Origin of the sequence: Nocardia sp. Root136, from assembly GCF_001427185.1 — a bacterium.
GTDB lineage: Bacteria > Actinomycetota > Actinomycetes > Mycobacteriales > Mycobacteriaceae > Nocardia > Nocardia salmonicida.
On the sequence record NZ_LMFE01000003.1, the window covers coordinates 55251 to 111300 of the forward strand.

55 protein-coding genes (1 of these 55 running past the window's edge) are annotated in these 56050 nt (G+C 67.5%); 28 read left to right on the top strand and 27 right to left on the bottom strand.

What is annotated here, in order from left to right; all coding sequences use genetic code 11:
- A protein-coding gene (locus tag ASD42_RS15220) for a CocE/NonD family hydrolase (protein WP_235569572.1) crosses the window boundary here: on the bottom strand, positions 1-1157 show its 5' portion. 883 nt of this gene lie to the left of the window's left edge; only the first 1157 of its 2040 coding nucleotides appear in the window; its start codon is at positions 1155-1157; its stop codon lies beyond the left edge, outside the window.
- 247 nt (positions 1158-1404) lie between these two features.
- Between ASD42_RS15220 and ASD42_RS15225 the strand changes: the two genes are divergently transcribed.
- Positions 1405-2208, top strand: coding sequence for a VOC family protein (locus ASD42_RS15225; RefSeq protein ID WP_056817037.1), 804 nt, complete (start codon positions 1405-1407; stop codon positions 2206-2208).
- 5 nt (positions 2209-2213) lie between these two features.
- Here ASD42_RS15225 and ASD42_RS15230 read toward each other — a convergent pair whose 3' ends face one another.
- Together ASD42_RS15230 and ASD42_RS15235 are read right to left on the bottom strand one after the other, a co-directional pair.
- Positions 2214-4208 carry an alkyl/aryl-sulfatase gene (locus tag ASD42_RS15230; protein WP_082844237.1) on the bottom strand — a complete coding sequence of 665 codons (1995 nt, stop codon included), beginning with the start codon at positions 4206-4208 and terminating at the stop codon, positions 2214-2216.
- Positions 4209-4319: 111 nt separating this feature from the next.
- The gene (locus ASD42_RS15235) at positions 4320-5960 is read right to left on the bottom strand and encodes a PucR family transcriptional regulator (RefSeq protein ID WP_082844231.1); all 1641 of its coding nucleotides are present in this window, start codon (positions 5958-5960) and stop codon (positions 4320-4322) included.
- A 130-nt stretch (positions 5961-6090) separates the two neighbouring features.
- On the opposite strand from ASD42_RS15235, the gene pruA reads away from it, so the two are divergent.
- The 4 genes from pruA to ASD42_RS15255 all read left to right on the top strand — a co-directional run bounded on the left by pruA (position 6091) and on the right by ASD42_RS15255 (position 10911).
- On the top strand, positions 6091-7737 hold the full coding sequence (pruA, locus tag ASD42_RS15240) for an L-glutamate gamma-semialdehyde dehydrogenase (protein WP_056817040.1): 1647 nt from the start codon (positions 6091-6093) through the stop codon (positions 7735-7737).
- Positions 7737-8702, top strand: a complete 966-nt coding sequence (locus ASD42_RS15245; protein WP_056817042.1) for a proline dehydrogenase family protein — start codon at positions 7737-7739, stop codon at positions 8700-8702. Before pruA ends, ASD42_RS15245 begins: the two co-directional genes overlap by 1 nt.
- Positions 8703-8829: 127 nt before the next feature.
- Positions 8830-10257 carry an amino acid permease gene (locus tag ASD42_RS15250; RefSeq protein WP_056817045.1) on the top strand — a complete coding sequence of 476 codons (1428 nt, stop codon included), beginning with the start codon at positions 8830-8832 and terminating at the stop codon, positions 10255-10257.
- Between the two features lie 30 nt (positions 10258-10287).
- Positions 10288-10911 (top strand): TetR/AcrR family transcriptional regulator, encoded by a 624-nt coding sequence (locus ASD42_RS15255; RefSeq protein WP_056817049.1) that lies wholly within the window; start codon positions 10288-10290, stop codon positions 10909-10911.
- Here ASD42_RS15255 and ASD42_RS15260 read toward each other — a convergent pair.
- Positions 10894-12957 carry an AMP-binding protein gene (locus ASD42_RS15260; protein ID WP_056817053.1) on the bottom strand — a complete coding sequence of 688 codons (2064 nt, stop codon included), beginning with the start codon at positions 12955-12957 and terminating at the stop codon, positions 10894-10896. The genes ASD42_RS15255 and ASD42_RS15260 overlap by 18 nt on opposite strands.
- A gap of 318 nt (positions 12958-13275) precedes the next feature.
- Between ASD42_RS15260 and ASD42_RS15265 the strand changes: the two genes are divergently transcribed.
- On the top strand, positions 13276-15873 hold the full coding sequence (locus tag ASD42_RS15265; RefSeq protein WP_056817057.1) for an ATP-dependent Clp protease ATP-binding subunit: 2598 nt from the start codon (positions 13276-13278) through the stop codon (positions 15871-15873).
- A 57-nt stretch (positions 15874-15930) separates the two neighbouring features.
- On the opposite strand, the gene ASD42_RS15270 is transcribed toward ASD42_RS15265, so the two are convergent.
- From ASD42_RS15270 to ASD42_RS15285, 4 genes are all read right to left on the bottom strand, one after another.
- Positions 15931-16323, bottom strand: coding sequence for a hypothetical protein (locus ASD42_RS15270; RefSeq protein WP_056817060.1), 393 nt, complete (start codon positions 16321-16323; stop codon positions 15931-15933).
- A gap of 125 nt (positions 16324-16448) precedes the next feature.
- Positions 16449-17396, bottom strand: coding sequence for a carbohydrate-binding protein (locus ASD42_RS15275; protein WP_235569577.1), 948 nt, complete (start codon positions 17394-17396; stop codon positions 16449-16451).
- 288 nt (positions 17397-17684) lie between these two features.
- On the bottom strand, positions 17685-18521 hold the full coding sequence (locus ASD42_RS15280) for an N-acetylmuramoyl-L-alanine amidase (protein ID WP_084787156.1): 837 nt from the start codon (positions 18519-18521) through the stop codon (positions 17685-17687).
- A gap of 109 nt (positions 18522-18630) precedes the next feature.
- Positions 18631-19869 carry a cytochrome P450 gene (locus tag ASD42_RS15285; protein ID WP_056817067.1) on the bottom strand — a complete coding sequence of 413 codons (1239 nt, stop codon included), beginning with the start codon at positions 19867-19869 and terminating at the stop codon, positions 18631-18633.
- A gap of 216 nt (positions 19870-20085) precedes the next feature.
- Here ASD42_RS15285 and ASD42_RS15290 point away from each other — a divergent pair, with 216 nt between their 5' ends.
- Complete coding sequence (locus ASD42_RS15290; RefSeq protein ID WP_056817071.1) at positions 20086-20640, top strand: TetR/AcrR family transcriptional regulator; 555 nt, start codon at positions 20086-20088, stop codon at positions 20638-20640.
- 19 nt (positions 20641-20659) lie between these two features.
- Here ASD42_RS15290 and ASD42_RS15295 read toward each other — a convergent pair whose 3' ends face one another.
- The 4 genes from ASD42_RS15295 to ASD42_RS15310 form a co-directional block, all read right to left on the bottom strand.
- Positions 20660-21037: a DUF5313 family protein gene (locus tag ASD42_RS15295; protein WP_056817074.1), complete on the bottom strand. Its 378-nt coding sequence runs from the start codon at positions 21035-21037 to the stop codon at positions 20660-20662.
- Complete coding sequence (locus ASD42_RS15300; protein ID WP_056817077.1) at positions 21037-21495, bottom strand: MarR family winged helix-turn-helix transcriptional regulator; 459 nt, start codon at positions 21493-21495, stop codon at positions 21037-21039. Before ASD42_RS15300 ends, ASD42_RS15295 begins: the two co-directional genes overlap by 1 nt.
- Positions 21496-21591: 96 nt before the next feature.
- On the bottom strand, positions 21592-22470 hold the full coding sequence (locus ASD42_RS15305; protein ID WP_235569579.1) for a siderophore-interacting protein: 879 nt from the start codon (positions 22468-22470) through the stop codon (positions 21592-21594).
- 30 nt (positions 22471-22500) lie between these two features.
- Entirely contained in the window at positions 22501-23112 is a 612-nt protein-coding gene (locus ASD42_RS15310; RefSeq protein WP_056817086.1) for a TetR/AcrR family transcriptional regulator, read from the bottom strand.
- A gap of 127 nt (positions 23113-23239) precedes the next feature.
- On the opposite strand from ASD42_RS15310, the gene ASD42_RS15315 reads away from it, so the two are divergent.
- Entirely contained in the window at positions 23240-23635 is a 396-nt protein-coding gene (locus ASD42_RS15315; RefSeq protein ID WP_056817088.1) for a nuclear transport factor 2 family protein, read from the top strand.
- Positions 23636-23669: 34 nt separating this feature from the next.
- On the opposite strand, the gene ASD42_RS15320 is transcribed toward ASD42_RS15315, so the two are convergent.
- Genes ASD42_RS15320 through ASD42_RS15340 form a run of 5 tightly spaced genes read right to left on the bottom strand, consistent with a single transcriptional unit; the run spans position 23670 to position 27566 of the window.
- Positions 23670-24875: a cytochrome P450 gene (locus ASD42_RS15320; protein WP_056817090.1), complete on the bottom strand. Its 1206-nt coding sequence runs from the start codon at positions 24873-24875 to the stop codon at positions 23670-23672.
- A complete protein-coding gene (locus tag ASD42_RS15325; protein ID WP_056817091.1) occupies positions 24872-25474 on the bottom strand; it encodes a GTP-binding protein in 603 nt (200 codons plus the stop codon). The genes ASD42_RS15320 and ASD42_RS15325 overlap by 4 nt, the downstream gene beginning before the upstream one ends.
- A complete protein-coding gene (locus ASD42_RS15330) occupies positions 25449-25799 on the bottom strand; it encodes a DUF742 domain-containing protein (protein ID WP_056817094.1) in 351 nt (116 codons plus the stop codon). Before ASD42_RS15330 ends, ASD42_RS15325 begins: the two co-directional genes overlap by 26 nt.
- Positions 25796-26209 carry a roadblock/LC7 domain-containing protein gene (locus ASD42_RS15335; protein ID WP_056817097.1) on the bottom strand — a complete coding sequence of 138 codons (414 nt, stop codon included), beginning with the start codon at positions 26207-26209 and terminating at the stop codon, positions 25796-25798. Before ASD42_RS15335 ends, ASD42_RS15330 begins: the two co-directional genes overlap by 4 nt.
- On the bottom strand, positions 26187-27566 hold the full coding sequence (locus tag ASD42_RS15340) for a sensor histidine kinase (RefSeq protein ID WP_056817100.1): 1380 nt from the start codon (positions 27564-27566) through the stop codon (positions 26187-26189). Before ASD42_RS15340 ends, ASD42_RS15335 begins: the two co-directional genes overlap by 23 nt.
- A 294-nt stretch (positions 27567-27860) precedes the next feature.
- Here ASD42_RS15340 and ASD42_RS15345 point away from each other — a divergent pair, with 294 nt between their 5' ends.
- The gene (locus ASD42_RS15345) at positions 27861-28292 is read left to right on the top strand and encodes a type II toxin-antitoxin system Rv0910 family toxin (RefSeq protein WP_056817102.1); all 432 of its coding nucleotides are present in this window, start codon (positions 27861-27863) and stop codon (positions 28290-28292) included.
- A gap of 61 nt (positions 28293-28353) precedes the next feature.
- Here the strand turns inward: ASD42_RS15345 and ASD42_RS15350 are convergent, their stop codons facing one another.
- Both ASD42_RS15350 and dapA read right to left on the bottom strand, forming a co-directional pair.
- Positions 28354-29886 (bottom strand): DHA2 family efflux MFS transporter permease subunit, encoded by a 1533-nt coding sequence (locus tag ASD42_RS15350; RefSeq protein ID WP_084465379.1) that lies wholly within the window; start codon positions 29884-29886, stop codon positions 28354-28356.
- A gap of 64 nt (positions 29887-29950) precedes the next feature.
- Positions 29951-30841, bottom strand: coding sequence for a 4-hydroxy-tetrahydrodipicolinate synthase (gene dapA / locus ASD42_RS15355; protein WP_056817104.1), 891 nt, complete (start codon positions 30839-30841; stop codon positions 29951-29953).
- 71 nt (positions 30842-30912) lie between these two features.
- Between dapA and ASD42_RS15360 the strand changes: the two genes are divergently transcribed.
- Entirely contained in the window at positions 30913-31785 is an 873-nt protein-coding gene (locus ASD42_RS15360) for a LysR family transcriptional regulator (RefSeq protein ID WP_056817117.1), read from the top strand.
- Positions 31786-31838: 53 nt separating this feature from the next.
- On the opposite strand, the gene ASD42_RS15365 is transcribed toward ASD42_RS15360, so the two are convergent.
- Positions 31839-33083 (bottom strand): MFS transporter, encoded by a 1245-nt coding sequence (locus ASD42_RS15365; RefSeq protein ID WP_056817119.1) that lies wholly within the window; start codon positions 33081-33083, stop codon positions 31839-31841.
- Positions 33084-33157: 74 nt separating this feature from the next.
- Between ASD42_RS15365 and ASD42_RS15370 the strand changes: the two genes are divergently transcribed.
- Positions 33158-33994, top strand: coding sequence for a TetR/AcrR family transcriptional regulator (locus ASD42_RS15370; protein WP_235569581.1), 837 nt, complete (start codon positions 33158-33160; stop codon positions 33992-33994).
- Positions 33995-34012: 18 nt separating this feature from the next.
- Here the strand turns inward: ASD42_RS15370 and ASD42_RS15375 are convergent, their stop codons facing one another.
- Positions 34013-34735: a GntR family transcriptional regulator gene (locus tag ASD42_RS15375; protein ID WP_235569582.1), complete on the bottom strand. Its 723-nt coding sequence runs from the start codon at positions 34733-34735 to the stop codon at positions 34013-34015.
- Between the two features lie 159 nt (positions 34736-34894).
- On the opposite strand from ASD42_RS15375, the gene ASD42_RS15380 reads away from it, so the two are divergent.
- The 6 genes from ASD42_RS15380 to ASD42_RS15405 all read left to right on the top strand — a co-directional run bounded on the left by ASD42_RS15380 (position 34895) and on the right by ASD42_RS15405 (position 41041).
- Positions 34895-35887, top strand: coding sequence for a BMP family protein (locus ASD42_RS15380; protein ID WP_056817123.1), 993 nt, complete (start codon positions 34895-34897; stop codon positions 35885-35887).
- Between the two features lie 5 nt (positions 35888-35892).
- Positions 35893-37467 carry an ABC transporter ATP-binding protein gene (locus ASD42_RS15385; protein WP_056817126.1) on the top strand — a complete coding sequence of 525 codons (1575 nt, stop codon included), beginning with the start codon at positions 35893-35895 and terminating at the stop codon, positions 37465-37467.
- Positions 37468-37574: 107 nt separating this feature from the next.
- Entirely contained in the window at positions 37575-38636 is a 1062-nt protein-coding gene (locus ASD42_RS15390; protein WP_056817309.1) for an ABC transporter permease, read from the top strand.
- The gene (locus ASD42_RS15395; RefSeq protein ID WP_056817129.1) at positions 38633-39559 is read left to right on the top strand and encodes an ABC transporter permease; all 927 of its coding nucleotides are present in this window, start codon (positions 38633-38635) and stop codon (positions 39557-39559) included. The genes ASD42_RS15390 and ASD42_RS15395 overlap by 4 nt, the downstream gene beginning before the upstream one ends.
- Before the next feature lie 28 nt (positions 39560-39587).
- The gene (locus ASD42_RS15400; protein ID WP_056817132.1) at positions 39588-40568 is read left to right on the top strand and encodes an ornithine cyclodeaminase family protein; all 981 of its coding nucleotides are present in this window, start codon (positions 39588-39590) and stop codon (positions 40566-40568) included.
- Positions 40565-41041 (top strand): nucleoside deaminase, encoded by a 477-nt coding sequence (locus ASD42_RS15405; RefSeq protein WP_056817135.1) that lies wholly within the window; start codon positions 40565-40567, stop codon positions 41039-41041. Before ASD42_RS15400 ends, ASD42_RS15405 begins: the two co-directional genes overlap by 4 nt.
- Before the next feature lie 55 nt (positions 41042-41096).
- On the opposite strand, the gene ASD42_RS15410 is transcribed toward ASD42_RS15405, so the two are convergent.
- Positions 41097-42455, bottom strand: a complete 1359-nt coding sequence (locus tag ASD42_RS15410; protein ID WP_056817143.1) for an MFS transporter — start codon at positions 42453-42455, stop codon at positions 41097-41099.
- A gap of 103 nt (positions 42456-42558) precedes the next feature.
- Between ASD42_RS15410 and ASD42_RS15415 the strand changes: the two genes are divergently transcribed.
- Entirely contained in the window at positions 42559-43014 is a 456-nt protein-coding gene (locus ASD42_RS15415; RefSeq protein WP_056817145.1) for an LLM class flavin-dependent oxidoreductase, read from the top strand.
- Between the two features lie 152 nt (positions 43015-43166).
- Here ASD42_RS15415 and ASD42_RS15420 read toward each other — a convergent pair whose 3' ends face one another.
- Both ASD42_RS15420 and ASD42_RS15425 read right to left on the bottom strand, forming a co-directional pair.
- Positions 43167-44444, bottom strand: a complete 1278-nt coding sequence (locus tag ASD42_RS15420; RefSeq protein ID WP_056817147.1) for an RNA polymerase sigma factor — start codon at positions 44442-44444, stop codon at positions 43167-43169.
- A gap of 6 nt (positions 44445-44450) precedes the next feature.
- Positions 44451-44870, bottom strand: coding sequence for a YciI family protein (locus ASD42_RS15425; protein ID WP_056817150.1), 420 nt, complete (start codon positions 44868-44870; stop codon positions 44451-44453).
- 252 nt (positions 44871-45122) lie between these two features.
- Between ASD42_RS15425 and ASD42_RS15430 the strand changes: the two genes are divergently transcribed.
- From ASD42_RS15430 to ASD42_RS15450, 5 genes are all read left to right on the top strand, one after another.
- On the top strand, positions 45123-45902 hold the full coding sequence (locus ASD42_RS15430; protein WP_056817153.1) for a crotonase/enoyl-CoA hydratase family protein: 780 nt from the start codon (positions 45123-45125) through the stop codon (positions 45900-45902).
- 4 nt (positions 45903-45906) lie between these two features.
- A complete protein-coding gene (locus ASD42_RS15435) occupies positions 45907-46713 on the top strand; it encodes an SDR family oxidoreductase (protein WP_056817156.1) in 807 nt (268 codons plus the stop codon).
- A 51-nt stretch (positions 46714-46764) separates the two neighbouring features.
- Positions 46765-47334 carry a TetR/AcrR family transcriptional regulator gene (locus ASD42_RS15440; RefSeq protein ID WP_056817159.1) on the top strand — a complete coding sequence of 190 codons (570 nt, stop codon included), beginning with the start codon at positions 46765-46767 and terminating at the stop codon, positions 47332-47334.
- 84 nt (positions 47335-47418) lie between these two features.
- A complete protein-coding gene (locus ASD42_RS15445) occupies positions 47419-48438 on the top strand; it encodes a medium chain dehydrogenase/reductase family protein (protein ID WP_056817313.1) in 1020 nt (339 codons plus the stop codon).
- Positions 48439-48463: 25 nt separating this feature from the next.
- Positions 48464-49036, top strand: a complete 573-nt coding sequence (locus ASD42_RS15450; RefSeq protein ID WP_056817162.1) for a hypothetical protein — start codon at positions 48464-48466, stop codon at positions 49034-49036.
- Positions 49037-49085: 49 nt separating this feature from the next.
- Here the strand turns inward: ASD42_RS15450 and ASD42_RS15455 are convergent, their stop codons facing one another.
- Positions 49086-49694: a TetR/AcrR family transcriptional regulator gene (locus ASD42_RS15455; RefSeq protein ID WP_056817315.1), complete on the bottom strand. Its 609-nt coding sequence runs from the start codon at positions 49692-49694 to the stop codon at positions 49086-49088.
- Between the two features lie 121 nt (positions 49695-49815).
- Here ASD42_RS15455 and ASD42_RS15460 point away from each other — a divergent pair, with 121 nt between their 5' ends.
- The 3 genes from ASD42_RS15460 (at position 49816) to ASD42_RS15470 (ending at position 53175) form a co-directional block, all read left to right on the top strand.
- Positions 49816-50742: a metal-dependent hydrolase gene (locus ASD42_RS15460; RefSeq protein WP_056817164.1), complete on the top strand. Its 927-nt coding sequence runs from the start codon at positions 49816-49818 to the stop codon at positions 50740-50742.
- 11 nt (positions 50743-50753) lie between these two features.
- The gene (locus tag ASD42_RS15465; RefSeq protein ID WP_056817166.1) at positions 50754-51905 is read left to right on the top strand and encodes a hypothetical protein; all 1152 of its coding nucleotides are present in this window, start codon (positions 50754-50756) and stop codon (positions 51903-51905) included.
- A gap of 256 nt (positions 51906-52161) precedes the next feature.
- A complete protein-coding gene (locus tag ASD42_RS15470; protein ID WP_056817169.1) occupies positions 52162-53175 on the top strand; it encodes a hypothetical protein in 1014 nt (337 codons plus the stop codon).
- A gap of 30 nt (positions 53176-53205) precedes the next feature.
- Here the strand turns inward: ASD42_RS15470 and ASD42_RS15475 are convergent, their stop codons facing one another.
- Entirely contained in the window at positions 53206-53415 is a 210-nt protein-coding gene (locus ASD42_RS15475) for a hypothetical protein (protein WP_056817171.1), read from the bottom strand.
- 243 nt (positions 53416-53658) lie between these two features.
- Here ASD42_RS15475 and ASD42_RS15480 point away from each other — a divergent pair, with 243 nt between their 5' ends.
- The gene (locus ASD42_RS15480) at positions 53659-54921 is read left to right on the top strand and encodes an FAD-dependent monooxygenase (RefSeq protein ID WP_056817172.1); all 1263 of its coding nucleotides are present in this window, start codon (positions 53659-53661) and stop codon (positions 54919-54921) included.
- A 108-nt stretch (positions 54922-55029) separates the two neighbouring features.
- On the top strand, positions 55030-55332 hold the full coding sequence (locus tag ASD42_RS15485) for a hypothetical protein (protein WP_063893652.1): 303 nt from the start codon (positions 55030-55032) through the stop codon (positions 55330-55332).
- Between the two features lie 168 nt (positions 55333-55500).
- On the opposite strand, the gene ASD42_RS15490 is transcribed toward ASD42_RS15485, so the two are convergent.
- Positions 55501-55929 (bottom strand): hypothetical protein, encoded by a 429-nt coding sequence (locus ASD42_RS15490; protein ID WP_056817177.1) that lies wholly within the window; start codon positions 55927-55929, stop codon positions 55501-55503.
- Between the last annotated feature and the right edge of the window lie 121 nt (positions 55930-56050).

A 56050-nucleotide genomic window follows, 5' to 3' on the forward strand; every position in this document is an offset into this window, starting at 1 on the left:
CCGGGATTGGCGTGATAGGTGTCGCCGACGATCAACTGCTTGCGCCCGGCCGGTAGCGGGATCTGCTCGTAGAGCTTGGTCGCGCTGTTGGCGAAGATGTCGTGCCAGCCGCCGTAGACGAAGGTCGGCACCGTGACGTTCTCGGGGTGGCCCATGATCGCCTCACGGAAGGCCGAGGTGTCGTCGAGCGCGCCGTCGAGCGCGGGCGGCATATTCGACAGCGACGGCGTGAGCAGCGATTGGGCGAGCAGGTCGAAATTGGTAGTCGGGTCGGCGATGCGGTCGTTGAACCAGGTCCAGTCGAAGCTGCCGTCGACCATGGAGGCCACATCGGGGACGAGTTTGAGCTGGTTGACAGAGTTCAGCCACATCGGCAGAAAGGTGGTGCCGACGCCGCCACCGGGAGCGACCACGTCACGCATGAGGTCGCTGCCGGGCTCGACCGGGAAGATCGCCTGCAGCGCGGGCGGTGCGTTCTCGGCGGCACGCAGCTGGTTGATGCCGGAGTAGGAACCGCCGCTCATCCCGACGCGGCCGTTCGACCAGGGCTGCGTGGCCGCCCAGTCGATCACCTCGCGGGTGTCGAGCTGTTCGCGCGCGCCGAGGGTGTCCCATTTGCCCTGGGACAGACCGGTTCCGCGCACATCGGCCACGACGACGGTGTACCCGGCGCGGACGAGTTTGCGGTCGACGCCGAGCATGGTCTGGATCATGCCGCCGTCCAATGCCTGCATGAGGTCACCGAAACCGCTGATCGGGGTGGTGGACAGGTTCAATCTGCGCACGATGTCGACGGCGGTGGACTGTAGGCCCGGGATCGCGGCGGCCGATTCGATCAGGCCCGTCATCAGTTTCGAGTACGGGGTGAGGCTGAGGACGGTCGGCAGCGGCTTCTGCTCGATCACGCCCGCGGCATCGGCGGGGCGGTAGACGTCGGCTTTGAGCACCACGCCGTCGCTCATCGTGATCTGGACGCCGCGCTCCACCCGGACCTCGGGGTAGGCGCCCGGCCCGTCGTGCAGGGCGGTCCAGTCGGCGCCGGGCGCGTGCGCGGGCTGCCCGCCCGCGGGACCACCGCCGCAGCCGAGCACGACGACCACCGCGAGGATCGTCACCAGTATCCGGCCGAACCCGCGTTTCGAACCTCTACCCAGCATGTATCGCTCCCGACCGGTTCGTCTCCACCGTTGACCGAGCCACCGCACGATCGGCGCAGAAACCGTAACAGCGGTAACGAGTTCGCCGGGCGAGCGTCGGCCCGCTCGGACTGTCGCTGTGAATACGCGTTGTTCCAGTTCAGAGCGGTGGCGGGGTTCCACTTCTTGTCGGTTGCCGGTGGTTGACTCGGTTCGTGCCGGTGCGATCGGGACCGGACTCACCCATCGCCGAGGAGGACGTTCGACAATGCCCACACGCGACGAAGCTTGGCCGCAGGGAACTCCCTGCTGGATCGACTGTCAGGTGGACGACACCACCGCCGCCCGCGATTTCTACAGCACGCTGTTCGGCTGGGAAATCCAGGACGGTCCCGCCGAAGCCGGCGGCTATCTCATGGCCACCCTCGACGGCCGACCCGCCGCGGGCATCGGCCCGAAACAACAGGGCATGGAAGCGATGCCGTCGGTATGGACCACCTACTTCGCCGCGCGCCGTGCCGACGAGATCGCCGAACGCGTGAGCAAGTCCGGTGGGCAGGTGTTCATGCCACCGTTCGACGTGCTCGACGTGGGACGCATGTTCGTCGCCGCCGACCCGGCGGGCGGCGTATTCGGCGTGTGGGAAGCCAAGGCGCACACCGGTTGCGGCGTTTACAACCAGAACGGCGCGTATTGCTGGAACGAGCTGCACACCCCTGCCTACGATCAGGCACACCACTTCTACAACGAGGTGTTCGGCTGGCAGTACACCGAGATCGGCGACGGGGCGAACTTCACCTACTCCACCTTCGCGCTGCCCGGTGACAGCCACGAAGTCGGCGGCATAATGGACGCCTCAGCGCTGAGCACCCCGCCCTACTGGCTCACCTGGATCCAGGTCGACGACACCGACGGCCTCCTGGCCAGGGCCACCGAGCTGGGTGCCTCGGTGATCATGGGCGCCGAGGACGGCCCCTTCGGCCGGACGGGCGTCCTGGCCGCACCGCAGGGCGAGGTCTTCGCTGTGATCGATACGGCCAGAGCGGTCGGCGAGGTTCCCACCGGGTCCTGACACCGTCACGGGGTGACGATGGCGAAGTTCGGGTCCGGCTTGTCGATCAGGCCGGGCAGCTTCGCCAGTGCGGTGACGTCGCCGTCGATGGCGATGTCACCGCTCGCGACGCCCTTGCGCAGGTCGGCGCCGCCGACCAGGGTGGCGATCAGGGTGCGGCGGGTGAGGGTGATCGTCGCGTCGGGCGCGGGCAGCGCGTCATCGGGGAATCGGTCGTGGTGTACGAGGACGCCGTTGCGCAGTTCCACGCGGTGGACGCGGTTGTCCTCGTCACTGATCCGCCAGTCCGTGGTCATTCGGACATCCCAGGCCTTCGGACCGTCGATCCGCAACGACACCGCGTCGAAGACCTGCTCCACGCTCAGTGCGGCGGCCATCGCGGCGGAGTTGGCGGTGGTCGGCGTGCCGAAGGAACCGTGGCGCAGTTCGTGGGCGCCGCTGAGATAGAAGTTGCGCCAGGTGGCGTTCTCCGCGCCATAGGCGAGCTGTTCGAAGGCGCTGGCCTGCAAGTCCTTTGCCGTCTCGTTGGCCGGGTCGGCGAAGATCACGTAGTTCACCAGTTGCACGACCCAGCGGAAATCGGCGGCATCGTAGGCCTTCTGCGCGGTCCGCAGTGCCGCGTCGGCCCCGCCCATCGCCTCGACGTGGCGGCGGGCGTTGTCCACCGGCGGGTGTTCCCACAGGTGCGCGGGGTTGCCGTCGAACCAGCCCATGTACCGCTGATAGACCGCCTTGACGTTGTGGCTCACCGAACCGTAGTACCCGTGCGTCGACCACGACGTGGTCAGCGCGGGCGGCATCTGCAGCATTTCGGCGATCTCGGCGCCGACGTAGCCCTGGTTCAGCAGTCGCAGCGTCTGATCGTTGAGGTAGCCGTACATGTCGCGCTGCGACGACAGGAACTCCACGATCCGATCGGTGCCCCAGACCGGCCAGTGGTGCGAGGAGAACACCAGATCGGACCGGCGGCCGTAGCGGTTGATCGAATCGGTGAGATATTTCGACCAGACATGCGGGTCGCGGACCAGCGCGCCGCGCAGGGTCACGATGTTGTGCATGGTGTGGGTGGCGTTCTCGGCCATGCACAGGATGCGCCGATCGGGGAAGTAGAAGTTCATCTCCGAGGGCGCTTCGGTGCCCGGCGTCAGCTGGAAGACCATCCGCACGCCGTCGACCCTTTCCTCCTGGTCGGTGCGGGTGACGTGCACGGTGGGCGGGATCAGACTGATTGTGCCGACCGACGTGGTCTGCCCCAGGCCGGATCCCACCTGGCCTTTCGGACCGCGCGGCAAGGCGGCGCCGTACATGTAGGCGGCACGACGGGCCATCGCTGTGCCCGTGTAGATATTCTCGGCGACAGCGTGCTCCATGAACCCCGAGGGTGCGATCACCGGGCAGCGCCCGGCCGCGACATCCTGCGGGGTGATGACGCCGTAGCTGCCGCCGAAGTGGTCGACGTGAGAGTGCGAGTAGATCAGGCCGGTGACCGGCCGGTCGCCGCGATGTTTGCGATAGAGCGCGAGTCCGGCGGCCGCGGTCTCCGCGGAGACCAGCGGATCGATGACGACCACGCCGGTATCGCCTTCGATCAGCGTCATGTTCGACAGGTCGAGACCACGGATCTGGTAGAAGCCCGGCGCGATCTCGTAGAGGCCCTGCTTGACGGTGAGCTGGGACTGCCGCCACAGGCTCGGGTTCACCGACTGCGGACAGGAGCCGGCGAGGAAGTCGTAGGAGTCGTTGTCCCACACCACTTTCCCTGCCTGGTCGGTCACCTTGCCCGGTTCGAGGGAGGCGATCCAGCCACGGTCGGCATCGACGAAGTCGGTGGTATCGCCGAAGGGCAGCGTGTCGGTCAGCGCGCGGTTGGCATTCAGGATGGCCTCGGTCGGCTCGGTCTGGGTGCTCGACGCAGTGACTCCGCTCGGTTGGTCACCACATCCGGTGACGGTGGCGCCGACCGCGACCGCGGCGGCCGCACCGACTCCGACACCCAGCATCCCGCGCCGCGACAGCTCGCCGCGACCCCTGTGTGCACTGTTCACCGCTACTCCTTCGTTCCACGACTGTCCGACCCGGACAACTATTGCAGACTAACTGCAATATCTGTGTTACTTCTGAGCAATCGCCATTGTCGGCAGTGCGGCCAGCTGGATGTCGAGCAGAAGCCGGTCCTCGGGATCGGTCAGATCGATGCCGAGGACCGTCTCCACTCGCCGCAGTCGATAGCGCAGCGTGTTCGGATGCACGCGCAACGCGGCCGCGGCGGCGCGCACCTCACCGTGCGCGCGCAGATACGCCTGCACCGATACCCGCAGTTCAGCGGCATGATCACGGTCGTAGGCATCGAGGGCTGCCAGACGCGGATCGTGCAGGCGCGGGTGCTCACGGATCAGCTCCATGATCTCGGCCAGCAGCACCGCGGTCCTGGCGTCGGCCAGCGTGGCGACCCGGCTGCCCGACGCATCGGCGACCGGACTGTCCAGCACCCGGTCGACCTCGGCGCGCGCACCGGCGACCGCGGTGAGCCCGGCGACCGGTGCGGCAATCGCGGCCCGCACCACCAGTTCGCGGGTCTGCTCGAGTTGAGTGACCAGCTCGCGCACCCACGAGCCGACGCTGCGCTCGGAGTGGTAGGCGGGCAGCAGGACATAGACGCGCTCGCCGATCGACTCGGTGACCGAATCATCACGGAAAGCACTGGCGTACAACCGGATCAGGCCGCTCGAAGCGGCCGGTCCCGCGGCGGGACCCACCGGCGCGAAGCCGATCACCGCGGCGGGACCGATCGTCGGCAGGTTGAGCGCGGCGGCCACCGAGGGCACGTCGACGCCGTCGCCGTGCGCGCCGAACAATCTGCGAACGAGCAATGCCTCGGTCGAGGGGGCGTCCAACCGCCGCGCGATGATCCTGGCCGCCACCGCCGACGCGCCTCGCAGCACCTGCGCCGCGTCGGGCCGTAGTGGTCGCGCGCCCTGCTGCAACCAGATGGTCCCGAGCATTCTGGACCGCGCGCCGTCGGCGCCACGCCGGATACCGACGACGAGTCTGCGGCGGATATCGAGCTCGGGATGTTCCGGCACGTCGACGACCTCGTCGCCACTTCGCACCCGGTCGAACACGCCCCACTCCCGCAGGATCCGCAGGTAGTCGCTCGGGCCTTCCCGGCCGAGGATGGACTGGATGCGCAGCTGGTCGGCCGACGCGTCGGAGGCCGAGTAGGCCAGCACATGTGACTGGGGGTCTTCGATCGAGACCATGCCGCCGGTTTCCTTGGCCAGCACCTGGGCCAGTCCGAACAGATCGGTGTCGGGGGCGAGCAGGTCGTGCTCGTCGGACGCGGCGCGCTGACCGGGTGAGCGGGCCAGCGTCCGGCGGATCAGCGAGAACACCTGGTCCCAGCGCGCCTGCCGGTGCACGTGCACCAGCGCGATGCCCGCGGTATGGGCGGCGGCGCGGACCGCGGGCGAGTCGTTGGCGCTCTTGGTCATCAGCACGCGGGGTCGCTGAGCGGGGTCGCGCGCACCGATCTCGCGCAACCAGCGCTCGGTCGCGACGGCATCGACACCGACGAGCAGGTACACCTCGGGCAGCGCGCCCTCGCCGTCGAGGTGTTCGGGCAGGTCGGCGGGCTCGGCCAACGCGACCGTTCGCACCGCGACCGCGTGACCGGCGGGCGCGTCCACGAGCGTGGCCACGGTGTGGTCGAGGGCGGCGAGCAACTCGCGCAGCGTTGTGGCCCCTTCGGACATGGCGCACCTCCATTGGTCGATCGGACAAACAACTGCCGGGATCTTCATCCGATCAGATGATTATGACTGCTCCCGATCGGTGTTGACTACGTCACATCCCGCTCTCCCTTACGACGCAGGAGCCGCACTCATGGACGCCATCGCGACCACCCCGCCGCCGGTCAACGAGCCCGTCGGCACTTTCGCTCCTGGCAGCCCGGAACGGGCTCGCCTCCAGACCGCGCTCGCCGAGTTGTCCGCCTCCCCCACCGAGATCGCCCACGTGATCGGCGGCCGCCACCTGCCCGGCGACGGCCCCGCCTTCGATGTTGTCCCACCGCACCGCCACGGCGCCGTCCTCGGCACCCTGCGCGACGCGAGCACCACCGAAACCGCCGCCGCGGTCGAGGCCGCCTGTGCCGCGGCGCCCGCCTGGCAGGCGATGCCCTTCGACGACCGAGCCGCGATCTTCCTGCGCGCGGCCGATCTGCTGTCCGGGCCGTGGCGCGAGAAGATCGCGGCCGCGACGATGCTCGGGCAATCCAAGTCCGCCTATCAGGCCGAGATCGACGCCCCGTGCGAGCTGATCGACTTCTGGCGCTTCAATGTCTCGTTCGCGCGCGAGATCCTCGCCGGCCAACCGCTCTCCTCGCCGGGTGTGTGGAATCGGATGCAGTACCGCTCGCTCGAGGGATTCGTCTACGCGGTGACACCGTTCAACTTCACCGCGATCGCGGGCAACCTGCCCACCGCACCCGCGCTGATGGGCAACACCGTGGTGTGGAAGCCGGCCAGGAGCCAGGCCGTGGCGGCCTACCTGACGATGTGCCTGCTCGAAGCAGCCGGACTGCCGCCCGGGGTGATCAACCTGGTCAACGGGCCCGGTCCGGTGATCTCCGATGTCGTGCTGGCCGACCCACGGCTGGCCGGCGTGCATTTCACCGGATCCACGGCGACGTTCCAGCACCTGTGGCGCGAGGTGGCGCAGCGCTTGGACGGCTACCGCACCTATCCGCGGCTGGTCGGCGAGACCGGCGGCAAGGACTTCGTGCTCGCGCACCCGTCGGCCGATCCAGCGGTGCTCACCACCGCGCTGGTGCGCGGCGCGTTCGACTATCAGGGCCAGAAATGTTCGGCCGCCTCCCGGGCCTTCATCCCGCGTTCGGTGTGGGCGGCGATGTCGGAGGATCTGATCGAACGGACGTCGAACCTGCGCTACGGCGATGTCGCCGACTTCACCAATTTCGGTGGGGCACTGATCGATCGACGCGCCTTCGACCGCAATACCGCCGCACTCGAGCGGGCCAAGGCCACACCGGGTCTGACCGTGGTGGCGGGCGGACACAGCGACGACAGCGTCGGCTGGTTCGTCGACCCGACCATCGTGGTCGGTGACGATCCGGCCGACGAGATGTTCCACACCGAGTACTTCGGTCCGATCCTGGCGGTGCACGTCTACGACGACAGCACCCCGACCGCGTTCGCCGACGCGATGGACCTCGTCGACAGCGGCAGCCCCTACGGCCTCACCGGCTCGATCATCGCCCGAGACCGCACCGCGATCACCGAGGCGACCCAGCGGCTCACCTTCGCCGCGGGCAATTTCTACATCAACGACAAACCGTCGGGGGCGGTCGTCGGCCAGCAGCCCTTCGGCGGCGGGCGCGCGTCCGGCACCAACGACAAGGCAGGTTCCCCACAGAATCTGCTGCGCTGGACCTCCGCGCGCACGATCAAGGAAACCTTCGTCGCGCCGACCGAGCACCGCTACCCCCACCAGGCACCGGAGGTCGACTGATGTCGGTGCTCCTGCGTTCGACCATGCTCGCCGCCGCGCGCTCGCCCCGGCTGGAACGCACCGTCACCCGGCTGCCGGTCAGCCGGGCCGTGGTGGCCCGCTTCGTCGCGGGCACCACCACGGAGCAGGTGGTGCGTGCCGCCGAAACCCTGTTGCGCTCTGGGCGTTTCGTCAGCATCGACTATCTCGGCGAGGACACCACCGACCTGGCAGGCGCCGAGGCGACCCTCGCGCAGTACCGGACCTTGATCGCCGCGCTCGGCGCACTCCCCCAGTCCGAGGTGGCGACGGGAGCTGTTCGGCCACTGGAGGTTTCGGTGAAACTGTCCGCGCTCGGACAGGCCGTGCCGAGCGACGGTCACGCCATCGCGCGCGAGCACGCCCGCCAGATCTGTGCCGCCGCCGAGGCCGCGGGGATCTGGGTGACCGTCGACGCCGAAGACCACACCACCACCGACTCGACGCTGTCGATCGTGCGCGAACTCCGCGCCGACTACCCATGGTTGGGCACGGTGCTGCAGGCGTATCTGCGCCGCACCGAGGACGACTGCCGCGCGATGGCGGGTCCGGGGTCGCGCATCAGGCTGTGCAAGGGCGCCTACGACGAACCGGAGTCGGTCGCCTTCCGTGACAAGGCCGAAGTCGACGCGTCCTATCTGCGGTGCCTCGGCGTGCTCACCGCGGGCGCGGGCTATCCGATGATCGCCTCGCACGACCCAGCCGTGATCACCGCGGCCGCAGTCGGGGTGCAGGCGGCGCAGCGCAAGGCCGAGGAGTACGAGTACCAGATGCTGTTCGGTATTCGGCCCGACGAACAGCAGCGACTCGCCGCCGCGGGCAACCATATTCGGGTGTATGTCCCCTACGGTGACCAGTGGTACGGGTACTTCATGCGCAGGCTGGCCGAAAGGCCCGCCAACCTCGGGTTCTTCCTCCGCGCACTGGTCGGCTCGCGCGGAAGATGACCGGCTCGGTCGAACAATCATTGCCGCTGAACATTATTCACTCTCGGTGACCGCGCCGCGCGCGTGGCGGTGTACTCGCAGGAGCACACCGTGACGCGGCGGTGTGCGCCGATGGAAGGAAACGCGAATGTCTTTCGCAGAGCTGCGCACCCAGATGTTGCGTCGCAAACCACTGGTGGAGGTCGACGACGAGATCCCCAGTGACGAGCGGCTCGCCAAATCACTCGGGCTCTGGCAGCTCACCGCGATCGGCGTCGGCGGCATCATCGGTGCGGGCATCTTCACCCTGGCGGGCTCGGTCGCGCACTCGGTCACCGGTCCTGCGGTGCTGATCTCGTTCCTGATCGCCGGTGTGGCCAGTGCCGCGGCAGCGCTGTGCTACGCCGAATTCGCCGGCATGGTCCCGAAAGCCGGGTCGGCCTACACCTACGGCTACGTCTCGCTCGGTGAGCTCGCCGGCTGGTTCATCGGCTGGGATCTGCTGCTCGAGTACATCGCGGTGGCGGCGGTGGTCGCGATCGGTGTGTCGGGGTACTTCGGGTTCCTGCTCGATCAGATCGGCCTGACCCTGCCGGAGTGGATGCTCGGCGCGCCCGACACCGGCGACGGCCGGGTGATCGACCTGTTCGCGGTGCTGTTCTGTCTGGGCACCGCGTGGGTGCTCTCGCGCGGTATCGCCAGCGTCGGCCGGTTCGAGACGATCGCGGTCGGCATCAAGGTCGCCCTGGTCGCGCTCATCGTGGCGCTCGGGGTGTTCCACATCGACAGCGCCAACTACGACCCGTACTTCCCCTTCGGCACCGGCGCGGTGTGGACGGGCGCGGCGACGGTGTTCTTCGCGGTATTCGGCTACGACGCGATGAGTACCGCGGCCGAGGAATCCATCGACGGGCGCAAGCATCTGCCCAAGGCGATCATCTACTCCCTCGCCATCGCGATGGTGCTCTACGTGCTGGCCACGCTCGTACTCACCGGCATGCAGAAGTACACCGAGATCAGCCCGACCAGTGGTTTCTCCACCGCGTTCGAATCGGTCGGGATGCCGGGCGTCGCCAATATCATCGCGGTCGGCGCGATCGTGGGCATCGTCACCGTCGTGCTCACCTTCATGCTCGGCGTCACCCGGGTGTGGTTCGCGATGAGCCGCGACGGGCTGCTGCCCCTCTGGTTCGCCAAGACCCACCCCACCCGCAAGGTGCCGACCAGGGTCACCTGGATCGTCGGCTTCGGCGCCGCGATCCTGGCCGGCGTGCTGCCGATCAACACCGTCGCCGAGCTCACCAATATCGGCATCCTGATGGCCTTCATCGTGGTGTGCATCTCGGTGATCGTGTTGCGGCGCACAAGGCCCGACGCCCCGCGCTCGTTCCGGCTGCCGTTGATGCCGGTGATCCCGCTGGTCGGGATCGGTTTCTCGGCCTACCTGATCTGGTCGCTGCCGTGGGAGACCTGGGTGCGGTTCGCCGGGTGGCTCGTGGTCGGGCTGATCGTGTACTTCGCCTATTCGCGCAAGCATTCGGTGATGAACCGGACCGCGCCGGAGCCGAGCAACTAGGTCCTCGGCCGACTGTGCTGTGATGGGTCGATGAGATCGGAGCGGGACGCCGCCACGGCGGGCGCGAGACAGGCGCGCGCGCCGCGGCGGCGGGATCCGGCGAAAACGCGCGAAGCCATCATCGACGGGCTGCTCGCCGCTGTCACCGCGGGCGATTTCGCGCCGACCGCGCGCGCGATCGCCGCCAGGGCGGGTACCTCCGAACGCAGTGTATTCGTGCACTTTCCCGATCGGGAAGCGTTGCTGGTGGCCGCGACCGAACGTCAGTCCGAGATGGTCGAGGCGTGCCTGGTGAACCCCGATCCGTCGCCCGCTCTGGCCGAGCGGATCACGAGCGCGGTCCAACAGAGCGCCGCGATCTTCGAGCTACAGCGGGTGCCTCGGCTGCCCGGTCTGCAGGAGTCCCGATCGATCGACGCGATCGACGCGCGGATGCGGCGCACCGACGAAACAATCCGCGCCGTACTGGCCGCGCTGTTCGCCCCCGAACTGATCCGACCAGACGGTGGGTTGGACGACGGGCTCCTCGATCTGGTCGACGGCGCCCTCGGCTGGCCGATGCGCCACCATCTGCAGGACCGGCGCGGACTGACGGCCGAGCAGGCCTCGGCGACGATCGAGCGCGCGGTCGGGTCGCTATTCGCTCAGCGCTGACCCCGGCACGAGCACCCGTTTGAGGATCTTGCCGGTCTCACCACGCGGCAGCGCGGTCAAGAACGTGACGTCGCGCGGGACCGAGAATCGGCTGAGGCGGTTGCGGATATAGCTCCGCACCATGTCCGAATCCAGGCCTGCCCCTTCGCGTTTCACCACGAACGCGGCCAGCCGCTGGCCGAACTCCCGGTCGGGAACGCCGACGACGGCGACTTCGCTGATCTGCGGCAGATGGGCGAGTGCCTCCTCGACCGGGCGCGGGAAGACGTTCTCACCACCGGAGATGATCATCTCGTCGTCGCGGCCCGCGACGAACAACCGCCCCGCGGCGTCGAGATAGCCGAGGTCGCCGGTATCGAGCATGCCGTCGGCCTCCTCCGGCGGCGCGGAGTTGACATAGCCGTCGAAGAGCATGTGGTTGGCGACGAAGATGTGCCCCGTGGAGCCGACCGGCACCGGACGCAGATCGGGACCGAGCACCGCGACCCGGGTGCCCAGCGGCGGGCGGCCCGCGGTGGTGGGTGATACCCGCAGGTCGTCGGGGGTGGCGACGCTGGCCCATGACACCTCGGTGGAGCCGTACACGTTGTAGAGCACGTCGCCGTAGCTGTCGAGGAATCGCAGCACGGTGGCCCCGGCCAACGGCGCGCCACAGCTGACCACGAATCGCAGACTCGACAGATCCAAGCCCGCGCGCACCTCGTCGGGTACTTCGAGCAGCCGTTCCACCATGGTCGGCACCACGATCAACGTGGTGATCCGATGTTCGGCCACCGCGCGCAGGCACTCCATCGCATCGAAACCGTTTGAGAGCACCACGGTGGCACGCAGTGCGGTGCTGAGCTGCAAGCCGGCCAGACCCCAGGTGTGGAACAGGGGCGCGGGAATGAGCATCACCTCCTCCACGCGCAACGGAATCCGGGAGAGCAGTGCGGCGATGGTGCCGAAACCCTTGGCGTGCGGGCGCCGCGCCCCCTTCGGCGAACCGCTGGTGCCCGAGGTGAGCACGATCAGCCTGCCGGGATGGGCGGGGACCGGGAAGTCGGTGTGCGCCTGGGCGATCAGGTCGTCGACCGTCGTGCGGTCCGGGTGCGGCGGGCAGTCGTCGGTGGTGTAGCGCGGTACCTCGCTGTGCAGGTAGCGGATCAGCGTTTCCAGTGCACCGTCGACGAAGACCGAGCTGAGCCGGTGCCGCTGCACGATCTCCTCGATCCGCCGCCCCGACAACCCCGCGTTGAGCAGCGCCACGTCGACGCCGAGTTTGCCTGCCGCGACCATGGTTTCGACCATGCCCGTGTGATTGCGGGCCAACAGGCCGATGGCGTCGCCCTTGCGCAGACCGATCGAGTACATCGCCGCGGCCAGCGCGGTGGATCTGGCGTCGACCTCGGCGAAGGTGCGGTGCCCGCCTGCATCGATCAGCGCGACCCGATCCGGGGCGTAGGCCGTACCCGCCGCGTAGCCGCCTGCCAGGTTGAAGCCCCACTTCGACAGGGACCGAAGCTGTCTCATGATCGACACCGGCTCGGGCCGCATCAGCCCGGTAGCCGCGATACTGCGAGCCACCCCGGCGTTTCGGCGCACCATCGAGCGTTCGGCATTGACCACCACCGAGGAACGGGTGCCCGCGATCGAGTCGGCGGTGCGGCGCAGTCCCGCCTTCACCCAGTCGGTGACCAGCGAATCGCCGCCCTGCTCGAGCAGGGGATGGATACGCGCCACCGCGAAGAGGGTGATGTCAAGACGCGTCCGCTCCTGGTCGCCGCGCAAACGAACCGCGGCGAAGCTGCCGAGCTCGGGGCTGCGCAGTTCGAAACTCTCGTACCAGCGGCCGATGACGAGGATGAACTCGTGCGTGCGGATACCGCCGCTCGCCGACCCGATCCGCACCTGCCAGTGGACCGCACCGTCGGGACGTTCCACCGGTTCGCAACTGCCGATACCGGTGAACATGCGTGGGTAACTCTGGGGATCGAGTAGTACATCCCACAACGCTTGACGCGCGATCGTGAAATCCGCGCTGACATCGATGACGTCGGTGACCAAACTCCGTGCTCTACTTCCCGTCGGCCTGTTCGACCCAAGGTGGTCGGCGGGCAAAAATGGGCGCTGTGGTCGATACCACCTCGCGGGTCGCCACGCTACCCCGCAGCGGCGCCCCGTCATCAAGAATCGGACAAAACCGGTGGTTCGGGACCGTTTCGGCCGGATTTTGGTCGGAGGGCCACACCCGCCGACATCGCCGATGTGAAACTGTCCAATCCCTTGCACACCCTTCGGGGATGCCGAAGTATTGCTGGCAGTACCGACCCGATCTGCAGGAGTCGCCGCGATCCGCGGCACGACGAGCGAAGAGGTGTGGACATGACAGCGAGCTGGCCGAGTTCTCGGGACCCTTTCGACGATATCTTCCAGCGATTTTTCGGTTCCGGAATGTCATCGAAACCACCGGTACAACGCATCGATCTCGGCAGACTCATGACCGACAACGCGAAGTTGCTGGTCGGTACGGCTCGCGAGGCGGCCCAGGATTGGGGCAACCCCGACATCACTCCCGAACACCTGCTGTACGCGGCCACCGAAGCGGAACCAGGGCGCAGCATCGTGGCCGAACTCAGCCTTGACCCCGACCAGGTCGCCGAGCAGATGCAGGACTATCTCGACACCGGCCGACCCAGCGAGGACGACCTCGCCGACATCACGCTCAGCCCCGCCACCAAGGTCGCGCTGCGTGCGGCCCAGCGGCAGGCGGCCCAGTCCGGCGCGAGCTACATCGGCCCCGAACACATCCTGCTCGGCATAGCCTCGCTGCCCGACAGCGTCGCGGCGCAGGCCCTGGTCGCCGGGATCGCGGCCACCGAGAGCGGCGGTGTGCCCGCGCCGGGAACCCCGATGGCGACCGCGCCCTCGAAGCGTCAGCAGCCGGAATCGGACACTCCCACCCTCGACGAATACGGTCGCGATCTCACCGCCGAAGCCCGCGAGGGCTTGATCGACCCGGTCGTCGGCCGCGCGGAGGAGATCGAGCAGACCATCGAGATCCTGTCGCGGCGGCGCAAGAACAACCCCGTGCTGATCGGTGATCCCGGCGTCGGCAAGACCGCGATCGTGGAGGGGCTGGCCCAGCGCATCGTCAACGGTGACGTGCCGGTCACCCTCGCCGACCGTCGCGTCATCGCCCTCGATGTCGGCTCGCTGGTGGCGGGCAGTAAGTACCGCGGCGAATTCGAGGAGCGCCTGACCAAGATCCTCGACGAGGTCCGCGCGCACAAAGACGAGCTGATCGTCTTCATCGACGAGCTGCACACCATCGTCGGCGCCGGTGGCGGCGGCGAGGGCTCGATGGACGCGGGCAATCTGCTCAAGCCCGCACTGGCCCGCGGCGATCTGCACGTCGTCGGCGCGACCACCATCGACGAGTACCGCAGATACATCGAGAAGGACGCCGCCCTGGAACGCCGGTTCCAGCCGGTGATGGTCTCGGAGCCCTCGGTGGACGACACCATCGAGATCCTGCGCGGTCTCGCCGATGTCTACGAAGAGCACCACCAGGTGCGCTACTCCGACGAGTCGCTGGTCGCGGCCGCGCAGCTGTCGGATCGCTACATCACCGACCGGTTCATGCCCGACAAGGCGATCGACCTGATCGACCAGGCGGGCGCGCGAGTCCGGCTCCGGTCGGGCACCCCCGATCCGGCGGTGAAGGCCAGGGACGAGGCGATCGCGCGCCTGTACCGGGAAAAGGACGCCGCGGTCGACAACGAGGACTACGAGAAGGCCAAGGCGCTCAAGGCCGATATCGCCGCCGCCGAGGAGGAGCTGGACGAGTCCGGTGCGACCTCCTCGGAGCCGATCGTCGACGTCGTCGACATCGCCGAGGTGATCTCCAGGCGCACCGGCATTCCGGTGGCCGATCTGACCGCCGAGGAGAAGCAGCGCCTGCTCCAGCTCGAAGACGTCCTGCACAAGCGGGTGATCGGGCAGAACGAGGCGATCGTGGCGATCGCCGAAGCGGTCCGCAGGGCCAGGGCCGGGCTCAAGGATCCGAACCGGCCGATCGGGTCGTTCCTGTTCCTCGGGCCCACCGGTGTGGGCAAGACCGAGCTGGCGAAGGCCCTGGCGGAGGCGGTCTTCGGCGACGAGGACCGGCTGATCCGGTTCGACATGAGCGAGTTCCAGGAGAAGCACACGGTCTCGCGGCTCGTCGGTGCCCCGCCCGGATATGTCGGCTACGACGATGCCGCGCAGCTCACCGACAAGGTGCGCCGTCAGCCGTATTCGGTGATCCTGTTCGACGAGGTCGAGAAGGCGCACCCCGATGTGTTCAATGTGCTGCTGCAATTGCTCGATGACGGCCGCGTCACCGATTCCAAGGGCCGCACGGTCGATTTCAAGAACACGATCGTGATCATGACGTCCAATATCGGTTCGCACGTGATCCTCGAGGCACCTCCCGGCGACCTCGACTCGATCGTGCCGCAGCTCGAAGAGCTACTGCGCCAGCACTTCCGGCCCGAGTTCCTCAACCGCATCGACGAGCAGATCGTATTCCACCGCCTCGACACCGAGCAGTTGGAACAGATCGTGGAACTGATCCTGGATCGCACGCGACGCATGCTCGCCGCCCAGGACATCGAACTCGAGATCAGCCAGTCCGCGGTGGACTGGCTGGGCAAGCGGGGTTTTCAGCCCGAGTTCGGTGCGCGCCCGTTGCGGCGCACCGTTCAGAAGGAGCTCGACAACCGGGTCTCACGGTTGTTGCTCGACGGCGGGTTGGAGCCGGGTGGCACGGTGAAGGTCGATACCGCCGACGACGATCTGGTCGTCACCGCGGTGAACCCGGCAGGCACACCGGAGACCAACGGTTCTGTGCCCGCGCCGAGCCCGAAGAAGGCGGCGAAGAAGCCCGCCAAGAAGTCCTCGGGCAAGAAGAGTGACGACAAGAAGCTCGCATCGAAGTAGCGGATGAACGACTGTGGCCCGGTTCGCGAGAACCGGGCCACAGTGTTGTCGCGTGGGTCAGCCGCCGCTGACCACACACGATTCCCCGAAGCGGAAGCCCCGGCCCACCGACACATTCGCGCCACTGGCGATGCCCTCCTGGACGGCGATCAACGCGTGGGCACCGGTGTAGGACGGCACCCAGTTGTACATGGCGACGCCGTCGGTCGGGGCGACCACGGCCAGCAGCACGCCGTTGTCGTAGAAAGCGACAGGAATGATGCCGACGCTGAGCCTGGCCAGCAACTGATGGGTGCATCCGGTGCCGTAGTTGGTAGCCGAGCCGACGCTCAGGTTGGGTTTCACGGTCAACTGCGAAACACCGGCCGAGGCGCTGGGAGCGCCGATCGTCGTGGCCAGCAACGCCGTCCCGATGGCGGCGACGGCGATGGCGAATTTCCTGTCACTCATATCTCACGTCCTTGTGCTGCGGGGCCGACCGAACGCGAGGCCGGCGAGTCGGTCTCATCCTCACCCCATCGCGGGACCGATGGTGGGAGAACACACGAACCGTTTCGCCGACCTCGTGGCGCCGACTACACCCGAGACCAGAGTGCGGGCGTATTCGGCGGCGTCCAGTTCGGGTCGTGCACCGTGTGCGCCTGCCTGCAGCTATAGGTGGCGCCCTGGTAGGTGACCTTGTCGCCGATGGCGTAGGTGGCGCCCTGACGCCACGACGATCCGGCGGGGGCAGTCGTGGTTGTCGGGTGCTCGTGCCCGGGGATGGTCGTCGCCGGCGGTTTCGTGGTCGTCGCCGGCGGCGTGGTGGTGGGGCCGGGGGTGCTGGTGGTCGGCCGGGGCGTGGTGGGCTTCGGAGTGGTCGTAGCCGGAGGGGTGCTGCCACCGCCACCCACCTCGAGATCGACGCAACTGTAGAAGGCCGCTGCGGTATCACCGATATTCCATACCGCACGCAATTTCTGACGACCGGAATAATTCGACAAATCAACCGTGTGGGTCACTTCCATCGCGGGCTGTTCGTTTCGACCGTCGAACACGGCAACCCTGGTGTTTCCGATGAAATATTCCCAATTCAATGTGCGATGGTTAGCGGTATTCTTCCACGTGAAACTCGCACTGCTGGAGACTTTCTGCGGGACCCACCCGAGACTGTCGTCATCGAGCTCGGGATATTTGTTCGCACTGCAGTTGGTGAGCCCCTTCGAGCCCTCCACGCTCTGCGGTTCGTATTTCACCGCACCGCAGGGCACAAGGCCACGGGCGCATTGTTCCTGCCTGCTCGCCGGTCCGGCGATCCAGCCGTGCGCAGTGGCACTTCCGGCGGGAACCAGCGCTGTGACGATGGGTGCCAATGCCATTGCTCCGGCAAAGAACAGAATTCGACTTCTCACTATCAATACTCCTTGGAAACGCACACGGAGGACGGCAGGGGCCGGCTTGCCGTCCGGGAAACATTTCGAGCGATGACACTGAACACTTCGATATCGAACTGTGACACCGAACATTAGGGTGACGAAGATCAACCGTCAACCGTTCCAGTAGCGAAAAATACTGCTACCGGCCGGTATTCACAGACGGTTTCGCAGCCGTGCGAATTCAGCGAACAACTCCGTTTCGAACCAACCGGTACTCATTGATGGCAACCGATTGGTTAACCCCGCAGCTATTCAGGGTGTACAGATTTGCCAGGAGTTGTCGATAGGTAGCCATGTTGACAACAAGCCGCCTTACCGTTCGGGCGCGGGCAACTGTCGCAGGAGCCTGGCGAACTTTGCGCGACTCCTCCGAAATCGGCGGGAGGCCGTCTCGAATCAGCCGAGAAACGCGAGGATTCCGGCGGTGATGAGCTCGGCGTAGCGGGCTCGCCCCTCGGGGGTCTCGATGAGCTCGGCATCGGTGGCCGAGCGCATGTTCCCGCACTCGACCAGGGCGCTCGGCCGCTCGGCCAGGTTGAGCCCGGCCAGATCAGCCCGCGGATCCAGCCCCGCCGACCCCACATAGGTCGACGGCACCGCACCACCGGCGACCATGGCATCGCGCAGCGCAGTCGCCAGTCGCGTCCCGGCCTCGGCCTGCACCGGGTTCAGCGGGGGTTCGGCATAGGCGATGTGGAATCCGTGCGCGCCCGCACCGGTATTGCCGTCGGCATGGATCGAGACCACCGCGTCGGCGCCCGACTCATTCGCGATGGCGGCCCGCTGGTCGACGCACGGTCCGACGCCGGTGTCGTCGGGGCGCGTGAGGATCACCCGCACACCTCGCGCGGCGAGGGCGTCGCGCACCCGCAGAGTGACGTCCCAGGTGAACTCGTGCTCGGTGTAGCCACTCGCGGCCGAGGTGCCGGTGGTGTTGCAGGCTTTCGTTCCGCCGCGCCCGTCGGGCACCGGTGCGTTGATCTGCGCGAGATGGTCGGCATTGCCACCGTTGTGACCGGGATCGAGGACAACGGTGCGGTTCGCGGTGGGGGAAGTCGGCGGCACGGCACTCTCCGAGGAAACAGGCGTCGCGGTCGGCGTCGGCGGGTTCGCGTCCGTGGTGGTGGACGCGCATCCGGCGAAAAGCGCTGTCGTCGCGAGCAGGCAGGCGGGCAGGAACAAGCGGGGGCGCACCCCGCCACCGTGCCACACCCGGCGACGAGGCGGCTTCATCCGCGTCGTGTCAGGCTCGCAGCCCGAGGCCGACCGTCTGCCTGACGCGGCATCGCTGCCTGAGAGATGGCTCGCGGCCGACACCGTGAGAACCAGCTCCGAACCGTGCTCAGACGTGGGTAACGCGCAGGGGAAGAGTCGCGTGGCGCCGGGCGAACAGACTGGGCAGCCACCGGGGCGGCTCCGCATCGATCAGGCTGAATCGCGCGGTGCGGTCGAGGAGCAGGGTGAGCGCGGCGGTTGCTTCCAGTCGGGCGAGCGTGGACCCGATGCAGAAGTGGGCACCCGCGCCGAATGCCGCGTGGGCACGTGCGCGCGGACGGTCCAGGTCGACGACGTCCGGATTCGGATAGGCGGCGGGATCACGGTTGGCGGCTCCCCACAGCAACAGCAGGTGACTCCCGGCGGGCAGGTCGACGTCGGCGAGCTGCGTGTCGGCGACGACGTGGCGGTGGTGTCCGCGGAAGGGCGACTCCAGGCGCAGCGCCTCGTCGAGGAACGCGGGGACGAGCTCGGGGCGTTCACGCAGACGGGTCTGCAGGTCGAGGTCGGTGGCGAGCAGTCGCGCCGACGACGCGATCAGACCCGCGGTCGACTCCCCGCCCGCGCCGATCAGCTGCACCACGATCAGCACCGCCTGCTGTTCGTCGATCGTGCCCGCCGCCATTGCCGCGACGAGCACTTCGAGCAGTGTGCGCGGCGAATCGCGATCGTCCACGCGATCTTTCGCGTCGCTGATCGCCAGGTAGGCGTAGTGAGCGAGCTCGGCCGCGGAGGTGATCAGCGCCGTCATCCGGCCGTCGGCGACGACACCTCCCAGCATCTCGGTGGAGTCGTAGGCCAGCGAGAGCAGTGTCGGCACATCGGCGCCCGGCAGTCCGAGGAGTTCGGCGATCAGCGCCAGCGGCAACCGATCGGCGACCCCGGTGGCCCAGTCGATCCGGTCGCCGTCGAGCTCCTCCGTCCACAGCTGTTCGGTCAGCGCGGTGACGACCGGGGCCAGCGTGCGGACCCGTTTGGCCAGGGCCGGTCCGACGATGGCGCGGTGCGCGGCGTGGACATCGCCGTCGGCAGTGGCGAGCACGTGGACACCCTGCCCGGTCGCGTCGAGATCGAAGGTCATCGGCGCCGCACCCGGCTGGGCGACGAGCACGCCGGTCAGATGCGAGGAGAACTCCGCCGGGCGCCGGGTCGCCTCGGTGACCGCGGCCCACGAGGCGACGAGAAAGAAGTCGGTGCCGGGCACCCGATAGACGGGAGCTTCCTCGCACAGGGTGCGATACATCGGGTACGGGTCGTCGAGCACCGCCGCGTCGAACAGGTCGATCGCTTCGAGGTCTGTGGTCATGGCCGCCGCCTTTCCTGGTCAGGCTGTCGGCGCTCACGGTGCATCGCGGAGAAGCACGCGGTCAATGTCTGTCTCAATATGAGACGGTGTCGCGATATCGTCGTCGCCGAAAACGCCCATGTACTTCTTCGAAAAGTCCCACTGCCTTGCCTGATTCGGATAGACAGATGTGGCGGAACGTCTCACTCTGAGACAGAGCCGTGGGAGGATTCGCCGATGACCGACCATGTGGACTGGTTGACCGGCGGTGACCGACGCACCATCGCGGTCGACCGCATCGAACGCGCCGCCCTCACGCTGTTCCTCGAACACGGCATCGACAACGTCACCGCGGAGGACATCGCCGCGGCCGCCGGCTGCTCGCGCGCGACGCTGTATCGCTACGTCGGCGGAAAACCACACCTGGTGCGCGCGGTGATGGTCAGGGCCGCCGGGTCCGTGGTCGCGCGGGTCGAGTCGGTCGTCAACTCGGTCCCGCCCGCCCGACGGCCTGTCGAAGCCATCCTGGCCGCCGTCGCCGCGATCCGCGCCGACCCGGTGCTACGCCAGTGGCTGGTCCGGCACCGCTCCCCCGGCACCGACGAATTCCTCGCCGGCGCACCGGAACTCGGTCACATCGCGACCGCGCTGACCAGGATCGCCCCTGACGACGAGGCCGCCGGCTGGGTCGTGCGCGTCGTCTTGTCACTGCTCACCTGGCCACTGCCCGACGCCACGGCGGAACGTCACCTGGTCGAACGATTCGTCGGGCCCACCCTCCGCGCGGGCTGACCCCCGGCGGGAACGCCGCTCAGCCGCGGTGGTGGCGACTCTCGTAGGCCACGCGCTCGACCTCGGCCCGACGGCGTTCGGCCTCGTTCGCCAACTCGGGATCGAAGCCATGGCTGACCAGGCGGTGCCGACGGTACACATAGACCAACGCCACGGTGAAGTAGACCAGCGGCAGGTACAGCAACGCCATCATCGACAGCCCGATCCACAGCGGGCCGGGTACCAGCAAGAACAGACACAGCACCGGAAGCACGGGCAGCAGAAAACGCATCAGGTATCGGCGGGTCGCGCCGGGGCCGGTGAGGTCGGCCAGCACCCAGTCCGCCATCGAGGGCGGCAGAGTGCCGCCGGTGACGTAGCGAACGCGCTGCCAGAGATTCGGGGTCGAGTTGCTCATTACTGCTCCCTCACGTCGGAGGCGCGTCGCGCGGCGGCGTTCACCCGGCCGAGGACATCGCGTAATTCTTCCAGATCCGCCAGGCTCACACCGAGGCGTGCCACGACGGCCGGCGGGATCTGCTCGGCTTGTTCGCGCAGGTCACGACCTGCTTCGGTGAGGTCGATGTGCAGCGTGCGCTCGTCGAGCGGATCGCGGCGGCGGGTGATGAGACCGGCGGATTCGAGCCGCTTGAGCAGCGGTGACAACGTCGCGGAGTCGAGCTGGATCGCCTCGGCCACGGCCTTCACCGACATCGGCGCCTCACCCCACAGGGCGAGCATCACCAGGTACTGCGGATGTGTCAGGCCGAGCGGTTCGAGCAGCGGCCGGTAGACCGCCAGCACCGATCGATTGGCCACCGCCAGGGCGAAGCACACCTGTCGGTCGAGCCGCAACGGATCCTCGAGCTCTTGCATCGGCCACCACCTTCCTTAGCCCACACACTATTATGCCACTAATACTTAGTGCAATAACTATTAGTGGCGTCACACAAGGCGGAGGGACGATGCGCGTCAGTCCTCGTCGACGACCAGCGGCTCCCCGGCGGCGGCGCGACGCACCTTCTCGCGGCCGTTGTCCTCCTCGGTACGCCCCTGACGCCAGTACCCCGTGAAGGTGATCGCACGCTTGTCGACGCCTCGGTCGCGGACGAGATTGCGCCGGGCGAGCTTCACCAACTCGGCCTCACCGGAGATCCACGCGTAGGGCGCGCCCACGGGGAACTCGGCGGCGCGGACCGCGTCGACCACCGCGTCGCCGTGCGGACGATCGCCGCGATGCACCCATGCGATCCGCACGTCGCCGCGGGTCTCGAAGCCCTGCTCGTCGGCCAGGCCGTCGACCTCGATGAACGCTCGCACCGGCGCACCCACGTCGAGGCGTTCGATGATCGCGCCGATCGCCGGAACGGCGGTTTCGTCACCGACGAGCAACTGCCACTCGGGATCGACCGGCGGGGCGTAGAGCGCGTGCGGCGGGCAGAGCAGGCCGATCTCGTCGCCCGGCGCCGCGGTCGACGCCCAGTCCGAGGCGGGGCCCGCATGCTCGGCGTGCAGCGCGAAATCGATGTCGAGCTCGCCGAGTTCGGGTCGCTGCGCGCGGACGGTGTAGGTCCGCATCGGCGGGCGGATCTCGTCGGGCATCGCGAGATAGCGCTGGTACCAGCTCATTACGCTGCCCGAGTCTTCCAGGGGCGGCGGCACCACGGGATGTGACTGAGCCGGGAGGGGGAAGAAGAGCTTCGTGTACTGGTCGGGCCCGGCGTCGACGAGGGCGGCCGGATCCTGACAGCCGAGGGTTACCCGCACCATGCGCGGCGTCAGTCGTACCGTGCGATGAACCGTCAACGGCGCGTAGACCATAGCCGGTCGATTCACAGTCCCAGTCGTCATTAGGCAAGCCTAACCTACTTCGACGCGGCGCTAGCTGTCCCGGTCGACGGCCAGGCCGGAAACGAGCTGCTCGATCACCGCGCGGACAGCGACGATATCCCCCGCGTCCGCCGAATGCGCCAGGTATTGCGCCGCCTCGTCCAGCGCACCGACCACCACCAGCGCCAGCGGCCGTACCGGCTGCTTCCTGACCCGGCCGGCGGCCATGGCCCCGGCCATCGCGTTCTCCACCAGACCGATGGTGTGGCGCAGTTCGATCTCGCGCCAGCGGGCCCACCCGAGCACCGCGGGCGCGTCCAGCAGCGCGATCCGGCGCACCTCGGTCGCGGTCGAGGCCTGCAACCACGCCAGGCAACCCACGATCAGGCTCGCGATCGGATCCTCGGCGCGCGCCTCGGCCACGGCGGTGGCGATCACCTCGACCAGACTGCGCTCGAGATCCTCGAAGACCGCCTCGAACAGGTCCCGCTTCTCACCGAACTGGTGATAGAGCGCCCCACGACTGACCCCGGCCGCCTCGGCCACCGCGATCGTGCTCACCGCGCCGTACCCGAACTGCCCGAACAGCTCTCGCCCGGCACGGATCACCGCGGCACGTGTCGAGGCCGAGCGTTCGGCTTGGGTCCGGCGATCAGGATTCATGGCGACGTCGAAGTCTAGGGCAGAACGAGGGCCGCAGCAGATCCGAGGCCATTCGCCCCTTGACCGGCCACACCGAGTTCGGGAACATACAGTCATCCTGTTTGTATATTGGAAGGGCTTGGGGACCATGTCCGATGCCACCAAGGATCTGTTCGAGCGCTATCACGCCTGCTGGGCCGAGCGCGACCCCGACCGGATCGCCGCGCTACACACGCCCGATTCGGTCTTCCACCTGCACTCCGGGGGCGCACCCGCGCACGGTCGGGCCGAGATCCGCACCGCCGCGGCGGAGACCTTCGCCCTCGTTCCCGATCTGACCTTCACCCAGGTCGACCTGCGCGTCGGCGACGACTTCTGGGTCGTGCGATGGAAGCTGTCCGGCACCTCGGTCACCGGTGGCGCCGTCGATGTGGATATCGCGGATATGGTGACCGTCGAGGACGGCGCGGTCAAGGCGAAGCACACCTACGTCGACGGTGTGGCCATGCAGGCCGCACTGACCGCGCCCGCCGAGATCGCCTGAATCTCGTGGAGCGAGCGCTGCGAGCGGTCTGATCTCAGGGCATCGGCAGCGGCGGTGTCTGCGGGAATCTCACCGGCAACGCCGCGAGCGACCGATGGAACGGGCCGGGCCGCCACACCAGCTCCTCGACGGGCACGGCCAGGGTCAGTTCCGGGAGGGCATCGAGCAATTGGTCGATCGCGTCCTGCACGATCAGGTACGCGACCGGCTTGGCCGGACAGCCGTGCGGACCCGCGCTCCAGGCCAGGTGCGCCCGGTTGTCGACGACATCGCGCCCGGCGATGGCCGGATCGTTGTTGCACGCCGACATGCTGATGACGACCGGTTCGTGCGCGGGCAGCCAGGTGTCCTCGACCAGGATCGGCTGACGCGGGTAGGTCATGCAGAAGTTGGCCAGCGGCGGGTCGGTGAACAGCACCTCGTCGAGCGCGTCGCGCGTGGACAGGCTGCCGCCGAGCACATTTCCCGCGAACCGGTCGTCGGTGAGCATCAGCCGCAAGGTGTTGACCACCAGGTTCAGCATCGGCTCGATCCCCGCGCCGTAGAGCACCAGCAGTTGGTGCACCATCTCCTCGTCGGTCAGCGCCGCCTGGTGATGCAGCAGCCGGGTGGCGACATCGTCACCGGGTTCGCGCTGACGCAGCCCCACCAGATCCGCCAGCGCGGAGGCGAGCAGGTTGTTGCCCGCCTCGGCGTCGTCGCCTTCGAAGATCTGCGCCATGCCGGTGGCGACCTGCTGCCCGATCTCGGGGGTGCACCCGAGCATCGAGTTCAGCGCCTGGAACACCAGCGGAAACGCGTACTGACTCAACAGGTCCGCGGATCCGGTCGCGCAGAAGCTGTTGATCAGCGGGATGGCGAACTGTTCGACAGTGCTGTGCATCGCGTACAGATCCACCCCGGCGAGCCCGGCGACATTGGCCTGCCGATACCGGGTGTGCTCGGCGCCGGTGGTGCGCAACGCGGCCGGACGGAATTGCAGCATCGGCAGTACCGGGCAGTCCAGCGGGATATCGCGTTCCCACATCCGTGGGTCGGCCGGAAAGTGCTCCGGATCGTTGAGGATGCGCACGGCGGTGTGGTAGCCGACCACCAGCGTGGCCCGGATGCCCGGCGACAGCTCCACCGGCACCACGGAGCCGAACCGGCTCCGCATCTGCTGGTAGGCCGCCTGCGGATCCGCCGCGAACTCGGGTGCCCACATCGCCACCCGCTCGCCGGCGGCGATATCGACCGTCATGACGCTGTTGCTTCCTGTCTGCGAAAGAGATATTCCGCCAAGGTGATCAGTGCGCGCAGCCCTTGATCACGGCGACGTGCGTCGAGTGCGATCACCGGAGTATCCGGTGCGAGGTCGAGTGCCTCACGCACTTCTTCGAGGGGATAGCGGCGGAATCCTTCGAATTCGTTCACCGCCACCGCATACGGCACGCCGCGCTGTTCCAGCGCCGAGAGCACGTCGTCGGCCTTCTCGATGCGCCGGGTGTCGACGAGCACCAGCGCGCCGAGGGCGCCGCGAGCCAGTTCCTCCCACAGCGGGGCGAACCGTTCCTGGCCCGGTGTACCGAACAGATACAGCGCCAGTTGGGAATTCAGGGTGATGCGGCCGAAATCCAGGGCGACAGTGGTGGAAACCTTGCTGCCCAACCCCGCCATGTCGTCGACACCGATGCTGGCCTCGGTGATCGTCTCTTCCGTCCGCAGTGGCCTGATCTCGGACACTCCGCACACGAAGGTGGTTTTGCCGACACCGAAATTGCCTGCGACCAGGATCTTCACCGACCGTGTCACGGTTTCCGCGACGTAGTCGACCTCATCCCGCAATGGCGCGGAGGCCATGCAACACCTCCTTGATCAATGCGAGTTCCGGCTTCACCTGTGCCGGGGTGGGGCAGTGCAGGTGACCGCTGTCGAGCAGATCGGAGACGATGATCTTCACGACGGAGGCGGGTAGGTCCAGATAAGCCGACAGTTCGGCGATCGACAGTGCGCCGCGGCGGCTGGTGAGTGCCAGCAGGCGACGCTCGTCGGGACGGTGATCGGGACGCGCGTCCTCGACGGCACGGACCAGCGTCACCAGATCCAGGTCATGGGCGGCGCGCACCCGTCCGCCGGTGCGCACATAGGACCGCACCAGGTCGGGATCTCGCCTGCCGCGGCTCAATTCCTCCCGCCTAGGCGGGGCGCGCTTCCGATCTCGTGACCAACGCGCGAAGCCAGTTCGTTCATCCGATGGGCCACCAGCGCCACGTCGACATCGGCGGTGGTGGCAACACCGAGCAGGGCGCCCGCGCCCGCCGCGGTGATCATGATCATGCCCTCGTCGTACTCGGTCATGTTCTGACGCACCGTATTCGTGGGGCCGCCGCAGAATTCGCCGAGCGCCTTGCCGAGCGAGCGCAGGCCGGAGGCGGCCGCGGCGAACCGTTCGGCGTCGTCTTTGCTCACGCCACGGGAATGGGCGATGCGCAGTCCGTCTTCGGACAGCAGTACCGCGAAGCGGACCCCGGGGATCTCGAGATCCTCGAGCAGCCACGCCAATCGGTTGGTGCTATCGGCTACCGGTGTGCTCATCGGCTGTTCCTTCCGTGGTTCGCTCGGCCGCAGCGGCACGACCGCTGCGGGATCCGCTGCGCCAGGCAGCGGCGAGGTCGGGGCGCGCCTGCCCCGACTCCGTGATTACCCCCGCCGAATCCGGGGCAACCGGTCTGCGGCGACGCTTGGGCAGCCCGCCGCTGGTGATCTCGTGGACATCGGCGCCGGGCGATTCGACCTCGGCGACCGGCACCGGAATGTGGGCGGGCGCGGCGAGTTCGGGCTCGGGCAGCCGCGGTGCGTCCCCACTCACGAGCAGCGCCGACGGTACGTACACCATGGCACGCATACCACCGAAGATGTTGGGCCCGTCGACGTGCACGGAGAATCCGTAGCGCCGGGCCAAGGCCGCGATACCGGGGAAGCCGACCTTCGGCGCGGGACCGAGATCGTGGATGTCGACCGGACGTTCGCCGCTGAGCACCAGGCGCGCGTCCTCGAGCTGCTCGGGGCTCATGCGCATGCCCGCGTCGTCGATGATGACGGTGACGCCGTGATGGCCCTCCTGGAAACCGATCTCGACGAACGACGACGGCGGCGAGTAGCGCAGCGCGTTGTCGAGCAGCGTCGCCATCGTGTGCACGAGCGGTTCGACCGCGCGGCTGATCACGATCCGATCGGACTGTGCCGCCCGCACGCGCAGGAATTCCCTGACCCGCCCGGTGGCGCCACCCGCCACATCGGTGAGCGACTGTTGTGGCCACCGACGTCCGGGCAGTCCACCGGAGACGATCACGTAGGACTGCGCCTGCCGGATCATCTGCTGCACGGTGTGGTCGATCCGGGTGAGCGTCTCGTAGATCGCGTCGTCGCGGTGTTCACGCAGCGCGGCACTGACGACCTGGCCGAGGTCGGTGCCCAGACTCACCACCGAGGTGCCGAAGGATCGGACCGCGGCGCTCGTGGCTGCCCGCGAGGACGCCGAGAGATCGCCGCGGGTCTGCTCCTGCGCGGCCTGTATCTCGCTCAGGCGACGTTGCTCGCCGTAGCGTTCGACCATCGCCCTTGTTTCCTCGGCGACCACGCGTAGATCCTCGGCATGACCCGTGGCGATCCACTGCAGCGCCTGGCCGAACTGTGAATCACCCAGTTCCACCGGCAGATCCACAGCAACCGACGGGATCTCGTGTCGACGCACGGCGGCGGTGATCGCGGGCAGCGTCGCCTGCGCGAGCTGCATCAAGGCGTTCTCACACGCGAGGCGTTCGCGGATGGCGGCGTCGGCTCGCTGTCGCTGGCGACGCTCGTTTCGCATGGCAAACACACTGACCGCGATCGCGAGCAGTAACAGCGGCGCACCGATGACGAGCAACAGCACCGCGATTCCTGAGTTCATCAGATCTTTCGTCGTCCTCGACCACACGCGCTGTTGCCGGTGGCCCTCGCCGGCCGGCCCGCCGAGGCATTCGCTTTCCGCCGCAGGGTGATTTCGGATACCCGATTCACACGCCCCGCTTCGAGCGACCCGCACACATTAGCAGCACACGTAACGATCGCGACACGGATCACACTGTCAGACATCATGATTCCCGCCCGAATCATTCCACGCTACTGGACGGTTGATCTATTCTGGTTCGCTATGCTTCGAGCCGATGGTTGCGGAACCCCGGGTACCGGATAACATCCCGACGTGGCGAAATTGAAGCTCTCCGTCGATGTCCCCGTCCCGCCGGACCAGGCCTGGGCGCACGCGTCCGACCTTCCGCACCTCGGCGATTGGCTGACCATTCACGAGGCGTGGCGCGGCACGCTGCCCGAGGAACTCACGCCGGGCACCGTTCTCGTCGGCATCGCCCGCGTGAAGGGCTTCCGCAACAAGGTCACCTGGACGGTGCGCACCGCCGAGCCGCCGCGCAAGCTCGCCCTCACCGGCACAGGCATTGGGGGCACCAAGTTCGGCCTCGGCATGCTCGTGGAACCGAACGGCACCGGGTCGAAGGTGAGTGTCGATATCGACCTGGGCGGCGCCCCGCTGTTCGGCCCGATCGGATCCGCCGTCGCGAAGGCCCTGCGCGGCGATATCGAGCGCTCGCTGGAAATGTTCGTCAAGCTCTACGGCTGAGCCGCTCCGCGAAAGCCCGGACAGAACACGATGTTCCGTCCGGGCTTTCGTCTGCGCGGAGTCAGGCCAGTGCCACGGCCTCGGCGTCGATCGGCGCCTTCGGTTTGGTCCGCGGCAGGAAGAACGCCGGGATCAAGGTCAGCAGCGCGAGCACCACGGTGACCCAGTAGGTGTTGCTGAACGCTGTCGCTGCCATTTCCAATCCCTGCTCGATGACCGAGGGCGGAATCTGCGCGGCGAGGTCGGGATCGGCGTTGGCGCCGATGGCCACCTTGGCCCCGGGATGATCGTTGAGCTGAGCGGCCAGCACCACCGACATCGTCGCCGTGCCGATCGACGCCGCGGTCTGGTTGATGATGTTCATCAACGTCGACCCGCGCGCTACCTGTGCGTGCGAGAGCGTCTGGATGGCGGCGGTCATCACCGGCATCATCGTGCAGCCCATGCCGAGTCCCATCACGAACAGCGCGCCGCCGATCAGCAGGTACGAGGTGTCGGCGCCCAGCTGGGTGAACCCGGCCAGGCCGAGGGTGATGAAGGTGATGCCGAACATGACGATCTTGCCGGGGCCGATCTTGTCGACCAGGAATCCCGCGATCGGCATCGTCAGCATGGCGCCGATTCCCTGTGGCGCCATGAGGAGACCGGAGTCGAACGCGGATTCACCGCGAACCTGCTGCAGGTAGTTCGGCAACAGGAAACCGGCGCCGAAGAACGCCGTCGCGAACAGCGACATGGTCAGCACGGAGAAGCGCAGCGACGGGTTGGAGAACAGCCGCAGGTCGATCAGCGGATGCTCGGTGCGCAGCGCGTGGAAGACGAACCCGATCAACAGCGCCGCGCCGATGACGGCCGGAATCAGCACGCGCGCGGCCATGACAGTGCCCTTCTCCGGAATAGAGGAGACACCGAACAGGAACAACGCGAGGCCGGGCGAGGCCAGCAGCATGCCGAGGAAGTCGAACGATTCCGACGGCTTCGGCTTGTCGGGAGCGAGCACGATCCACGCCAGGATCAGCGCGACGATGCCGAGCGGCAGGTTGATCAGGAAGATCCAGTGCCAGCTGAACGCGTCGATCAGCCAGCCACCGAGAATGGGGCCACAGATCGGGCCGAGCAGCATCGGCACACCGAGCACCGCCATCACACGCCCGATCCGCTGCGGGCCCGCGGCGTGGGTCATGATCGTCATGCCCAGCGGCATCAGCATGCCGCCGCCGATGCCCTGGATGACGCGGAACGCCACCAGCGACTCGATACTCCACGCCATCGAACACAGCACCGACCCGATGATGAAGAAGGTCAGTGCCGCCATATAGAGGCGTTTGGTGCCGAATCGGTCGGCGGCCCAGCCGGTCATCGGGATGACCGAGGCCAGTGCCAAGGTGTAGCCGGTCATGGTCCAGGCGACGACCTCGACGGAGGCGTTGAAGTCCTGCATGAAGGTCGGGATCGCCACGGTGACCACCGTGATGTCGAGAATCGACATCACGGCGCCGAGGACGACTACGCCCGCCACCTTCAGTACTGCGGCATCCAGCTTGTCGGGAGTGCGATCGGGCGCGGCGGCACCGATATCCGGAGGTTTCGTCACCGGTTAACCCAAGCACTTTTCGGTCCCGATGACCAGTGAAATCTAGTGTTCGTAATCCCTGGTGTCACACCCGCGTGATCGTCGCCGCCTCGCTCGCCGCCAGCGCCGCGCTGGTCGCCGCGTTCGAGGCGGGCAACATCGGCAACCGAACCGCCGGACTGGAGATCTGGCCGCGCTCGGCGAGTACCGCCTTGATGACGGTGGGGTTCGGTTCGGCGAACAGCGCCGCGCCGAGTGCGTCGAGGCTGTTGCCGAGCGCGCGGGCCCTGAGCACATCACCGGCGTGCCACGCCTCGATGAGATCGGCGTATGCGCGGGGCGCGATATTGGCCGCGGCCAGGATCGCGCCATGTGCGCCGAGGGCGAGCAGGGCAGAGGCGAATCTGTCGTCGCCGCTGAGCACCGTCGCCGGGGTCTGCGCGGCCATCAATTCGACGCTGGCCGCGTCGATGCCACCGACGGCGTGCTTGAAGCCGGCGATATTCGGCGTGTTCGCGAGGCGAATCAACGTGCTCCCGCTCAGCGGGCGACCGGTGCGGTGTGGCACGTCGTAGACCAGCAGCGGAGCCGGACTGATCGCCGCCAGCTGCGTGAAGTGCGCGATCACGCCCTCCTCGCTGGGCCGCACGTAATAGGGCACCACCGCCAGCACCGCCGCGACCGGCCGTCCGAGTTCGGCGATCGATCTGACCGATTCCGCGGTGGCGTTGCCCCCCGCACAGGCGATCAGTGGCGCGTCGCGGTCGGCGCAGACGCCCGCACAGATATCCAGGACTCGCCCGCGCTCGGCGGCGGTGAGCGCCGAAGGCTCCGCGGTGGTGCCGAGCGCGACAAGCCCGCTCGCCCCCGCGTCGAGCACAGCGTGCGCGTGCCGCTCCAGCGCGCCGGGCTCGAGTGCCCCGTCGGCGGTGAACGGGGTGATCAGGGGGACGAAGAGGCCGTGTAGCGATGTCATGGCACTATCTTCGAGCCGTACCCACCATCAGGTCTAGTTCACATTCATGACGGCCACCGTAAGCTGAACTGATGCTCGATGTACGCAAACTTCGCCTGCTGCGCGAACTCGCCCATCGCGGCACCATCGCCGCGGTCGCCGAGGCGCTCAGCTATACGCCTTCGGCGGTGTCCCAACAGCTCACCGCGCTCGAACGCGAAGCGGGCGTCGCGCTGCTCGAACGTTCGGGCCGTCGCGTCACTCTCACGCCCGCCGCCCACCTGCTGGTCGGCCACACCGAGACGATCCTGGCCGCCCTCGAACACGCCGACGCCGAATTATCCTGTACCCGTGACGAATTAGCGGGCACCCTGCGTATCGGTACCTTCCCGACCGCGGCGCGTACCCTGCTGTCCCCCGCCCTGGTCACCCTGAGTACCGAACACCCACGGCTGGAGCTCACCGTCACCGAGATCGACCCCGCCGACATCCCGAACGCCTTACGCGCGGGCACGTTGGACGTCGCGCTCACCCACGACTACGACCTGGTCCCCGCCGACGCCGACGCCTCTTTGCAGACCGAACCCCTGCACACCGAAACCGTCTTCCTCGCCACGCGAACCCCGGTGCCCACCAAGGACTCGCTGGCAGCCCACCGCCGATCCCCCTGGATCGCGGGAACTCCGGGAACCCTGTGTCACACCTTGACGATCCGGGCTTGCCAGGCAACCGGATTCACTCCCCACATCCGTCACCACGCCGACGACTTCGACACCGTCCTCACCCTCGTCGCCGCAGGCGCGGGCACCGCGATAGTCCCCGCCCTTGCCCTCTACGCGCCCCCCGAACAAATCATCCTCACCCCCCTCCCCATCCGCCGTCACACCCAGCTCGTATACCGGAACGGCACCGGCCTACACCCCGCGATCCACGCCGCCCGCATAGCACTGCACGCCGCGGCCTAGATCCGGGGCGAGCGATGCGCCACCGAACTCAGCAGGTCATCCGCTACCCGGCGTCAACCGGCCGCTGCGGCCGGACTCGCGGAGCGCTGGAGGCGAGCACCGAACAGTGTCAGACCGAGGGCGAGCACCAGGAGCAGGGCCAGGGTCCAGGCCAGGGCCGAAAAGCCGTGTGGCGCAGCCGCTGCCGCGACGATCGGGCCGATGGTCGCGCCGACGTAGAAGCTGAACATGGCCACCGAGGAGGCAGCCGCGCGGGACTCGCCGCCGAGTTCCCCCGCGCTCTGCAGGACCGCGGGGGCGATGACGCCGAGACCGCCGACCAGGATCGCCAGCAACACGGTCAGGACCGCGAGGTGCGAGCCTTCGAACGTGGCCGCGACCATGGCGGTCGCCGCGATCAGCACGCCGAGCACCATCTGGGTGGGCTTCGACAGCCGGGCCAGCGGGATGGCGAGCAGCGGCAGCGCCATCATCACCGGGAGGGCGCCCGCCCGCAGAGTCAGCAGTTCGCCGGAACCCGTTACCAGGCCGGTGATCTCGATACCGGTGTAGATGCCGACCATCACGGCCATGCTCAGGGCGCCCGCCACGAGCATCGGGAGCAGCGGCTTGATCCGCAGCACCGCGGGGATGGCGGCGTAGCTGTGGCGCAGCGGGAGGTCGCGGCCGGTGGGGGCGTCATCGAGCATGACCGCCCGCAGACCGAAGGCCAAAGCCGCGAAAACCACTGCGGAGCCGAGGAATACGGTGCGCCACGGGAACGACGCGACCACCGCCTGCGAGACGATCTGGGCGATGACGGTGGCTGCCAGGAAGGAGGTGGCCACCGACATGGTGACCACGGCCCGGTGCGCCGGCGCGATGCGCGTGCCGACGTAGGCCATGATCGCCGGCGGAATCGAGCCGACAACGAGACCCTGCACGATCCGCAACGCGACGGCCACGGGCGCACTGAACGCCAAACCGGTCAACAGGGTGACCACTGCGGCCACGAGCATGCCGGTGACCAGCACCCGACGGTGTCCGTATCGATCCGACAGCGGGCCGAACAGCACGAAGCCGCCCGCATAGCCGAAGGCGAAGGCACTGATGACCCACGTCATCACGCCCGCACCCACGCTCCACTCGGCTTTCATGGCGCCGAACAGCGGAATCGGGGTGTACATCTGGCCGGTGGCCAGCAGGGCGGACAGCACGAAGACGGGCAGGGTTCGCCCGGTGTGAGCACGCGGCGAGGTGCTGCGAGCGCGGGCAGGAGCCGGACTTCCGGCCGGAAGCTGAACTGTCGGTGTCGCCATGCCGACGACAGTAGGCCGCTCACCGGCCACAGTCAACCAAATAGTTGGTTTAAAGGGCTGGTAAAGTCGGACCCATGACGGCGAGCACCATCAAACGCAGCGACGCGACCAGACAGGCACTGCTCCGCGCGGCGCGGGCCGAATTCGCGCAGTACGGCCTGGCCGGAGCCCGAGTCGATCGCATCGCCGAGGCCGCGGGCGTCAACAAGGAACGCATCTACGGCCTGTTCGGCAGCAAGGACAGGCTTTTCGACGTCATCATCGTCGACACCATGCGCGAATTCATGGAGGTCGTCCAGCCGCTGGCCGAGACCGAGCCCGGCGACTACGTCGGCAAGCTGTTCGACTACCACCGCGACAACCCGCAACTGCTGCGCCTGCTGCTCTGGGAGGGCTTGCACCGCGGCGCCGACGCGCACGATGTCGACGGTTGGCGCGCCGAGCACTACGTGCGGAAATTCGACCGCGCCCAAGAACAATTCGGCGTCGACGAGCAGCAGGCGGGCCGTCTCCTGCTCGCCCTCTGCGGCCTCGCCAACTGGACCCACGCCGTCCCGCAGACCACCCGTCTACTACTCGGCGAGGCCGCGTCCGACACCGACGCCACCCGCGAGTTCGTGAAGGAATTCGCCCGAGCCGCCATGCGAAACAAGGCGACCACACCCACCGAGCACTCCCCGGACGTCACCCCCGATCCGATCTCCCCCGAATCGGTCAATACCTTGACCACACCGGTGGATGCCGCCGCGCTCCGCCTCCGCGATGCCCAGGCCGCCGCCGACGCCGCGCGCGCGGAACTCGCCACCGCCCTGCGCGCCGCCCATTCCGCCGGGGCGGGCGCCAACCAGCTCGCCCGCCAGGTCGCCGGCACCATCTCCCGCCCACTCGTCCTCAAGCTGCTGGCCGAATAGACCCCCGGATACCGCGGCTTACGCGGTCTTCTCGCGGTGGGAGCTGCGCTGACGGGTGCGGGTTGCCGAGACGGGGTCGATGTCGGGCATCGACCATTGGGCCGAGAGGGCGAGGCTGGGTTCTCGGCCGGAAGCTACATGGCGGTAGGCGATTTCGGCCGCGGCATCGGGGTCGTTGGCGGCGATAGCCGCGTACAGAGCTTCGTGTTCGTCACACTGGGTGCCGGGGTCGCGTTCCTTCGTCAGGTGGAACAGCCAGCGGACTCGAGATTCCAAGGGGCGCAACAGCGACTGCAACAGCGGGTTGCCCGAGACTTCGACGATCACCGCGTGGAAGCCGGCGTTAGCGGCGGCGATCGCGGCCTGATCGCCACGGGCGGTCGCCTGACGCGCCGCGGTCAGCTGCGCGCGCAGGGCGGCCAGATCGGCCGTTCCGGCGCGTTCGGCGGCCAGACGCGCCGCGAGGACCTCGAGGCTCTCGCGAACATCGAAAAGATCGCGCACGTCGGTCACCGTGAACGGGGCGACGATCGCGCCCTGCCGCGGCACGATCACGACCAGACCTTCTCGTTCGAGCATCTGCAACGCCTCCCGCAGCGGGATCCGCGAGATGGCCAGCTCGGTCGCGAGATCGCGTTCCACCAGCCGCTGACCAGGACTCAATCGCAGATCGATGATCCGGTCACGCAACTCCTCGTAGGCCCGATCCCGCAGCGACTTCTTCGCCGGTTCGTCTCCCACCGCACCATCCTTCTGCTCCTGCACAACACCAACGGTAGCCCGCTCGCGGCGTGCGACCGTTTCTTACTTTTCCGTAATCCGCCTGTCATCTGCGAGCCCCAGGCTGACACTTAACGGTATACCGCTAAGTGAGCGGTTCGTTCGAACAAGGAGTACCCCGTGCACAAGTCCACTCGGCGCGCGATCGCCTTCGGCTCGGCCGCCCTCGCCACTGCTGCCCTCCTGTCGGCCTGCGGTTCCGCCGACACCTCGGCAGCGGGGGGCAAGCTGAAGGTCGGTGTGTTCTTCCCCGGCTCGCTCTCCGACACCGGCTTCATGCAGTCGGGGTATCTCGGCTACCAGCGCATCGCCGACACGCTCGGCGACAAGGTGGAACTCAGCAAGGTCGAGCAGGTCGCGGCCAGCGACTACCAGCAGGCACTGGTCCGCTTCGCCTCCACCAACGACCTGGTGATCTCCCTCGGCGGCCAGACCGACGCCGACGTGCGCAAGGTGGCGCCGCAGTTCCCGAACGTGAAGTTCGTCGAGATCGGCGGCCCGGCCGACGCCAAGCCCATGGCCAACCTCGCCTACTACGACCCCCAGCAGGCCGAAGCCGAATTCCTCAGCGGCGCGGTGTCGGCGGCGGGCTCCAAGTCCGGCGCGGTGGCCTTCGTCGGCGGTGTCGAGTTGCCCGCGATCGTCAACGCCGCCAACGCTTTCGGCAACGGTGCGCGTTTCGCCAAGCCGGACGCGAAGGTACTGACCCCGCAGTACGTCGGTGACTTCAACGACCCCGCCAAGGCCAAGCAGGCCGCGCTGGCCGACTACGGCGCGGGAGCGGGCACGCTCGGTCAGATCGTGAACCTGGGCAAAGCGGGCATGGAGCAGGCCGCGGCGCAGTCCGGCGCCACGATGGTCGGCGGTCCGATCCCCGGTGACTGCACCAACCCCGTGTACCTGGGCTACGTGCACACCGATATCGGCGCCGAGGTCGAGTTCGCGGTGAACGCCGCGCTCGACAACTCCTGGAAGGCCGAGAACGTGCGTTTCGGGCTGACCTCGCCCAACGACGGCACCGATTTCGTGTTGTGCAGCAAGGACTCCGGGGTCGCCGACGCACTCGCGAAGGCGAAGACGGCCCTGTCCACCGGCGCGGTCAAGCCGTACTGAGCACCATGAGCACTCCCGCATTGACCCTGCAGGGGGTCGGCAAGCGCTTCGGTGACGTGCAGGCCCTCCACGATGTGGACGTCACCGTCGAATCCGGCACTGTCCATTGCATTCTCGGCGAGAACGGCGCGGGCAAGTCGACGCTGTGCAATCTCGTCTTCGGCGGCTACCGCCCCGACGCCGGTCGGATAGAGCTGGGCGGCAGCGATTTCCGCCCCGACTCCCCCGCCGCCGCGATGGCCGCGGGCGTCGCGATGGTGCACCAGCACTTCAGCTTGGTCACGACCATGACCGTCGGCGAGAACCTGTTGCTCACCCAGCGCGGACTCCGGATGCGCCGCAAGGACCTGACCGACCGGCTCACCGAGATCGCCCAGCGCTACCGCCTGCGGATCGATCTCGACCAGCAGGTCGCGACGATGCCGGTCGGCGCCCGGCAGAAGGTCGAGATCGTGAAGGCGTTGCTCCGCGATCCGGCACTGATCCTGCTCGACGAACCGACGGGAGTGCTCGACCCGGCCGAGATCGACGCGTTGATCGACACCTGTCGCGCCATCGCCGCCGACGGCAAAGCGGTGGTCCTGGTGACGCACAAACTCGGCGAGGTGGCCAGGGTCGCCGACGCCGCGACCGTGCTGCGACGCGGCACGGTCGCCGGTGGCGGGCGGATGTCGACCACCACCATCGCCCAGTTGCTCACCGCCATGGTGGGGCGCACCGCTGCCGACCTCGACCCCACTGTCGCCGCGACCATCGGGCTCGATCCCACGACACCTGTCTCGACAGCGGAAGCCGTCGTGCAGGAGTCGGCGAACGAAACCGGTTCACCCACACCGGTTCTCACCGTCGATCGAGTCACCGTGCGCCGCGCCGACGGTAGCGCCGCGCTCGACGACGCGCGACTGGTCGTGCGGCCCGGCGAGATCGTCGGGATCGCGGGCGTCGAAGGCAACGGGCAGAGCGAGCTGGTCGCGGTGCTCGCGGGCAGCACCCCGGTGAACGCGGGCACCGTCACCCTCGACGGCGTCGACATCACCACCGCACGACCGGCGGCGCGCACCGAGCGCGGTCTCGGCATCGTGCCCGAGGACCGCCATCGCGACGCGATGGTCGCCGATATGACGTTGGCCGAGAACCTCTTCCTCGGTCAGCTCAGCCGATTCCGGCGCTTCGGCCTGCTCGACAAACGGGCCATCGGCCGCGCCGCGCAGACCGAACTCGATCGGTTCGATGTGCGAGCGGCCGGCCCGTGGGTGCGGATGGGCTCGCTCTCGGGCGGCAATCAGCAGAAGGTGGTGCTGGCCCGCGAGTTGTCGGCCACGAACCTGCGCTGCCTCGTCGCCGCTCAGCCGACGCGCGGATTGGATATCGGCGCGGTCGATTTCGTGCTGACCCAGCTGCGGCGCGCGGCTGCCGACGGCTGCGGCGTGCTGGTGGTGTCGAGCGAGGTGCCCGAGCTGCTGGCCCTGTGCGACCGAGTGTTCGTCGCCTATCGCGGTGCTCTCGCGGGACCGGTGGAAACCTCCGATCCCACAGCGGCACAACAGATCAGCGAACTGATGATGGGAGTATCGGTATGACAGCGGCGAACGCGAGCCGTCCCGCGCGGCGACCAGCCACTACCGGACTCGGCCGGATCGACCTGCGGCAGTGGGCGCATCAGCCGATCGTCGTCGCCGCCGCGGCCATGGTCGCCGCCGGTGTGATCGGTCTGATCCTGGCCGCCGTGGCGGGCGCGGCACCGGCCGCGACCATGACCGCGCTGTGGGAGGGAATGTTCGGCAGCGACTACGCCATCGGCGCTTCGCTCAATGTCGCCGCCACGTTGATGCTGGTCGCGGTCGGTTTCACCATCGCGCACCGCGCCGGATTGGTCAATGTCGGCGGCGAGGGGCAGATCTGCGCGGGCGGTATCGCCGCCACCGCGATCGGCACCACACTCACCGGCGCACCGACCGCGATCACCCTGCCCGCAGTCCTGATCGGCGCCGCGGCGGCCGGCTGGCTGTGGGCGGCGATCGCGGCGTATCTACGGGTCCGACGTGGAACCAGCGAGATCATCACCACGCTGTTGCTCAACTTCGTCGGCCTGGCACTGGTGCTGCTCGTCGTACACGAGCCCGCGCTGCTGCGTCAGCCGGTGACCTCCTCGGAGACGCTCCCACAGTCCGAACAGCTCACCGCGGCGGCACATCTACCACTGCTCGGCATCGAACGCTCCCCCGCGACGATCGCCTTGTGGATCGCGGTGATCGCCGCGCTCGGCACCGCGATCCTGGTGCGCCACACCGCGCTCGGCACCCGCCTGCGCGCGGTGGGACTCAATCCCGACGCGGCCGCCCGACTCGGACTGCCGGTCGGCCGGTTGCGTTTCCTGAGCCTGTCGAGCGCGGGCGCGTTCGCCGGTGTGGCAGGCGGGTTACTGGTCGCGACAGCGCCTTTCGTGCTCGCCGAAGGATTCTCCTCCGGCTACGGCTTCTCCGGCCTTGTCGTCGGCCTGCTCGCCCGCGGCTCGTTGTCGGCGGTCGTGGCCGTCTCGCTGTTGCTCGGCTTCCTCGTCTCCGGCGGGATCAACCTGCAACTGGCGGCCAACGTGCCCGCCTCGACCATCGCCGTCGTGGAGTCGCTGATGATCGTGTTCATCGCGGGCGCCGCGCTCTGGACAAGAAGCGCCCGCAAGTCCGAACCCTCGGCACCACAACCGGTTTCCCCGGTGGATACCGCCGACCTGGCAGGAGCACCGCGATGAGCCTCGACACGGTCACCGACATCGCCACCAGCGGCATCGGCTTCACCCTGCCCATCCTGGTCGCCGCGAGCGGCGAGCTGGTCAGCGAGCGTGCGGGCGTGCTCAATCTGAGCCTCGAGGCGATGATGCTGACCGGCGCGTTCGCCGGTGTGCTCGGCGCCGTCACCACCGGTTCACCGGTGCTGGGCGCGGCCACCGCGGTGATCGCCGCACTGATCTTCGGCGCGCTGCAGGCGATCTGGAGTATCGGCCTGCGTGCCGACCAGATCGTCGTCGGCATCGCCAGCAACGCGCTGGCGCTGGGCGCCACCACCTACGGTGCGCGGCTTCTGCTCGCCGACGGCAAGGGGCACAGCGTGCCGGGTTTCGACGCGCTGAAGATTCCACTCCTGCACGACATCCCGGTGATCGGGCCCGCCCTGTTCGGTCAGACCGCACTCGGCTATCTGTGTATCGCCGTCGTCGCCGTGCTGGCGTTCGTGTTCTCCCGACGCACCAAGCTGGGCCTGGTGATCGATGCGATCGGTGAAGACGCCGTCGCCGCCGACCGCACCGGCCTTTCCGTACGGGCCGTGCGCTACGGCTGTGTCCTGCTGGCCGCGTTCGCCGCGGGCCTCGGCGGTGCGCAACTCGCGCTGTCGGAGGTGCATTCGTTCAGCGACAACATGACCGGCGGCATCGGCTATCTCGCCGTGGTCGCGGTGATCGCGGGCCGCTGGCGCGCGCTAGGCGTGATCTGGGCATCGGTGTTCTTCGGCATCGCCCAGGCGTTGCAGTTCGCCTTGCCCGCACTCGGTGTGGACGTGCCGTTCGCGCTGCTGGTGATGCTGCCCTACCTGATCGCGATCGTCGCCGTCAGCGGCTTGGTCGGCAACAGCCGCTCGCCGCGCGACCTCACCGTCGCCTTCGCCCGAACCTCCTGACCCGCCGCTACTTTCGTAGGAGCCACCGTTGACTCTGATCCTGTCGCACTCCGATGTGACCGCCGTCCTCGATCGCGGCGAGGTGTTCGCCGCCGTCGAGCGCGCACACGCCGATCTGGCCCTCGGCACCGCGTTCGTGCCCGCCCCGCCGGCGATGACCCTGGGCGAGGCCGCCTTCGTGCCGATGGTCGCCGCCGCCGAGTCCGCCGGCGCCGCCGCGGTGAAACTGCTCGCCGACCTGCCTGCCAATCGCGAACGCGGACTGCCGGTGCAGCGGTCGGTGATCGTGGTGACCTCGGCGGCAGACGGTGCGTGCGAGGCACTGATCGACGGACGCCTCGTGACCGCCGTTCGCACCGCAGCCGCCAGCGCTGTGGCCACGAAATACCTTTCCCGGCAGGATAGTTCGGTCCTAGGCGTGATCGGTGCGGGCAATCTGGCCGTCGAACACACCCGCGCGATCGCGACCGTGCGCGAGCTCGAGACCGTGCTGGTCTGGTCGCGGACCGCGGCCACGGTCGACCGATTCCGCAGTGCGATAGCCGATCTCGGCCTCGAGGTGCGCGCCCTCGACAGCCCGGAGGCTGTCACCCGAGCCGCCGATGTGCTGTGCACCCTGACTCCCTCCCGCGAACCGATCGTCCAGGGTGCCTGGTTCGGCGACGGCCTGCACGTCAATGCCGTCGGAGCGCCGCCGCGTGCGGATCACCGGGAGGTGGACGGCGAAGCGATGCGCCGGTCCAGGGTCGTCGTAGACTCGATCGGCACCACGCTCACCAAGTCCGGCGACACCCTGATGGCCATCGCCGAAGGCGCGATCACCCAGGACGCGGTGAGCACCGAGCTGGGCGAGGTGATCGCGGGCCGGGCACCCGGGCGTCGCGGCGACCGCGACATCACCCTGTTCAATTCGGTGGGCATCGGTCTGCAGGATCTGGCCGCCGCCCGCCTGCTCATCGACAAGGCCCGCGCCAACGGCATCGGAACGGAAGTGGATCTCACCGCATGAGCGAGCTGACCGATATCGACATCACCCACCTGCGCCGCGCCATCGACCTCGCCGGGCACGCGGCCGCGCTCGGTGACCGACCTTTCGGCGCGGTCGCGGTCACCCCTGACGGCGCTGTCCTCGCCGAGGGCGTGAACGCGGTGAACTCCACCGGCGATGTCACCACCCACGCCGAACTGGTCGCGATCACCCTCGCGACCGCCGCGGGCCACGCCGAACAATTGCGCGGCGCCACCGTCTACGCCAGCGGCGAACCGTGTCCGATGTGCGCCGCCGCGATGGTGTGGGCCGGGGTCGGTCGCATCGTCTTCGCCGCGGCCGCAGCCGAATTCGGGCCGATCCTGCCCCCTGGTCCCAGCTTCGAGCTCACCTGCGCCGAGGTCGTCGCGCGCTCGAACGTGCCGGTAGAAGTCAGCGGACCGCACCTCGGCGAGGAAGCTCTCGCCGTGTTCCGCGCGGCCGCGAAGAACTAGTCCCGGACACACCGAGGGCGCGGCGCCACCTCGACGCCGCGCCCTCGGTGTGCGGTCACTTCGCCACGACGGCCTCGACGGGCTCGCCCAGTTCACGCTGTTCCTCGATCGCCTCGGGAGTGCCCGGCACCTGCGTGCCGCGCAGCGAGACGCCCTTGGTCTCGATGAGGAAGAACGACGCGATCAAGCCGACGGCGCACGCACCGAACATGTAGAACGCCGGAATCATGTTGTTGCCGGTCGCGCTGATGAGCGCCTCGTTGACCACCGGCGCGGTACCACCGAACATCGAGGTGGCGACGTTGTAGCCGATCGCCACACCGGCGAAACGCACGATCGTGGGGAACATCGCGGGGAAGGTGGCCGAGATCGTCGCCAGCTGGGGAGCGTAGAGCAGACCCAGGATCGCGAAGCCGACGATCGCGCCGGTGAGCGAGGACCCGATCAGGTGGTAGACCGGGATCACCGCGATCATCATCGCCGCGCACGAGAACATCCACATCGGTTTGCGCCCGATCCGGTCCGAGAGCGCACCGAGGAACGGCAGGGTGCACAGCATCGCGACCTGGCCGATCAGCGGCACGAGCAACGCATCCGATTCCTCCATGCCGAGCGTGGAACCGAGGTAGGTCGGGGTGTAGCTGAGCAACGAGTAGTTGACGACGTTGAGCGCGATCACCAGGCCGAACAGGGTCAGCACCGGGCGCAGGTACTTCGTCACCAGATCGCGGTAGACACCGGAGACTTCCTCGGTCTCGTCCTTGCGGTCGACCTCGCGGAACACCGGGGTGTCCTCCACCCGGCTGCGCAGGTACATGCCGATCAGGCCGAGCGGACCGGCGATCATGAACGGAATGCGCCAGCCCCACGAATTCATCGACGCGTCGTCGAGCACATTCACCAGCAGCAGGGCGACCAGATTGCCGAGGGTGAAGCCGGCGAGCGTACCGACCTCCAGGAAACTGCCATAGAATCCGCGCTTGCGATCGGGCGCGTATTCGGCCATGAATGTCGCGGCGCCACCGTATTCGCCGCCGGCGGAAAGTCCCTGGATCATGCGCAGCGCGTACAGCAGAATCGGGGCGCCGATGCCGATCATGTCGAAGCTCGGGATAAGACCGACGGCGAGCGTCGATCCGGCCATCAGAATAATCGTGGTGGCGAGTACTCGCTTGCGCCCGATGCGGTCGCCGAGCGGACCCCAGATCATGCCGCCCACCGGCCGGATCAGGAACGATACGGCGAAACCGAGCAGCGTGTAGACCATCCCGGACTCGCCGTCGCCGGGGAACAACGATCTCGCGATATATGTCGCCAGATAGGCATAGACACCGTAGTCGAACCATTCGACCGCATTACCGATCGCCGACGCACCGATAGCCCGGTGCAGCACCGATTTCGATTCCCTGGACATCCACAACACCTCTCGTCGTCGCCTTTCACTAATACCCGACCTCTTTGCGAACAAACGTTACGAGCGCGCGAAGACCCGCCTTTATGGCCTCTATACTGCGAATATGGCGCTGCGACACGGGGTATATCTGCCGCCGTTCGGCGACTTGGCCGACCCGCGAGTGCTGGCCGAGGTCGCGGTCGAGGCCGAGACCGCGGGCTTCGACGGCGTCTTCGTCTGGGACCACGTGGCGCGTCCGCACGACCGCGGTCTCGCCCTCGGCGACGCCTGGATCGGGTCGGCCGCGATCGCCGCCGCGACGACCACAGTGGTGTTCGGTCCGCGCGTGACCCCGCTGTCTCGCCGACGTCCACATGACGTGGCCCGCGAGACCGTCGCTCTGGACCTGCTCAGCAACGGCCGACTCGCCCTCGGCGTCGGACTCGGCTCCGAGGCGACCGGCGAATTCTCCCGCCTCGGCGAGGTGAGCGCTCCCCGCGAGCGAGCGAAGCGGCTCGACGAGGCGCTCACGGTGATCACCGAGCTGTGGTCAGGAGAGGCCGTGCACCCGGCGACCTGAACGGGTTCGAGGTCGTGGTCGCCGCAGCCACCGATCACGACCGCGACGCCTACGAAAAGGCAGGCGCGACTCGGTGGTTGGCCGAACTCCCGATGTCGTGCACGAAGGCAGAGGCGATCACCCGCGTTCGCCGAGGCCCCGGCTGAGGCGGGTCACGCGAGAGCAGCGAGTTTGTTTGCGAGGACGGCCTTTTCGCGTTCGTTGCCGCACCGGCGAATGGCTTCGGCCAGCTCCGCACGAGCGTCGGTGGTGCGGCCGAGTCGGATGAGCAGTTCGCCGCGCACGCTGGGCAGCAGGTGCGAGGTGGACAGGGCGCCGGCCGCGGCGAGCTCGTCGACGATCGGCAAGGCCGCCGCGGGCCCCTCGGCCATCGACACCGCCACCGCCCGGTTCAGGTCAACCACCGGTGAGGGCGCGAGCCTGCCCAGCGCCTCGTACAACACCACCACCCGTTCCCAATCGGTCCGCTCGACCGAGGGCGCGACCGCGTGACATTCGGCGATCGCGGCCTGCAGACCGTAGGCGCCCAGACCACGCCCCACTGCACCGGCTTTCACCAGCGCGGCCCGGCCGCGTCGAATCGCCGAGCGGTCCCAGCGGCGGCGATCCTGCTGTTCGAGCAACACCGGCTCGCCGTCGGGACCGGTGCGAGCGGGGAAGCGCGCCGCGGTCAGCTCGAGTAGCGCGAGCAGGCCGTAGACCTCGGGTTCGGCGGGCATCAGCCGCGAGAGCACGCGGGCCAGCCGCTGTGCTTCCCCCGCGAGATCGAAGCGGATGAGATCGTCGCCGGTGCTGGCCGAAGATCCCTCGGTGAAGATCAGATAGATGACGCCGAGCACCGAACCCAGCCGCGCCCGGCGCTCGGCGGCAGGCGGCACTTCGAACGCGACCTCTGCCGCGCCGAGTGTCTTCTTCGCCCTGGTGATCCTGGCCTGCACGGTCGCGGTGGGCACCAGGCAGGCCTTGGCGATCTCGTCGCTGGTCAGACCACCGACGACGCGCAGCGTCAAGGCCAGACGCGCCTCCCGCGACAGCACCGGGTGACACGAGATGAACATCAACGCGAGCACGTCGTCGTCGATCTGATCGGGATCCCACAGCACGTCCGCCGCCGCACGCACGGGATCGCCACCGGTGTGCGCATCGCCCTCGCCGAGTTCGGCGGCGAGGGCGGTGTAGCGGTCGTCGAGGGCGGCGCGACGACGGAACGCGTCGATCGCACGGCGTCTGCCGACGGTGAGCAACCACCCGGCCGGCTGACGCGGCACGCCTTCACGCGGCCACGTCACCAGTGCCTCTGCCAGCGCTTCCTGGGCCAGATCCTCGGCCATCGCGAAGTCGCGGGTGTAGCGCGCGAGCGCGCCGACGATGCGGGCCGATTCGATCCGCCAGACGGCGGCGACGGCCTCGCGGCCGGTGTGGTCGCTCATCGCGGTTCAGAGCTGGCCGGTGGCTTCACGCCAGGCGCGCTCCTTCTTGATCCAGATGTTGTCCTGCGGGAATTCGTCGATGCTGGTGACCCGACGGATCTCGGTCTTGGTGCCGGGGCCGACATAGGGCATTCGCTTGGCCCACTCGATCGCCTCCTCCTTGGAGGCCACGTTGAGGATGTAGTACCCGCCGAACAGTTCCTTGGTCTCCCCGTAGGGCCCGTCGGTGATCACCGGGGTCTCCGACGAGTAGTCCACGACCACGCCCTGGGCCGCATCGTCGAGCCCCTCGGCGGCGACGAGTACCCCGGCACTGATCAACTCGTCGTTGAACTTGCCCATGGTCTCGAGAATCTCGTTGAAGTCGATATCGGCCATGGCGGCCCAGGCTTCGTCGGTGGCGCGCATGATCAGCATGTACTTCATGGTTTCGTCTCCTCGGATCGGTGGGGACCCGCCTGCCGGGCCCTGCGTTCATCCCTAGGTCGAACGGGCACCACTGCAGATCGACACCCGGCCGAAAATTCTTTTCGCGAGTGTTCGGCAGCCTACGACGAGTGCGGGATGCGCGCGTCGACGACGGACACGAATCCCCGATTCGGATATTCAAGATCGTCCGGCGTGATACAGATCGAAGAGGTTTGTCATGCTGACAGCCACCTAGCGAAGGAGTCACTCGTGAGCGCAGTCCTCGTCGAGCAACGCGAGCATGTGCTCGTTATCGTGCTGAATCGGCCCGAAGCCATGAACTCGGTCAACGCCGAAGTGAGCACAGGGGTCGGCGAGGCGCTCGAGCGAGCCGAGGCCGACCCGCAGATCCGCGCGGTGGTTATTACCGGTGCCGGCGAGAAGGCGTTCTGCGCCGGCGCGGATCTGAAGGCGCTCAGTCGTGGTGAGTCGATTCTCGCCCCGGGACATGAGGATTGGAACCTGGCCGGGTACGTCCGACACGCGATCAGCAAGCCGACCATCGCCGCGGTGAACGGTTTCGCGCTCGGCGGCGGCACCGAACTCGTCCTGGCCAGCGATCTCGCGGTCGCCGCCGAGACCGCCACATTCGGCCTGCCCGAAGTCGCCCGCGGCTTGTTCGCCGCGGCCGGTGGCGCGTTCCGCCTGCCCGAGCAGCTGCCGCGCAAAGTGGCGATGGAGATGATCCTCACCGGCGAGCCGATCACCGCGGCCCGCGCGCTGGAGCTGGGCCTGATCAATCGTGTCGTCCCGGCCGCCGAGGTACTCGACGCGGCGCTGGCACTGGCCGGTCGGATCGCCGAGAACGCGCCGCTGGCGGTGCAGGCGAGTAAGCGGGTGGCGCTGGGCATCCTCGACGGCAAGCTCGCCGACGACGCCGCTTGGGACCAGTCCAACCGCGAGATCATGGCCGTCGCGGTGACCGAGGACATGCGTGAGGGCGCCATCGCTTTCGCGCAGAAGCGCAAGCCGAACTGGCAGGCGCGCTGACCCGATGCGGATCCTGATCCTCGGCGCCTCCGGTTTCGTCGGCAGCGCGCTGCACGCGCACTTCGCCGAGAACCACGAGGTCGTCGGGACCAGCCGGGGCGGGCACGGGCTCGCCCCGGTGGATCTCGCCGACACCGGCGCGGTGCGGACACTGCTCGAGCAGGGGTTCGACGTGGTGATCCACACCGCCGGTGTCGTGGATCTCGCTGCCGCGCAACGCGATCCCGCCGCCGCCTACGCGGCGAACGTCACGCCGATGGTGCCACTGCTCGAGGCCATCGGCGATACCGGCGCCAAACTCGTCTACCTGTCGACCGACAATGTCTTCGACGGCACGGCTGACCATTACGACGAAAGCGCAACGCGCACACCGATCAACGTCTACGGCGAGACCAAGGTGGCCGCCGAGGATCTGGTCCTCGCACACGAGCGCCACCTGATTGTCCGCCTCCCGCTCGTGTACGGGCGCAGCCCGTTGTCGGACAAATTCCTGGCCCGCTTCGCCGCAACCGAGATCCAGGCGCGCACCGACATCGTGTGCAATCCGCTGTACCTGCCGAGCCTTGCGCCCGCGCTCGCGCAGCTCGCCGACGAATCGGGCGTCGTGCACATCGCGGGCGCGGAAACCCTCAGCCGCTACGCTCTCATGACCCGGGTCCGCGACCACCTCGACGCCCCGGCGCGCATCGTGGCAACCGATCGCTTCAGCGCAGCACCGGACTGCCCAAGGCCATTACGCCTGGTCATGCACAGTAATCGGCACAACTTGACCGGCCCGGACGTCGATACCGCCCTCGCTGATCTGCACTGATCCCCTGGCTGGCGTTGACGCTCAACAAGGAGTGAGTGTACAGTCACTCACATGACCAAGCGCGGTGCCACACTCTCCACCTCGGACGTCCGGCGAGACGCAGTTGTCGACGCCGCGATCATCGAGTTCGCCAAGACCGGCTACCACGGCACCCCGATCAACACCGTCGCCGCGCGCGCCGACATCTCCCCCGCTTACGTCTTCAAACTCTTCCCCGGCAAGGTCGCCCTGTTCGTCGCCGCGCTCGATCACTGTTTCGACCTCGTCGAACGCGCGATGTCCACGGGCGCGGCCAACTCCACCGCCGAGGACCCGGCCGGAATCCTGCACGACATGGGCGGCGCCTACGCCGAACTCATCGCCGACAAGAGCCTGCTCATGCTGCAGGTGCACGCCCAATCCGCCACCGACATCCCGGAAATCGCCGACGCGCTGCGCCGCGGCCTGGCCAAGGTGACCACGTTCGTGCAGCGCCGCTCCGGCGGCACCCCCGAACAGATCCAGTACTTCATCGCCTACGGCCAGCTGTGCCACCTCGTCACCACCCTCGGACTCGACGGCAACGACAGCCCTTGGGCCACCGCCCTCACCACCGGTATGCGCCACCCGAAGGCCCACTGACCCCCTCGCTCCAGCCCTTTCAGGTTGGAGCTTTCTTTTCCACCAAGAGTGATTGACCAGTCACACACCATGGAAGGCAGCCTGATGAACACCATTACCGCCACCGAGATCGTCCTGCCCGGGCGAGTGGATCCGAGCGGCCTGCTCGTCACCCGACGCGAACTCCCCGCACCAGGCCCCGGGCGCGCCTTGGTCCGGGTCGATGCCTCCGGAGTGTCCTTCGCCGAGCAGCAGATGCGCCGCGGCAAGTACTTCGACCAGCCGCCCTTCCCCTTCGTCCCCGGCTACGACCTGGTCGGCACGGTGATCGCGGCCGACGACGCGACGCTGATCGGGCAACGAGTCGCCGCGCTCACCAAGACCGGCGGCTGGAGCAGTCACGTCGACCTCGACGCCGCCGACCTGATCCCGGTGCCGGACACGCTGGATGCCGCCGACGCGGAAACCTTTGTCGTGAACGGCATCACCGCCTGGCAGATGCTGCACCGCACGGCCGACGTCCGACCCGGCGACACGATCCTCGTCCACGGCGCCAACGGCGGCGTCGGCTCGACACTGGTCCAATTGGCCAGGGCCGCGGGCATTCACGTGATCGGCACCGCGTCCGCTCGCCATGCCGACGCGGTCTCCGCACTGGGCGCCACCTGGATCGACTACCGCGGCGATGTGCCGCAACAGGTCCGAACTCTCGCACCACAGGGCGTCGATGCCGTCTTCGATCACGTCGGCGGGCCCGGCATCACCGACTCGTTCGACCTGCTCGCCGACGGCGGCACGCTCGTTTCCTACGGAACGGCGGCCACCAAGAACGACGAGGGCGACTCCCGGCTGCCGGTCTTGAAGCTGTTCGCCCGCCTGCTGTGGTGGAACATGCTGCCCAACAAGCGAAGTGCGCACTTCTACAACCTGTGGGCGGGCAAACGCAACCTCACCCGCTTCCGTGCTCGTCTCGCCGAAGATCTCGCCCAGGTCTTCGCGCTCGCCGCCGCGGGCACCGTCACTGCCCAGGTCGCGGCCCGCATCACCCTCACCGATGCCGCCCGAGCGATGGAGCTCGCCGAATCCGGCACCGTCACCGGCAAAGTCGTCCTCGTCAGCGCCTGACCCGCTCACACACTGGAGATCGATCATGTACGTTTCCCAGCCCGTTCGCACCGTCCTCGACAATCGCCCCATCTACCTGAGCTTCGGCCTCGCCTGGCTCGTCGGCCACGGCGCCTTCGCCCTCAGCCATGGTCCGAACCCGCTGCTCGATCTACCGAGTTTCGTGCCGAGCGCGCTCCTCGGCGTCGGCTTGCTGGCGGCCATGATCGTGACCACTGTGGTCTCCATGAGAGCCCAGCGGGGCGCGACGGGACAGGAAGCGGTCGTGGGCAATCTGCTCGGCGCCTCGTGGCTGATCGGTTTCGCGGCACTGTTCTTCCTGATCACGGCGCTCGGTTCCACACTGAGCCCCGATGCCGCCGCGACCCTGTGGCCGACCGGATCCGGGCTGATCGTCGGACTGCTCTACCTGGCGGGCGGTGCCGCCTACCGCGACGTCCTGCAGTACACGCTCGGCGCATGGCTTGCCGTGAGTTCCACGGCCGCACTGTTTCTCGACGGCGCGTACCTGTACTGGGCGCTGGCGCTGGCCGGTGGCGGCAGCTATCTGCTCGCCGCCGCGATCGAGCCGCGCCGGATCGCCGCCGCGGCGGCCTGAGATTTCAGCAACGTGCCCGTCCGGCTTCCGGGCGGGCACGTTCGGCGTTTCAGCTCGATGGCCGCGCGCTGATCGCGGTTCCCATCCATCGGTGCAGGTAGCGGCGCAATTCTTCGTCGGAGCGTGTCGGACTGCCCGGTGACAGGAAGAACGACTGCATCGTGCGCAGGACGTACTCGACGAGTTCGCGCAGGGCGGGCTCGTCGTAACCATGAGCGGCCCAGTCGACATCGAAGCGGCGGATCATGGTCATGCCGAAAGCTTGGGCCTCGTCGGAAGTGATGCTCTCCGGGTGGACGTTGGAGTACGAACTCGACAGCAGAATGCCCAGGTGGGGCGTACGACGGACATCGGTGAGGGTGAAGACGACGGCCTCGGTCATCGCCTCGACGGGGTCAGCGAGGCCACTGACCTGGTTGGTGAGTCGGTCGAGGAAATCGTCGACCGAGGCGATGGCCGCGGCGGTCATGAGCGCGTCGGCGCTGGGGAAATATCGGTAGACCGTCTGGCGGATGACGCCGAGCGATTCGGCCACGTCGGCGATGCTGATCTCCGCACCGGTCCGGCCGATCAGTTCGACTGCCGCGGCGACGATCCGGCGGGTCGCCTCCGCATCGTCCCCCGGCGGACTACCGCCCCACCCACGTCTACGTGCCACCGGGTGGACGCTAGCACAACCCCAGGTCAGAGCGAATTCCGTCAAAGTGATCATACACTCGGCGGCCTCTTCGTATGATTGCTTCAATCAACCGAGTGGCAGACAACGAGGTAACCCCACCGTGACCGATCTTCACGTCCGCAAAATGGACTTCGCGTTCTCCGACTACGACGTGCCGTTCCTGTGGAACCCACAGAACCCGGCGTTCTCGTCGATGGCCAATGCCGTCTCATTCCTGGCGATCGGCTTCGAGAAAATGATCGTGCAGCTGATCACGCAGGCGAAACCGCAGATCACCGACCCCGAGGTAGCCGAGGAGGCCGACGCGTTCATGCGCCAGGAGGGTCAGCATTCCAACGCCCACCGCCAGCATGTGAAGGCGCTGATCCGCCGCTACCCGGGCCTGCAGGAGACCCTCGACGCGGTGATCGGCGAGTTCGACAAGCTCACCGCCGAGACGCCGGTGAAGTACCGCCTCGCCTACACCGCCGACCTCGAGGCGACCTTCACGCCCGTGTTCAAGCTGATGCTCGACAACGACAAGAATCTGTTCGCCCCCGGCGACGATCGTGTCGCCTCACTGTTCATCTGGCATTTCGTCGAAGAAGTCGAGCATCGGAGCTCGGCACTGATCATCTTCAACTCGGTGGTCGACAGCGAGCTGTACCGCATGCGGGTGGCGGCGTCGATCTTCCGGCACGTGCTGCAGGTGATCCGGGTGGCGTGCGAGGGCTTCAACGAGCATGTGCCGCTGGAGGATCGCCAAGTCGACGCGCTGTCGATGTTCGCCAACTACCGCAGGGGCCAGACTCTGCGCCGCTGGCTGCCCTTCCTCCAGCCGGCCGACAACGGGACGATGCCGCGCGCGTTCGACGATCTCGGGCTGGGCGAACAGCTCGTCGCACTGGGCGGCATCATCCGCAGCCAGATGCCGCGCCACAATCCCGCGCACGAGAAGCTGCCCGTGCTCGCCGACCAGTGGTTCCGCCGCTACGACGAGGGCTATGACGTCACCCGTTGGTACACCGCCGATTCCGTCAGCTCGTAGAAGGTATCCCGATGGCTGATCACTGTTCCCCCACCTTCGCCGACCTCGCTCACGAACTCGGCTTCTCCTGCGAGGAAGCGGGCGGTCTCGTCGAATTCCGCAGCCCGTTCGCCCTGGAGAACTGGACCCTGCCGGTCCTCGAACTCACCATCGTCGTCGGCGCGATTCTCGCGCTCTGGTACGCGATCGTGCGCCTGCGCCGCCACGGCGACCCCACCAATCTGGTCCTGTGGTTCGGCGCCACCGCCTATTTGTTCATTATCGAACCGCCCCTGTATTTCCCGGCCGCGTTCGGTATCGAAGACCACATCGACACGATGTTCGCGCACAACGTGTTCACCGTGGACTTCCTCTGGGGCCGCCTACCCCTCTACATCATCGCGATCTATCCGCTGATGGCGACGATGGCGTTCGGCATCGTCCGGATGCTCGGCATCTTCCGTCGATACGGCGTTCTGATCGGCGCCACCTGCGTCGGTTTCGTCCACCACGCCTTCTACGAGATCTTCGATCACCTCGGCCCGCAGCTGCGCTGGTGGGAATGGTCGGTGGACAACCCGATCAATCAGCCGATGTTCGATTCGGTCCCGATGGGCAGCGTCGTGGTATTCGCGGCGCTGTGGCCGATGTCGCTCGCGTTCTGCGTGCAATATTTCGTCGGCCGCCACGTCGACGACGGCAGAAGTTTCTCCGGCATCGAATTGACTTGGCGCACCATCGTCATCGGCCTGCTGGCCTCGCTCGGCACCTTCCTGCTCCCCCTGCCCGCAACCGTCATCGGCTTCAGCAGCGACACCGTACGTGGCGTCGTCTACGCACTGGAGCTGGCCGTCCTCGCCGTGGTCGCCGGATTCGTGATGATCCGCCAGTGGACCCAATTGCGCCAGGGCTCCGCGACCCCCTCGCAGTACACAGATCCGTTCGTCCAACGGTTCGCCACGCTCTATCTCGCCGTCTTCGCGCTCCTCTGGATCGCGTCACTACCCGACTTCTTCGACGCCGTCGACGGTCGGACCAGCAACGGCGATCCCATCGGAAACCTCTGGTACACAGCGGCCTGCTTCGTCATCGCCATCGCATCGGTCGTGGCCACCTTCACCGTGCCACGCGCACAGGCCAGTCCAGAGGCCCCTGTTTCGGCGGCTTCGAACGTGCCCAGCTGATCCAGCACCAGCGGTGCGAGGGCCAACCGGCATTAAAGGCGATGATGTCGGCGCGCAGTACAGGCGCCGACATCATCGCCTTTGACTCAACCGGCGAATTCCGCGACAACCGGGATGAACAGGATGATCAGGTTGCCGTCGGAATCGTGATCCCCGACTATCGTCCGATGCCACAAGCGGTAGGACCGATTGCCCGGCAATATGTTTCAGGAGCTGCCACGATCGCTGTCGGCACCTGCCACTATCGTCAAAAGGCGTGGATGCGATCACCGATGCCCAATTCACTCTTCTACTCACCGAACTGCACCCATTGCGGGTCAGCGGTTACAGCTCGAGCGAGATCGAGGACGAATGGGACCGTTTGGGTTGGCAGCGAGGCGATTCCATCTCGGCGCTGATCCCGGGCACCGACTTCCGAGGCCGCATCGAGCCCGCGCCGGGTCCGATGCGCAGCACGTGGACTACCCAGTTCACCGTCCCCCTCGGCAAGAGCAGTCCTGAACAGTTCCGCCACCTCCATGATCTGATGATCGCGACATGGGGTCCGCCGTCGTGGTACTGCGGGCTGAGCAATCTCGAGGTCGCGTGGGTCGACGGGGAAACGCTGCGCAAGTTCGACCTGTCCGAGCACGGAACACTGGATCTGACCGTCTGCGCGGTCGAAGGTGACAACCACCGGCGGATGCACTGGTACGAAAACCCGCACGAGTACCTGGAATCCATCGGCGAGGACGACATGGACCTCACCGATGAAAACGATCTGGCCTACTCGGTGGCCGACGATTACGAGTTCTCCCACCTGTGGTCCGCGGGCGGGAGCCCCGGATATCAGAAATGGCGGATCGAGACACCCAAACAGCTGCGCGGAGTGCTCACCGAACTGCTTGCCGGCGTCCACATGGCAATGCGCGCGGTCGGCCGCGGGACCGACGACCTGCGCCTCGAATTCAGCAATAGCCTGCTACCCGCACGTCCAGTCGTCGAGTTGGACGGCGAGGAGATCCGGTTGTGGGTGAGCCGGCCCGAACTCACCGCCGACCACTCGACCGCGCACGGGCTCGTCGACAGCGCACAGGGTCCTGCTCTGCGCCGGTGGCCGGCGACGCCCGAACAGGCCCGCGTGGCGGCCACCGCCACCGTCGTTGTCCTGCACGACCTCGGAATCGCCGACGACATGCTGCACATCATGGTTTCCGGCGAACCACTTGCGGTCGAAGGATTCTCGATGGACATGTACCTCGAATTCGTGGACCGGTACGCACAGGACTGACCCCGTACGGGACTCCCCCACTAATTCGGTTCAGGATGCCTTCGGACCACTGAGGCTCGACGAGCCGACGCTCAGCAGTTGCAGGATGTTCTGGAAGAAGTCGCACCCGCCCGGCGCGCCGATGGGGAACTCGACGCACCCAGCGACTGGGGCAACCTGTTCGGTGGCGGCCTGGGCGGTAGCCAGCGGCGCCGACATCAGCGCACCGGCCAGTGTGGCCGCAGCCAGTGATCGTCTCATCGAAATCCCTTACTGCTCTTAGCTTTCGAACTGTCCCACTGCTCCGAGCAGCGAAGGTCACGCTATTGCGGCATCACCTGAGCCACTAGCCCCCGGTTCCGTGGCCAACGGATCCGGGGGCACATGTTTTCGACTGCACCGATGAATTTTGGATGGATCCGTCGTCGATACAGCTGGAAACACCCACAGCGGTGGGCCTGTACCGGGACCGTTCCCGTGCGGGCGGAGATACAGGAAGCAGTGATGGGCGTCGACGATTCCGAACAGGGGCACACGATCCGGACGAGCGGCCCCAGGGTGCTGGTGGCCGGGGCGAGCATCGCCGGGCCCGCGCTGGCCCACTGGTTGAGCCGGTGGGGAGCCGAGGTGACTGTGGTGGAGCGGGCGCCCGCCTTGCGTCCAGGAGGGCAGGCCGTAGATGCGCGCGGGGTAGCCAAGGAGGTCATCCAGCGCATGGGACTGGACGCGTCGGTCCGCGCGGCGCGCACCGAGACCGCCGGCGCATACACCGTGGACGCCGACGGAAATGTAATGGATACCTTCCGTGCCGACGACCACGGTGGCGACGGATACATCGCCGAGATCGAGATCCTGCGCGGGGACCTGTCCCAGGTGCTCTACGACGACACTCGCGACGGCGTCGAGTACATCTTCGGCGACCGCATCACTGAACTCACCCAGGACGCGGACGGGGCCGACGTGGCATTCGCCGGCGGCGACCAGCGACGCTTCGACCTGGTGGTCGGGGCGGACGGACTGCATTCGCAGCTACGAGCGATGGTCTTCGGGCCGCACGAGCGGTTCGTTCGCCATCTCGGGCACATGCTGGCCTTCTACAGCGTGCCCAACGAGTTCGGGCTGGACCGATGGCTGATCGACTTCCAGGAGTCCGGTCGCTCGGCCGGGCTGCGGCCCATCCAGGACGCCACCCGGGCGATGGCCATGTTCTCCTTTCCTTCACGAGACTTCGACGTCGACTACCGCGACGTCGCAGCCCAGAAGCGCCTGCTGCGTGAGCGAATGGCCGACCTGGGCTGGCTGACCCCGAACATCCTCGCGCACTTGGACGACACACCGGACTTCTACCTCGACGAGGTCGCGCAGGTGGTGATGGACCGCTGGTCGAACGGGCGGGTGGCGCTGCTGGGGGACGCGGCGTTCAGCTCTTCGCCGCTGTCCGGGGCGGGCACCGGGCTGGCCCTGGTCGGCGCGTACGTTCTGGCCGGAGAGCTGGCCGCCGTCAGCTGGGAGCCCGAAGCCGGGTTCGCCGCCTACGAGAAGCGAATGCGCTCGTTCGTCGAGGCCAACCAGGAGATCGGCCGGTTGCACGCGCGCACCCGCGACCTTCCGGGACCAGATCCCGAGCCGACCCCCGATTTCGACAGTGAATGGTTCACCGAACTGATCGAGCGTGCGATCAACGGCGTCGAGCTACCCGACTACACAGGCGTGCCGCACTCCGCGGCCCCGACCGAGCCGCCGATCACCTCGTCGGCCAAGCCTTAGGTGTCACACGACATGACGAACGGTCCGACACTCCGACAGGACACAGTCGGACCACGTCTGCTCATGCCGACTTCAGGGCGTTGTCTGGGTCCGGGAATGATTGTGCTCATGACCGAATGGCAACTGCATGTGCCCCTGGCTGAGCTGCGAAGGTCCATCGACTTGCTCATGGATCATGTCGAGGCTGCCACCGACGGCGACACTATCCGCTTGGACCAGGACTACTTCTGGTCGATTCCGCAAGATGCGCTGTACGACGTCAACCACACTCCGGCCGATCTGACGCTGGGCCAACTCTCGTGGTCGTGGGAGCATCTGACGGATCTACTGGCCGATCCGGATCGAGCGATCGGATACCACCTGGTTTGGCTCTCGGAGGTCCTGCGGGCAATTGGCCAGAAGGTCGACTGACTTGCCGCACTGCTTTGCCGCGAGCCCCGCGACCCCGAGGGCCGCGCGGTACCAGCCGACGAACACACTCAACTGCCGCTGATCGCGCGGTCACGAACGTCCGCATCTGCCGATTTGCGTGTGGTGCCGGAGTCTCCGAGCCGGCGGTGACCGGCTCGGAACGCCGGATCAGACGCGGGTCATCGTGGAGGAGTACCCGCCGCCGCCGGGATAGACCCATTCGCCGGTGACGGTTACCCCCGCCGGATCGAAGGTGCCCCGGTAGTAGGCGGGACTGTCCTTGGCACCAGCCCAGATGGTGAGGGTGTCCCCGGTCAAGTCGTAGACGTAGTCGAAGCTGCGTCCGACGGAGTCGTAATACCGCGAGACCACATCTGGCCCGGTCGGTTCGCCGAACGGGCGCAAATTGCCGATTACTTCCATGCCGGTAACAGGTTGGCCGTCCTGGGCCAGATCGATGTGCTGGAGCAGAAAGAACCGGCCCGCCATCCATTCGTACCGGACTGTTCCTTGCGCGCCACCGCTGACTCGCCAGGTGCCAACCAAGCGGTCTAACGCGCGCAGCTCGGGAGTGGGCTGCGGCCGGGTCTCAATCATCTCGTTCTCCTCGGTAGTGGTGTGCGTTCGTTGCTACCTCGGAGCCGCAGGGCGGTTCCCGACGCCAACACATGTGATCTGAATCACTGCCGGGTGGTGTCGAGATCCCGCGGTCGGCTCC

What these genes read in the sequence shown, in the direction of transcription:
- ASD42_RS15225 (WP_056817037.1), top strand. Translation starts at nt 1,405, where the DNA reads ATGCCCACACGCGACGAAGCTTGGCCGCAGGGAACTCCCTGCTGGATC.
- ASD42_RS15230 (WP_082844237.1), bottom strand. Translation starts at nt 4,208, where the DNA reads ATGCTGGGTGTCGGAGTCGGTGCGGCCGCCGCGGTCGCGGTCGGCGCC.
- ASD42_RS15235 (WP_082844231.1), bottom strand. Translation starts at nt 5,960, where the DNA reads ATGTCCGAAGGGGCCACAACGCTGCGCGAGTTGCTCGCCGCCCTCGAC.
- pruA (WP_056817040.1), top strand. Translation starts at nt 6,091, where the DNA reads ATGGACGCCATCGCGACCACCCCGCCGCCGGTCAACGAGCCCGTCGGC.
- ASD42_RS15245 (WP_056817042.1), top strand. Translation starts at nt 7,737, where the DNA reads ATGTCGGTGCTCCTGCGTTCGACCATGCTCGCCGCCGCGCGCTCGCCC.
- ASD42_RS15250 (WP_056817045.1), top strand. Translation starts at nt 8,830, where the DNA reads ATGTCTTTCGCAGAGCTGCGCACCCAGATGTTGCGTCGCAAACCACTG.
- ASD42_RS15255 (WP_056817049.1), top strand. Translation starts at nt 10,288, where the DNA reads ATGAGATCGGAGCGGGACGCCGCCACGGCGGGCGCGAGACAGGCGCGC.
- ASD42_RS15265 (WP_056817057.1), top strand. Translation starts at nt 13,276, where the DNA reads ATGACAGCGAGCTGGCCGAGTTCTCGGGACCCTTTCGACGATATCTTC.
- ASD42_RS15270 (WP_056817060.1), bottom strand. Translation starts at nt 16,323, where the DNA reads ATGAGTGACAGGAAATTCGCCATCGCCGTCGCCGCCATCGGGACGGCG.
- ASD42_RS15280 (WP_084787156.1), bottom strand. Translation starts at nt 18,521, where the DNA reads ATGAAGCCGCCTCGTCGCCGGGTGTGGCACGGTGGCGGGGTGCGCCCC.
- ASD42_RS15285 (WP_056817067.1), bottom strand. Translation starts at nt 19,869, where the DNA reads ATGACCACAGACCTCGAAGCGATCGACCTGTTCGACGCGGCGGTGCTC.
- ASD42_RS15290 (WP_056817071.1), top strand. Translation starts at nt 20,086, where the DNA reads ATGACCGACCATGTGGACTGGTTGACCGGCGGTGACCGACGCACCATC.
- ASD42_RS15295 (WP_056817074.1), bottom strand. Translation starts at nt 21,037, where the DNA reads ATGAGCAACTCGACCCCGAATCTCTGGCAGCGCGTTCGCTACGTCACC.
- ASD42_RS15300 (WP_056817077.1), bottom strand. Translation starts at nt 21,495, where the DNA reads ATGCAAGAGCTCGAGGATCCGTTGCGGCTCGACCGACAGGTGTGCTTC.
- ASD42_RS15305 (WP_235569579.1), bottom strand. Translation starts at nt 22,470, where the DNA reads ATGACGACTGGGACTGTGAATCGACCGGCTATGGTCTACGCGCCGTTG.
- ASD42_RS15310 (WP_056817086.1), bottom strand. Translation starts at nt 23,112, where the DNA reads ATGAATCCTGATCGCCGGACCCAAGCCGAACGCTCGGCCTCGACACGT.
- ASD42_RS15315 (WP_056817088.1), top strand. Translation starts at nt 23,240, where the DNA reads ATGTCCGATGCCACCAAGGATCTGTTCGAGCGCTATCACGCCTGCTGG.
- ASD42_RS15320 (WP_056817090.1), bottom strand. Translation starts at nt 24,875, where the DNA reads ATGACGGTCGATATCGCCGCCGGCGAGCGGGTGGCGATGTGGGCACCC.
- ASD42_RS15325 (WP_056817091.1), bottom strand. Translation starts at nt 25,474, where the DNA reads ATGGCCTCCGCGCCATTGCGGGATGAGGTCGACTACGTCGCGGAAACC.
- ASD42_RS15335 (WP_056817097.1), bottom strand. Translation starts at nt 26,209, where the DNA reads ATGAGCACACCGGTAGCCGATAGCACCAACCGATTGGCGTGGCTGCTC.
- ASD42_RS15340 (WP_056817100.1), bottom strand. Translation starts at nt 27,566, where the DNA reads ATGAACTCAGGAATCGCGGTGCTGTTGCTCGTCATCGGTGCGCCGCTG.
- dapA (WP_056817104.1), bottom strand. Translation starts at nt 30,841, where the DNA reads ATGACATCGCTACACGGCCTCTTCGTCCCCCTGATCACCCCGTTCACC.
- ASD42_RS15360 (WP_056817117.1), top strand. Translation starts at nt 30,913, where the DNA reads ATGCTCGATGTACGCAAACTTCGCCTGCTGCGCGAACTCGCCCATCGC.
- ASD42_RS15365 (WP_056817119.1), bottom strand. Translation starts at nt 33,083, where the DNA reads ATGGCGACACCGACAGTTCAGCTTCCGGCCGGAAGTCCGGCTCCTGCC.
- ASD42_RS15370 (WP_235569581.1), top strand. Translation starts at nt 33,158, where the DNA reads ATGACGGCGAGCACCATCAAACGCAGCGACGCGACCAGACAGGCACTG.
- ASD42_RS15385 (WP_056817126.1), top strand. Translation starts at nt 35,893, where the DNA reads ATGAGCACTCCCGCATTGACCCTGCAGGGGGTCGGCAAGCGCTTCGGT.
- ASD42_RS15390 (WP_056817309.1), top strand. Translation starts at nt 37,575, where the DNA reads ATGGTCGCCGCCGGTGTGATCGGTCTGATCCTGGCCGCCGTGGCGGGC.
- ASD42_RS15395 (WP_056817129.1), top strand. Translation starts at nt 38,633, where the DNA reads ATGAGCCTCGACACGGTCACCGACATCGCCACCAGCGGCATCGGCTTC.
- ASD42_RS15405 (WP_056817135.1), top strand. Translation starts at nt 40,565, where the DNA reads ATGAGCGAGCTGACCGATATCGACATCACCCACCTGCGCCGCGCCATC.
- ASD42_RS15410 (WP_056817143.1), bottom strand. Translation starts at nt 42,455, where the DNA reads ATGTCCAGGGAATCGAAATCGGTGCTGCACCGGGCTATCGGTGCGTCG.
- ASD42_RS15415 (WP_056817145.1), top strand. Translation starts at nt 42,559, where the DNA reads ATGGCGCTGCGACACGGGGTATATCTGCCGCCGTTCGGCGACTTGGCC.
- ASD42_RS15420 (WP_056817147.1), bottom strand. Translation starts at nt 44,444, where the DNA reads ATGAGCGACCACACCGGCCGCGAGGCCGTCGCCGCCGTCTGGCGGATC.
- ASD42_RS15425 (WP_056817150.1), bottom strand. Translation starts at nt 44,870, where the DNA reads ATGAAGTACATGCTGATCATGCGCGCCACCGACGAAGCCTGGGCCGCC.
- ASD42_RS15435 (WP_056817156.1), top strand. Translation starts at nt 45,907, where the DNA reads ATGCGGATCCTGATCCTCGGCGCCTCCGGTTTCGTCGGCAGCGCGCTG.
- ASD42_RS15440 (WP_056817159.1), top strand. Translation starts at nt 46,765, where the DNA reads ATGACCAAGCGCGGTGCCACACTCTCCACCTCGGACGTCCGGCGAGAC.
- ASD42_RS15445 (WP_056817313.1), top strand. Translation starts at nt 47,419, where the DNA reads ATGAACACCATTACCGCCACCGAGATCGTCCTGCCCGGGCGAGTGGAT.
- ASD42_RS15450 (WP_056817162.1), top strand. Translation starts at nt 48,464, where the DNA reads ATGTACGTTTCCCAGCCCGTTCGCACCGTCCTCGACAATCGCCCCATC.
- ASD42_RS15465 (WP_056817166.1), top strand. Translation starts at nt 50,754, where the DNA reads ATGGCTGATCACTGTTCCCCCACCTTCGCCGACCTCGCTCACGAACTC.
- ASD42_RS15475 (WP_056817171.1), bottom strand. Translation starts at nt 53,415, where the DNA reads ATGAGACGATCACTGGCTGCGGCCACACTGGCCGGTGCGCTGATGTCG.
- ASD42_RS15480 (WP_056817172.1), top strand. Translation starts at nt 53,659, where the DNA reads ATGGGCGTCGACGATTCCGAACAGGGGCACACGATCCGGACGAGCGGC.
- ASD42_RS15485 (WP_063893652.1), top strand. Translation starts at nt 55,030, where the DNA reads ATGACCGAATGGCAACTGCATGTGCCCCTGGCTGAGCTGCGAAGGTCC.
- ASD42_RS15490 (WP_056817177.1), bottom strand. Translation starts at nt 55,929, where the DNA reads ATGATTGAGACCCGGCCGCAGCCCACTCCCGAGCTGCGCGCGTTAGAC.